59 protein-coding genes (2 of these 59 cut by a window edge) are annotated in these 55304 nt (G+C 67.3%); 12 read left to right on the top strand and 47 right to left on the bottom strand.

The window, feature by feature from the left end:
* From guaA to guaB, 5 genes are all read right to left on the bottom strand, one after another.
* On the bottom strand, positions 1–1090 hold the 5' portion of the coding sequence (gene guaA, locus EAW56_RS01120; protein ID WP_122084711.1) for a glutamine-hydrolyzing GMP synthase. The gene continues 464 nt to the left of window position 1, outside the view; the window shows 1090 of its 1554 coding nt (coding positions 1–1090); it begins with the start codon at positions 1088–1090; its stop codon lies beyond the left edge, outside the window.
* Positions 1091–1158: 68 nt separating this feature from the next.
* The gene (locus EAW56_RS01115) at positions 1159–4818 is read right to left on the bottom strand and encodes a Rib/alpha-like domain-containing protein (protein WP_147453235.1); all 3660 of its coding nucleotides are present in this window, start codon (positions 4816–4818) and stop codon (positions 1159–1161) included.
* Between the two features lie 135 nt (positions 4819–4953).
* The gene (locus tag EAW56_RS01110) at positions 4954–6246 is read right to left on the bottom strand and encodes a PAS domain-containing protein (RefSeq protein WP_095546769.1); all 1293 of its coding nucleotides are present in this window, start codon (positions 6244–6246) and stop codon (positions 4954–4956) included.
* Between the two features lie 41 nt (positions 6247–6287).
* Positions 6288–7433 carry a GuaB3 family IMP dehydrogenase-related protein gene (locus EAW56_RS01105; protein ID WP_095277787.1) on the bottom strand — a complete coding sequence of 382 codons (1146 nt, stop codon included), beginning with the start codon at positions 7431–7433 and terminating at the stop codon, positions 6288–6290.
* Between the two features lie 20 nt (positions 7434–7453).
* Positions 7454–8977: an IMP dehydrogenase gene (gene guaB / locus EAW56_RS01100; protein WP_095546770.1), complete on the bottom strand. Its 1524-nt coding sequence runs from the start codon at positions 8975–8977 to the stop codon at positions 7454–7456.
* Positions 8978–9101: 124 nt separating this feature from the next.
* On the opposite strand from guaB, the gene EAW56_RS01095 reads away from it, so the two are divergent.
* Entirely contained in the window at positions 9102–9473 is a 372-nt protein-coding gene (locus EAW56_RS01095) for a DUF5319 domain-containing protein (RefSeq protein WP_186439349.1), read from the top strand.
* 18 nt (positions 9474–9491) lie between these two features.
* On the opposite strand, the gene EAW56_RS01090 is transcribed toward EAW56_RS01095, so the two are convergent.
* Together EAW56_RS01090 and EAW56_RS01085 are read right to left on the bottom strand one after the other, a co-directional pair.
* A complete protein-coding gene (locus EAW56_RS01090; RefSeq protein ID WP_095546771.1) occupies positions 9492–10487 on the bottom strand; it encodes a hypothetical protein in 996 nt (331 codons plus the stop codon).
* On the bottom strand, positions 10471–11058 hold the full coding sequence (locus EAW56_RS01085; RefSeq protein WP_095546772.1) for a sigma-70 family RNA polymerase sigma factor: 588 nt from the start codon (positions 11056–11058) through the stop codon (positions 10471–10473). The genes EAW56_RS01090 and EAW56_RS01085 overlap by 17 nt, the downstream gene beginning before the upstream one ends.
* 386 nt (positions 11059–11444) lie before the next feature.
* Between EAW56_RS01085 and EAW56_RS01080 the strand changes: the two genes are divergently transcribed.
* Positions 11445–11762 carry a WhiB family transcriptional regulator gene (locus EAW56_RS01080; RefSeq protein WP_095546773.1) on the top strand — a complete coding sequence of 106 codons (318 nt, stop codon included), beginning with the start codon at positions 11445–11447 and terminating at the stop codon, positions 11760–11762.
* A 76-nt stretch (positions 11763–11838) separates the two neighbouring features.
* On the opposite strand, the gene groL is transcribed toward EAW56_RS01080, so the two are convergent.
* From groL to EAW56_RS01030, 10 genes are all read right to left on the bottom strand, one after another.
* Positions 11839–13464 (bottom strand): chaperonin GroEL, encoded by a 1626-nt coding sequence (gene groL, locus EAW56_RS01075; protein ID WP_095546774.1) that lies wholly within the window; start codon positions 13462–13464, stop codon positions 11839–11841.
* Between the two features lie 21 nt (positions 13465–13485).
* Entirely contained in the window at positions 13486–13785 is a 300-nt protein-coding gene (groES, locus tag EAW56_RS01070) for a co-chaperone GroES (RefSeq protein WP_038588532.1), read from the bottom strand.
* Between the two features lie 177 nt (positions 13786–13962).
* Positions 13963–14457, bottom strand: coding sequence for a hypothetical protein (locus EAW56_RS01065; RefSeq protein WP_233125644.1), 495 nt, complete (start codon positions 14455–14457; stop codon positions 13963–13965).
* Between the two features lie 126 nt (positions 14458–14583).
* Positions 14584–15636, bottom strand: coding sequence for a tRNA (adenosine(37)-N6)-threonylcarbamoyltransferase complex transferase subunit TsaD (gene tsaD, locus EAW56_RS01060; RefSeq protein ID WP_095546775.1), 1053 nt, complete (start codon positions 15634–15636; stop codon positions 14584–14586).
* A complete protein-coding gene (rimI, locus tag EAW56_RS01055; protein WP_095546776.1) occupies positions 15633–16145 on the bottom strand; it encodes a ribosomal protein S18-alanine N-acetyltransferase in 513 nt (170 codons plus the stop codon). The genes tsaD and rimI overlap by 4 nt, the downstream gene beginning before the upstream one ends.
* A gap of 9 nt (positions 16146–16154) precedes the next feature.
* Complete coding sequence (tsaB, locus tag EAW56_RS01050) at positions 16155–16871, bottom strand: tRNA (adenosine(37)-N6)-threonylcarbamoyltransferase complex dimerization subunit type 1 TsaB (protein ID WP_122084708.1); 717 nt, start codon at positions 16869–16871, stop codon at positions 16155–16157.
* The gene (locus tag EAW56_RS01045; protein WP_095546778.1) at positions 16871–17404 is read right to left on the bottom strand and encodes a hypothetical protein; all 534 of its coding nucleotides are present in this window, start codon (positions 17402–17404) and stop codon (positions 16871–16873) included. Before EAW56_RS01045 ends, tsaB begins: the two co-directional genes overlap by 1 nt.
* 10 nt (positions 17405–17414) lie before the next feature.
* Complete coding sequence (tsaE, locus tag EAW56_RS01040; RefSeq protein ID WP_233125645.1) at positions 17415–17924, bottom strand: tRNA (adenosine(37)-N6)-threonylcarbamoyltransferase complex ATPase subunit type 1 TsaE; 510 nt, start codon at positions 17922–17924, stop codon at positions 17415–17417.
* 20 nt (positions 17925–17944) lie between these two features.
* Entirely contained in the window at positions 17945–19081 is a 1137-nt protein-coding gene (gene alr, locus EAW56_RS01035; RefSeq protein WP_095553387.1) for an alanine racemase, read from the bottom strand.
* A gap of 30 nt (positions 19082–19111) precedes the next feature.
* Entirely contained in the window at positions 19112–19771 is a 660-nt protein-coding gene (locus EAW56_RS01030; RefSeq protein WP_095553386.1) for a hypothetical protein, read from the bottom strand.
* Positions 19772–19876: 105 nt separating this feature from the next.
* Between EAW56_RS01030 and EAW56_RS01025 the strand changes: the two genes are divergently transcribed.
* Entirely contained in the window at positions 19877–20731 is an 855-nt protein-coding gene (locus EAW56_RS01025; RefSeq protein WP_095537263.1) for a poly(ethylene terephthalate) hydrolase family protein, read from the top strand.
* 53 nt (positions 20732–20784) lie between these two features.
* Here EAW56_RS01025 and EAW56_RS01020 read toward each other — a convergent pair whose 3' ends face one another.
* From EAW56_RS01020 to eccCa, 10 genes are all read right to left on the bottom strand, one after another.
* Entirely contained in the window at positions 20785–21066 is a 282-nt protein-coding gene (locus EAW56_RS01020; protein WP_133064017.1) for a hypothetical protein, read from the bottom strand.
* Positions 21066–22685 carry a hypothetical protein gene (locus EAW56_RS12835; protein ID WP_208636472.1) on the bottom strand — a complete coding sequence of 540 codons (1620 nt, stop codon included), beginning with the start codon at positions 22683–22685 and terminating at the stop codon, positions 21066–21068. The genes EAW56_RS01020 and EAW56_RS12835 overlap by 1 nt, the downstream gene beginning before the upstream one ends.
* Positions 22682–23014 (bottom strand): hypothetical protein, encoded by a 333-nt coding sequence (locus tag EAW56_RS01010; RefSeq protein WP_122084706.1) that lies wholly within the window; start codon positions 23012–23014, stop codon positions 22682–22684. Before EAW56_RS01010 ends, EAW56_RS12835 begins: the two co-directional genes overlap by 4 nt.
* A gap of 166 nt (positions 23015–23180) precedes the next feature.
* Positions 23181–24524 carry a phosphoglucosamine mutase gene (glmM, locus tag EAW56_RS01005; protein ID WP_095535312.1) on the bottom strand — a complete coding sequence of 448 codons (1344 nt, stop codon included), beginning with the start codon at positions 24522–24524 and terminating at the stop codon, positions 23181–23183.
* Between the two features lie 117 nt (positions 24525–24641).
* Entirely contained in the window at positions 24642–25190 is a 549-nt protein-coding gene (gene rpsI, locus EAW56_RS01000; protein WP_095277824.1) for a 30S ribosomal protein S9, read from the bottom strand.
* Positions 25190–25633, bottom strand: coding sequence for a 50S ribosomal protein L13 (rplM, locus tag EAW56_RS00995; protein WP_038588493.1), 444 nt, complete (start codon positions 25631–25633; stop codon positions 25190–25192). The genes rpsI and rplM overlap by 1 nt, the downstream gene beginning before the upstream one ends.
* Positions 25634–25885: 252 nt before the next feature.
* Complete coding sequence (locus EAW56_RS00990; protein ID WP_095277827.1) at positions 25886–26170, bottom strand: WXG100 family type VII secretion target; 285 nt, start codon at positions 26168–26170, stop codon at positions 25886–25888.
* A 36-nt stretch (positions 26171–26206) separates the two neighbouring features.
* Complete coding sequence (locus tag EAW56_RS00985; RefSeq protein WP_095546782.1) at positions 26207–26524, bottom strand: WXG100 family type VII secretion target; 318 nt, start codon at positions 26522–26524, stop codon at positions 26207–26209.
* Positions 26525–26637: 113 nt separating this feature from the next.
* The gene (locus tag EAW56_RS00980) at positions 26638–27672 is read right to left on the bottom strand and encodes a type VII secretion-associated protein (RefSeq protein ID WP_095546783.1); all 1035 of its coding nucleotides are present in this window, start codon (positions 27670–27672) and stop codon (positions 26638–26640) included.
* Positions 27669–31328 carry a type VII secretion protein EccCa gene (eccCa, locus tag EAW56_RS00975; RefSeq protein ID WP_122084705.1) on the bottom strand — a complete coding sequence of 1220 codons (3660 nt, stop codon included), beginning with the start codon at positions 31326–31328 and terminating at the stop codon, positions 27669–27671. Before eccCa ends, EAW56_RS00980 begins: the two co-directional genes overlap by 4 nt.
* Positions 31329–31477: 149 nt before the next feature.
* On the opposite strand from eccCa, the gene eccD reads away from it, so the two are divergent.
* Positions 31478–32797, top strand: coding sequence for a type VII secretion integral membrane protein EccD (eccD, locus tag EAW56_RS00970; RefSeq protein ID WP_167457368.1), 1320 nt, complete (start codon positions 31478–31480; stop codon positions 32795–32797).
* A 3-nt stretch (positions 32798–32800) separates the two neighbouring features.
* The gene (locus EAW56_RS00965; protein ID WP_244213302.1) at positions 32801–33994 is read left to right on the top strand and encodes a S8 family serine peptidase; all 1194 of its coding nucleotides are present in this window, start codon (positions 32801–32803) and stop codon (positions 33992–33994) included.
* A 77-nt stretch (positions 33995–34071) separates the two neighbouring features.
* Here the strand turns inward: EAW56_RS00965 and eccB are convergent, their stop codons facing one another.
* The 13 genes from eccB to secY all read right to left on the bottom strand — a co-directional run bounded on the left by eccB (position 34072) and on the right by secY (position 46132).
* Positions 34072–35367 (bottom strand): type VII secretion protein EccB, encoded by a 1296-nt coding sequence (gene eccB / locus EAW56_RS00960; RefSeq protein WP_122084702.1) that lies wholly within the window; start codon positions 35365–35367, stop codon positions 34072–34074.
* Between the two features lie 57 nt (positions 35368–35424).
* Complete coding sequence (locus tag EAW56_RS00955; protein ID WP_122084700.1) at positions 35425–37596, bottom strand: DUF6541 family protein; 2172 nt, start codon at positions 37594–37596, stop codon at positions 35425–35427.
* A 50-nt stretch (positions 37597–37646) separates the two neighbouring features.
* Entirely contained in the window at positions 37647–38498 is an 852-nt protein-coding gene (gene truA, locus EAW56_RS00950; RefSeq protein ID WP_244213301.1) for a tRNA pseudouridine(38-40) synthase TruA, read from the bottom strand.
* Positions 38499–38779: 281 nt separating this feature from the next.
* Complete coding sequence (rplQ, locus tag EAW56_RS00945) at positions 38780–39256, bottom strand: 50S ribosomal protein L17 (RefSeq protein ID WP_095277866.1); 477 nt, start codon at positions 39254–39256, stop codon at positions 38780–38782.
* A 66-nt stretch (positions 39257–39322) separates the two neighbouring features.
* Complete coding sequence (locus EAW56_RS00940; RefSeq protein WP_095277869.1) at positions 39323–40336, bottom strand: DNA-directed RNA polymerase subunit alpha; 1014 nt, start codon at positions 40334–40336, stop codon at positions 39323–39325.
* 114 nt (positions 40337–40450) lie between these two features.
* On the bottom strand, positions 40451–41056 hold the full coding sequence (gene rpsD / locus EAW56_RS00935) for a 30S ribosomal protein S4 (protein WP_095277872.1): 606 nt from the start codon (positions 41054–41056) through the stop codon (positions 40451–40453).
* Between the two features lie 27 nt (positions 41057–41083).
* Complete coding sequence (gene rpsK / locus EAW56_RS00930) at positions 41084–41485, bottom strand: 30S ribosomal protein S11 (RefSeq protein WP_095277876.1); 402 nt, start codon at positions 41483–41485, stop codon at positions 41084–41086.
* Between the two features lie 3 nt (positions 41486–41488).
* The gene (rpsM, locus tag EAW56_RS00925) at positions 41489–41857 is read right to left on the bottom strand and encodes a 30S ribosomal protein S13 (RefSeq protein ID WP_038588440.1); all 369 of its coding nucleotides are present in this window, start codon (positions 41855–41857) and stop codon (positions 41489–41491) included.
* A gap of 179 nt (positions 41858–42036) precedes the next feature.
* Positions 42037–42255: a translation initiation factor IF-1 gene (infA, locus tag EAW56_RS00920; protein ID WP_095277878.1), complete on the bottom strand. Its 219-nt coding sequence runs from the start codon at positions 42253–42255 to the stop codon at positions 42037–42039.
* 183 nt (positions 42256–42438) lie between these two features.
* Positions 42439–43305, bottom strand: coding sequence for a L,D-transpeptidase (locus EAW56_RS00915; RefSeq protein WP_208636471.1), 867 nt, complete (start codon positions 43303–43305; stop codon positions 42439–42441).
* A gap of 59 nt (positions 43306–43364) precedes the next feature.
* The gene (gene map / locus EAW56_RS00910; RefSeq protein ID WP_122084698.1) at positions 43365–44156 is read right to left on the bottom strand and encodes a type I methionyl aminopeptidase; all 792 of its coding nucleotides are present in this window, start codon (positions 44154–44156) and stop codon (positions 43365–43367) included.
* Between the two features lie 96 nt (positions 44157–44252).
* The gene (locus EAW56_RS00905; protein ID WP_095277884.1) at positions 44253–44804 is read right to left on the bottom strand and encodes an adenylate kinase; all 552 of its coding nucleotides are present in this window, start codon (positions 44802–44804) and stop codon (positions 44253–44255) included.
* Complete coding sequence (secY, locus tag EAW56_RS00900; RefSeq protein ID WP_095277887.1) at positions 44804–46132, bottom strand: preprotein translocase subunit SecY; 1329 nt, start codon at positions 46130–46132, stop codon at positions 44804–44806. Before secY ends, EAW56_RS00905 begins: the two co-directional genes overlap by 1 nt.
* A 370-nt stretch (positions 46133–46502) precedes the next feature.
* Here secY and EAW56_RS00895 point away from each other — a divergent pair, with 370 nt between their 5' ends.
* Genes EAW56_RS00895 through EAW56_RS00885 form a run of 3 tightly spaced genes read left to right on the top strand, consistent with a single transcriptional unit; the run spans position 46503 to position 49071 of the window.
* Positions 46503–47339 carry a MetQ/NlpA family ABC transporter substrate-binding protein gene (locus EAW56_RS00895; protein ID WP_122084697.1) on the top strand — a complete coding sequence of 279 codons (837 nt, stop codon included), beginning with the start codon at positions 46503–46505 and terminating at the stop codon, positions 47337–47339.
* On the top strand, positions 47336–48382 hold the full coding sequence (locus EAW56_RS00890) for a methionine ABC transporter ATP-binding protein (RefSeq protein WP_122084695.1): 1047 nt from the start codon (positions 47336–47338) through the stop codon (positions 48380–48382). Before EAW56_RS00895 ends, EAW56_RS00890 begins: the two co-directional genes overlap by 4 nt.
* 2 nt (positions 48383–48384) lie before the next feature.
* Complete coding sequence (locus EAW56_RS00885; protein WP_095547633.1) at positions 48385–49071, top strand: methionine ABC transporter permease; 687 nt, start codon at positions 48385–48387, stop codon at positions 49069–49071.
* Positions 49072–49392: 321 nt separating this feature from the next.
* On the opposite strand, the gene rplO is transcribed toward EAW56_RS00885, so the two are convergent.
* The 7 genes from rplO to EAW56_RS00850 form a co-directional block, all read right to left on the bottom strand.
* Positions 49393–49842: a 50S ribosomal protein L15 gene (gene rplO, locus EAW56_RS00880; RefSeq protein ID WP_122084693.1), complete on the bottom strand. Its 450-nt coding sequence runs from the start codon at positions 49840–49842 to the stop codon at positions 49393–49395.
* Between the two features lie 7 nt (positions 49843–49849).
* On the bottom strand, positions 49850–50035 hold the full coding sequence (gene rpmD, locus EAW56_RS00875) for a 50S ribosomal protein L30 (protein WP_095277900.1): 186 nt from the start codon (positions 50033–50035) through the stop codon (positions 49850–49852).
* Positions 50036–50040: 5 nt separating this feature from the next.
* Positions 50041–50676, bottom strand: a complete 636-nt coding sequence (gene rpsE / locus EAW56_RS00870; RefSeq protein ID WP_095547634.1) for a 30S ribosomal protein S5 — start codon at positions 50674–50676, stop codon at positions 50041–50043.
* 40 nt (positions 50677–50716) lie between these two features.
* Positions 50717–51121, bottom strand: a complete 405-nt coding sequence (gene rplR, locus EAW56_RS00865; protein WP_095277905.1) for a 50S ribosomal protein L18 — start codon at positions 51119–51121, stop codon at positions 50717–50719.
* Positions 51122–51123: 2 nt separating this feature from the next.
* Entirely contained in the window at positions 51124–51660 is a 537-nt protein-coding gene (gene rplF / locus EAW56_RS00860) for a 50S ribosomal protein L6 (protein WP_095535298.1), read from the bottom strand.
* 18 nt (positions 51661–51678) lie between these two features.
* The gene (gene rpsH, locus EAW56_RS00855; RefSeq protein ID WP_095277910.1) at positions 51679–52077 is read right to left on the bottom strand and encodes a 30S ribosomal protein S8; all 399 of its coding nucleotides are present in this window, start codon (positions 52075–52077) and stop codon (positions 51679–51681) included.
* A 302-nt stretch (positions 52078–52379) separates the two neighbouring features.
* Complete coding sequence (locus tag EAW56_RS00850; protein WP_244213300.1) at positions 52380–53102, bottom strand: DUF2786 domain-containing protein; 723 nt, start codon at positions 53100–53102, stop codon at positions 52380–52382.
* 145 nt (positions 53103–53247) lie between these two features.
* Here EAW56_RS00850 and EAW56_RS00845 point away from each other — a divergent pair, with 145 nt between their 5' ends.
* The 4 genes in view from EAW56_RS00845 to EAW56_RS00830 are tightly spaced (at most 58 nt apart) and all read left to right on the top strand, a layout consistent with a single transcriptional unit that may run on beyond the window.
* Positions 53248–53589: a DUF6457 domain-containing protein gene (locus EAW56_RS00845; RefSeq protein WP_122084691.1), complete on the top strand. Its 342-nt coding sequence runs from the start codon at positions 53248–53250 to the stop codon at positions 53587–53589.
* The gene (fdhD, locus tag EAW56_RS00840; protein WP_122084690.1) at positions 53576–54418 is read left to right on the top strand and encodes a formate dehydrogenase accessory sulfurtransferase FdhD; all 843 of its coding nucleotides are present in this window, start codon (positions 53576–53578) and stop codon (positions 54416–54418) included. The genes EAW56_RS00845 and fdhD overlap by 14 nt, the downstream gene beginning before the upstream one ends.
* An 8-nt stretch (positions 54419–54426) precedes the next feature.
* Positions 54427–54891 carry a carboxymuconolactone decarboxylase family protein gene (locus EAW56_RS00835; protein WP_165765690.1) on the top strand — a complete coding sequence of 155 codons (465 nt, stop codon included), beginning with the start codon at positions 54427–54429 and terminating at the stop codon, positions 54889–54891.
* A 58-nt stretch (positions 54892–54949) separates the two neighbouring features.
* Positions 54950–55304 carry the start of a GTPase family protein gene (locus tag EAW56_RS00830; RefSeq protein ID WP_244213299.1) on the top strand. 1535 nt of this gene lie beyond the right edge of the window, so only the first 355 of its 1890 coding nucleotides appear in the window; its start codon is at positions 54950–54952; its stop codon lies beyond the right edge, outside the window.

The following is a 55304-nucleotide window of genomic DNA, read 5'->3' as shown; positions in this document are numbered from 1 at the left end:
CGAGCTCAAACTCCACGTCGTCCGGCAGGCCGCCGACGTTGTGGTGGCTCTTAATGTTTGCGGTGCCGGTGCCTCCGCCGGACTCCACCACGTCCGGGTACAGGGTGCCCTGGACGAGGTAGTCAACGTTTTGGCCTTCCAGCACACCGGCAACGGCGCGCTCGAAGGAACGGATGAACTCCGCACCGATCGCCTTGCGCTTGGCCTCCGGCTCGGTCACGCCGGCGAGCTTGCCCAGGAAGGCCTCGCGCTCGTCCACGGTGACCAGCTTCGCACCGGTCGCAGCCACGAAGTCGTTTTCCACCTGCTCGCGCTCGCCCTGGCGCAGCAGGCCGTGGTCCACGAACACGCACGTCAGGCGGTCGCCGATCGCGCGCTGCACCAGCGCCGCGGCGACGGCGGAGTCCACGCCACCGGACAGGCCGCAGATAGCGCGGCCGTCGCCGACCTGCTCGCGCACCTGCTCGATCAGCTGCTCCGCAATGTTGGAGGCAGTCCAGTTCTGCTCCAGGCCGGCGACCTCGGTGAGGAAGCGGGTGAGCACCTCCTGGCCGTGCGGGGAGTGCATGACCTCGGGGTGGTACTGCACGCCGGCGAGCTTCTTGTCCACGCACTCGAAGGCGGCCACCGGTGCGCCCGGGGTCGACGCGGTCACGGTAAAGCCCTCCGGCGCCTCGGTGACGGAGTCGCCGTGCGACATCCACACCGGGTGCTCGTTCGGGGTGTCGGCGTGGAGCACGCCGCCGTCGACAAGCATATTGGTGCGGCCGTACTCCCTGGCCCCGGTCTCGGCGACCTTGCCGCCGAGCGTCTGGGTCATGATCTGGAAGCCGTAGCAGATGCCAAAGATGGGCAGACCCAACTCGAAGATCTCTGGGTCCAGCTGCGGGGCACCCTCGGCGTACACCGACGACGGGCCGCCGGAGAGCACCAGCGCGGCCGGGTTTTTCTCGCGCACCTCAGCGGCGGAGATGGTGGACGGGACGACCTCGGAGTAAATGCGAGCCTCGCGCACGCGGCGGGCGATGAGCTGCGCGTACTGGGCGCCGAAGTCGACGACAAGGACGGGGCGATTTTGCGGAGTAGTCACGGCACAGAGTTTAGCCCACGGCCCCGACGCGGCACCACGCGCGCCCAATTGGCCCTGTCTACCGCGGCCTACTGCGGGGCCGACGATCCTCCCTGCCCCTGCGCCTGACCCGCCGCAACCGCAACGCCAAGCGCAACAATGCTGGCCAGCACCACCCCGCCAGCGGCAGCGGCTCCGCCGAGGTGGAAGCCTGACCCCTCCAGCGCAGCATCCAGCGCACCGGTGACCTCGGGCGGCAGCGCGCGCAGCTTGGCGTCGAGCTCGTCCAGCGCCGGAGTCAGCCCCGGCACCTGCACCTGCTGCGCCAGCGCAATCGGGACGAGCAACAGCAGCGGACTGGCCGCCAGCGCGAGGAGCATGCTTGTCGACGACCCGCCGACCCCACTCCCCGTAGACCCACTACTCGACGAGCCCGGCTTGCCCTGCACCCCGTCCCGCGGCGGGGTGGTGGTTGGCGCCGTGGTGGGCACAGAGGTTGTCGTGTGAGACGTGACAGTGGTCGTTGTCGTTGACGACGCCTCAGTTGTCGCGGTTGTCGGCGCAGCGGGCGTCGTGGCCGTCGACCGAACCGGCTTTGCAGTCTGCGCCGGCTCTGAAGGCTGCGCAGTCGCTGTTGGTTCTGCGGTCACGGTCGTCGCGCTCGCCTGCGTCGTCGCGCTCGCCTGCGTTGTCGCAGTCGCCTGCGTCGTCTGAGGGGTCGCCGTAGTCGACTGGCCGCCGCGCGCCACCTTCGCGGTAAACGCCGCGTCCTGCGTGCTGCCGTCCGGGTAGGTCAGCGTCAGGCGCACCGGGGTGGCGTCCCCGACCTTCGCACCGGCGGGCGGGCGCAGCGTCACGGTGCCCGCGCCGTCCGCGAGCGCGACGTCCCAGCCGCCGGGGCCGGTCGCGGCGACGACGGTGCCCTCCGGCAGCGCGTCGCCGACGTTCGCGGACGACAACTGCGCCCCGGCGGCGCCGGCGACGTCGCGCCACTTCGGGTGCAGGTTCGCGGCCAGCGAGGTCACCGCTACCGGCAGGGTCAGCTGGACGCGCTCGCCGCCGGGCAGCGTGGCCACCACCGGGATGTCGTAGGACCCGGCCACGACGAACTCGGCGTCGCGCTTCCGCGCGGCGGGCGTGAGCGTCGCGGCGCCGGTGGCGGGGTCGATCGCCACCCAGTTGCCGTGCGGCGAGCCCTCTGCCAGGGCGAACGTGGCCGAGTCGCCGAACCCGCCCGGGGCCTCAGACCGGGTTGTCTCCCCCGCGGGCGCCACGACCGTCCCCTCGGGGTAGGCGCGCGCGTCGGTCACCCGCACGGTCACGTCCTGCGTATCGCTGCTGCCGTCGCCGTAGGTGGCGGTGATGCGCAGCGTCGCGCGGTCCCCCGCCTTCGCGCCCGCGCCGGGGTGCACGGTGACGGAGTCGCCGTTGGCAGAGGCGGACCAGGATGTGGCGTCGATAAGCGATGCCTCGACCACCGCACCTTCCACCGAGTCGCCCGAATTGGCGACCTCGATCGGCTCGCCCTGCGGCGCGCTGGCATCGGCCCAGGTCGGCGCGGTGCGGTCGCTGACCGTGCGCACCGTCACCGGGACCTCGATGTCGCGAGTCGCGCCGCTGTGGTCGGTCACGCGCACGCGCAGCGTCCGCTCGCCGGCCTGCGAAAGCTTCGGGGTGTACGAAATGGTGCCTTGCTTATCGACGCTCCCCTCACCCCCAACAACCGCAAACTCCAACCCCTCGCGCACGCCCTCGAGCGGCGCGATGGTCACCGGCTCGCCCACCTGCGCCTCGGTCCGCGTGGGGTAGGCAACCTCGGAGCGGTTCGCGCCGACCGTGACGGGGACCTCGATGATGCGGACGTTGCCGCTGCCATCCTCCGCGCGCACCGGCACCCGCACCAGGCCCGACGGGACCTTCGCGTCCGGGCGCAGCGTGATCGTGCCGTCGGCGTCTACCTGCGCCCACGTCGGCGTCGGCCCGGTGTAGCCCGGCGCGCCCGAGTCAGCCTCCGTGACCGGCGCGAACGCGATGTTTTCGCCCGCGGGGGCGGCGACCTTACGCTCCTCGTCGCGGGCGATCCGCTGCGGCGGGTAAGGGGCATCGCCCAGGTCAGCGACGTTATCCCCCGGGGGTGCGACGACGGTGACGGTGAAGGTGTCGGTGTCAACCGTCTCGGGCTTGCCCTCCGTAGTGTCGGAGTACTTCGTTGTCGCCGTGAGCGTCGCGGTCGTGCCGACCTTGGCGTCGGCGGGCGCGGTGACGTCGATGGAGCCGTCCGCGTTGGCGGTGGCGGCGAACCCGTCGGTGTCGGCCGCGACCGAAGTCGTGGCGTCCTCGCCCGGCAGCGTGCCGGCGAGCGGGACGCGCACCGTGGTCGTTCCGCGCTCCAGCGTGGCGTCCTCCCAGCGCGGCTCGTACTGGGCGGCCAGCGGGGTCACGGTCACGTCGACACCGAAGCGGGAGTGCGACCCGTCCTGGAAGTCCACCCGCATCTGGACCTTGTGCTTACCCACATGCTCGGGCGCGGTCGGGCGCGCCACGATGCGGCCATCCTCCACGGATACCCACTCGGCGTCCTTGCCAACCACGGTGAACGTGGGGTTCACCGGCTGCTCCGGGTCGCCCGCGATGCCGGCGGAATCAAACTCCGGGAGCGCGGCGCTTCCCTCCTGCCCCGTCACGGTGGTGATCGGTGCGACCGCCCGGGGGACGTAGTTGTCCTTGTCGGACAGGTTGCCAAAGAAGACGTAGAGCGGGACGGTGTCCCACGCCTCTTCCATCGTGCTGTCGTTGAACGTGGTGAAGGACTCGCCGTCGCGGGCCTTCCAGCGGAAGCGGACCGGCAATGCCCCACCCGCGTAGCCCTGGTTGGTCAGCTCCTCCAGCTTCTTCTCCGCGTGGATGCGCAGCTCCTGGAACTGGCCGTTCGCGTCGTTGACCACCTCGACGTTGACGTACTGGGGATCAAGGAGCGGATTGCCAGGGTTTTCTTCCTGCGGCTGCGGCTCCACCACCAGGTCGGCGTCCCAGATCCCGTCCGGCCAGAACCCCGGCGTCTCGCGCTCCTTGCACCGCACCAGCTCCTCGCCCGGCTTCTCCCCGCACTGTACTTGCGGGTCCTTCCACGAAATGTCCTTCCGGGTCAGCGTGAGCGTCTCTCCCGGGGTCAGCGGGATCGGGCGGCGCGCAAACCGCGGCTCCTCCACCGTGGCCGGGTTGTTGTACGCCTCGTAGCTCTCCTCGTTGTTAAACAACACCACGGTCAGGTGCTGCGTCCAGTCGTGACCGTCCGGGTAGGTCACCTTCACGCTCAGCGACGCCACCTGCTCCGGCGTGGTCAGCTTGTTGGTCATGCGGAGGTACGCGGAGATGTCGTTGGTGATGCGGATTTGCCCGGTGTTGGAGTCCACCTCCAGCCACTCCGGGCCGTCCACCTTGGTGTAGGTCAGCGGCTGCGGTGGCGTCACCTGCTCGTATTCGGGGATGAAGTGCGCGTACACCGGCGGGTTGAACGCGTCGCCGCGCTCGACCTGGTCGCGCAGGACGTACAGCCAGTTGCCAAACTCGGGCCGGTAGAAGGTGAACAGGGGGTAATCGCTCGCGCCGGCGTCGCCAAGCGGTGCCTCAGCCGAGTTGGACACGTCGGAGGCCGCAGGGGCTGATGACGCTGGCGGCGCGCACAACGCGACGGCAGTCACGGTGGTGGTGACAAGTGCTACTGCAGAACGAACAATCCGTCCACGCATTTCAGTTCTCCCAAACTTTCCGCCGGACTAGAGCACGACACGCGCCAGAGAAGGGGGCGCATGAGCCTTCCATAAAAACTAGTAGGCGTTGGCGCAAAATTCCATAGGAAGCGGCGCGCCCGTGCGTGCGCACGCCTAGTAGACGGCCCGGCGAAGGCGCTCAAGCGCGTCGTGCACCCCGTCGACCGAGGGGTCCTCGCCGAGGTCCTTGGAGGAGAGCTGCAGCTGGGCGATGGAGGCGTCGGCAGCCTGAATGGCCTGCTCCACCTGCGCGACCAGCGGGTCGATGTTCTGGCCCACCGGCTGCTGCGCGGTGGACTGGGACCAGCGGCGGATCATCTCCAGCGGCATCTTGGTCAGCTCGGAGATGGAGTTCACCTTCAGCTCTACGCGGTTGGCCAGCGAGGAGTGCAGGAACACCGCGTTGTCCATGTCGCGGAGGGCGACCTCCATGGCGTCATAGAGCATCTGCATCGACTCAATCCGGTCCTCCTCCGCGGAGAACGTCGCCGTCTGCGCGGCGTGCAGGCGGGCCAGGGCGATCGCAGTGCGGGCCTTCGCCGCGCGGTCCTGGAGTTCCTCGGCGACCTCGGCGAGCGATTGCGCGTTTTCATCAATAATCCCGCGCATGGTGGCCCACACCTGCAGCGGTGCGAGCAACAGCGTGCGGGTGGCGCCCTCCGCCACCACGTTTTCCATCTCGCCTTTGACCCGGTTGGTCACGGCGTTTTCCTCCAACAGGGTCTGGCAGGCGCGCGAGAGCTCCTCGGCCGACTGCTTGATGGAGGTCTGGATGCCCATGAAACTCTCCAGCTCCGCGTACAGCGCCGCGGTGGCCTCGTACACCTCACCTTCGCCCTCGGGGAGGACAAAGCCGGCCTCCTCGCGCGCGGCGACCTCGGCGGGCAGGATCTCCGCCATGAACGCGTCGTAGTCCGGGATGAGCTCGCAGATCCGCTCCCACCCGAGCTCGGCCCGCTTCCGTCGTCCGACCCCCTCGGCCTTCGCCTTGTGCTCAACGGCGTTCGCCTCCTGGTACACCTTCGCGGCGTCCTGGAAGTAGTGCGTCATCGGCCGGGTGCGCACCGACAGATAGCGGTCCCCCGGCAGCGGGGTGACCGTGGCCAAGACGTCGTACGCCGAACCGCTCTTGGCCAAGTTTCGCACGTAGGCGGCGAACGGCTTGCCGGCCTGGATCCAGTCCCACATGGCCTTGAACGCGCCGCCCGGCATCTCGTCCTGGCGGATGAGGTTGTGCGGCTTGCCGATCATCTCTTCCAGCGGGTACTGGGCGTAGTAGATGAACACCTCGTTCACGTCGGTCATGATGCCCTTGGCATCCGTGACCGAGAAGAAGATGTCATCCACCTCGACCAGGTGCTGCGGGCCGTCCGTCACATCCCGGTCCAGAATCACGTCGTAGGCCATAGTGGGTCTCAATCTATCAGGTATTTCTGCGCAATATCCGATTAATTTCGGACGGTCAGATTCACCTTCTGGAACGACTTGGTGTCCGTGTAACCGCACTTCGCCATGATCCTGCGCAGGCCACCCACCAGGTTCATGGTGCCGTACGGGTCGTGCGACGGTCCGTGCAGCACAATCTCCAGCGGCTGGCGCTCCTCGGCAGCAACCACCCGACGCATCTCACCACGCGGGAAGCGCGGGTGCCCCAGCACCGACTCCCAGTACATGCCCTCGCCGGAGGCCTCCGCGGCGCGAGCGAGCGGCTCGCCCACCATGACCGCGTCCGCGCCCAGCGCGAGCGCAACGGCAATCTGGCCAGAAGTGCGCACGTCCGCGTCAGCGAGGACGTGGACGTAGCGGCCACCAGTCTCATCCAGGTAGTCGCGGCGCGCCGCGGCCACGTCGGCGATCGCGGTGGCCAGCGGGACGTCCAGCGCCATGTTCTGGTTCGACTGGCCGGAGCCGACGATCACGCCGGCCGCGCCCGAGCGCATGAGGTGCATCGCGGTGCTGTAATCAAAGACGCCGCCGGCGATCACCGGGACGTCGAGGGAGCCGATGAACTCCTTCAGGTTGAGCGGCTCGCCGCCCTGCTGCACGTGCTCGGCGGAGATGATGGTGCCCTGGATAAACAGGATCTCTGCGCCCGCCTTGATCAGGTGCGGCGCCAGCTCGCGCGCGTTCTGCGGGCTCACGCGCACCGCGACGGTCGCGCCCGAGTCGCGCACGCGCGCCATGTGCTCCGCAAACAGGTCCATGTCCAACTTCGCCTGGTGCAGCTCCTGCAGCACGGCGGTGCCGCGCGACTGGGACTGCAGCATGGTCTCCATCTCGTGCCAGTCGGTGCTCGCCGCGCCGACGACCTTGGCCACGGAGTCCGCAAACGACGCGTGACGGCCCAGCAGGCCCTCCGCGTTGAGGATGCCCAGGCCGCCCTGCTTGCCCATCTCAATGACAAACTCGGGGCTGGCCAGCGCGTCCGTCGGGTGCGAGCACAGTGGCAGGTCGAACGTGTAAGCGTCGATATGCCAGGTGGTGTCGACGTCCTTGGACGAGCGCGTGCGGCGCGCCGGGACCAGGGACAGATCGCGGAGGTCGTAGGCCTTGCGCGCCTCGCGGCCGCTGCCAATTTCCACGTATTCGTGCATGGTGTTGTTACAACTCGATCCTAGTGGCGGTAGTTCGGTGCCTCGACGGTCTGGGTGATGTCGTGCGGGTGGGATTCGCGCAGGCCAGCCGTGGTGATCTGGACAAACTGCTTGGTCTGCAGCTCCTCGATCGATGCGGAGCCGGTGTAGCCCATCGCTGCGCGCAGGCCGCCGACGATCTGGTGGGTGATGGAGTCGAGCTCGCCGCGGAACGGCACGCGCCCCTCAACGCCCTCCGGCACCAGCTTGTCCTCGCTGGTCACATCGGCCTGGAAGTAGCGGTCCTTGGAGAAGGAGCGCTTCTCCCCCGTCAGGCCGCGGCCCTGCATGGCGCCCATGGAGCCCATGCCGCGGTAGCGCTTGTACTGCTTGCCGCCCACCACGACGATCTCGCCCGGGGCCTCGGCGGTACCGGCGAGCATGGAGCCGAGCATGACGGTCGATGCGCCGGCGGCCAGGGCCTTGGCCACATCGCCGGAGAACTGCATGCCGCCGTCTGCAATGATCGGCACGCCCGCCTTGTGCGCCGGCACGGAGGCCTCCATAATCGCGGTGATCTGCGGCGCGCCGACGCCGGCGACAACGCGGGTGGTGCAGATCGAGCCCGGGCCGATGCCCACCTTGATGGCGTCCGCGCCGGCGTCAATCATCGCCTGCGCCGCGGAGCGGGTGGCCAGGTTGCCACCGATGACGTCGAGGCGGTCGCCGAAGTCCTTCTGCACGCGCGCCACCATTTCCAGCACGCGGTTGTTGTGCGCGTGGGCGGAGTCGACCACGAGGGCGTCGACGCCGGCCTCTGCCAGCAGACCGGCGCGGTCGTAGGAGTCCTCACCGGTGCCGATACCGGCGGCGACGAGCAGGCGGCCGTTCGCGTCCTTGGACGCGTTCGGGTACTGCTCCGTCTTCACAAAGTCCTTCACGGTGATCAGGCCGACCAGCTTGCCGTCCTTGGACACGATCGGCAGCTTCTCCACCTTGTTTGCGGAAAGCAGCTCGAGCGCCTTCTCCTTGGTCACGCCCTCTTCTGCCACGACCAACGGCATCGGCGTCATAATTTCGGCGACCTTGCGCTGGAAGTCGCGCTCGAAGCGCATGTCACGGTTGGTAACGATGCCCACGAGGCGCTCGTCCTCGTCCACGACCGGCAGCCCGGAGATCCGGAACCGGGCGCACAGCGCGTCCACGTCGTTCACGGTCATGTCCGGGCGCGCGGTGACCGGGTTGGTCACCATGCCAGACTCAGAGCGCTTGACCACGTCGACGTTTTCCGCCTGGTCCTGCGCGCTCAAGTTGCGGTGCAGCACGCCAATGCCACCCTGGCGGGCCATGGCGATGGCCATGCGCGACTCGGTGACGGTGTCCATCGCCGCCGACGCAATCGGCATGCCGAGGGTAATGTTGCGGCTGAACTTGGACGTCGTGGACACCTCGGCGGGCACGATGTGGGACTCGGCCGGCAGGAGCAGTACATCGTCAAAAGTCAGGCCCCGCAGCGCCACCTTGTTCGGGTCGTCGCCACCTGTGAGAACTCGTTCATTTGCCATATTGCTGCGTCTCCTCTCCCGCGCGGGTCACACCGTTTACTTTCCGTCATGATATATCGTCAGCGCCGTTTCACGTAAGGCGGGGGAATTGGCACGGGCCCGCAAAGCACATAGGGTTGGTGGTGTGAACTTTGATGACATGATGCCCAAGGACCCGTTCGCGGATGACCCGAACGATCCGGCGTCGTTTATTGAGGATGACGCGCTCCCGGAACCCCTCTCCCCGCAGGAGCGTGCCGACGTGCTGCGCGACCTGCAGTGCGTTCGCGACTGCATCCGCCGCCTGCAGCCCCGCGGCATCCGCGGCATCTACTTCATGTGCGACGACTGCGAGCAATGGCACTACTACGACTGGGCCATCATGGAACACAACATGCTGGCCACCCTGCGCAACCAGCTCCCGCCGGTGCACGAGCCGAGCGCGGAAATTGATTACGACGCCTACGTCACCTGGGACTACGCCATGGGGTTCCTCGACGGCCTGGAGGCCCGCTAACTTCGGGCCCGGCGCTTCCTAGTAGTTCTGCGCCTGACCAAGCGCGTCGCTGTGGTCCGCCACCGACCCGGCGCCCTCGCTTTCCCCGGCTGCACTCTGATCCACCTGGGACGGGGCAGCCGCCCCGTCCGTAGCGTTTTCCTCGTTGCCGGACTCTGTGCCCTGGCTTGGCGCAGCCGCGCTCGGTTGAGGTAGAGGGTTCGGGCGAACGGCACTGGACTGGCTTGACGGCTGAGCGCTCGGTCGGGCGGCAGCGCTGGACGACGGCTGCTCCAGGGTCGGCTGCGGGTTGGCTGAGGGCACCACCGTTTCCGTCACGGTCTGCGGCTCCGGAGCGGGAGCCGGCGACTCAGCAGGCGGCGGGGTGACCGTCACCGTGGAGACCTTGGTGCGCATCGTGGTGATCGGGGCCTGGCTCTTTTCGCCGTCCCGGTCCTGGTTTGCCCGCGGCTCCATGGATGCAAGCAGCGCCCTGGCCTGCTCGAACAGCGCGGACGCCGCGTCCTTGTCGCCGGAGTCGTTGGCCGCCTCGAGCTCGTCGAGCGTGGCGGCCAGCTCGACGGCCGCAGTGCGGTCTCCAAAGACTGCGGTCGCCGGGCCCCAGAGGGGCGAACCAGGGGTTGCGTTGTAGAGCGCCGCCCCGCTGCCAGTGACAACGGCGGTCGCCGCGGCAGCGCCGACCAGGCCGGAGACCCACGGGCTCACACCACGGCGCGACCGGCGCGGCTTCCGGGACGCGCTGCGGAACGGGATGACGGAACCTGCTGTACCGGTCTCGTCGGAGGCGTCGGAGGCGTCGGAGGCGTCGGGGGCATCGGAGGGGGTCGACGTGGCGTCGATAAGCAGCGGCTCCGACGCGGGACGATCCACCTCGCCCTTCAAGTCCAGGAAGAGTGCCGCGAGCTCATCCTCGCCGCCGGAGGGGTCCTCGCCTGCGGCGATCGCATCAAGCCAAGCGTCTACGTCGGCTACCGCGGCGAACTCCTCGGTGGCCTCATCATCGCGCCGAGTCATTGTGCAACTCCCCTTCCTCCAGTTTTTTACGCAGCGTCGCCAGCGCACGGTACTGGGCAACTCGCACCGCACCCGCGGTCGAGCCCACAGCCTGCGCCGTCTCCTCTGCGGAAAGGCCGACGAACACCCTCAGGATGACGATGTCGCGCGCCTTGTCATTGAGTACATCGAGCAACGCGCGCGCTCTGTTACTCCCGTCCCCCACCAGCGCAAACTCCTCCGGAGTCAGGCCGTGAAACTCCTCATCCGGCACCTCTTCGGTGGGGGTGAGCTTGTCGCGCGAGAGCGCGCGGTGCGCGTCAGCGACCTTGTTAAACGCGATGCCGTACACGAACGCCATAAACGGCTTGCCCTGGTCCACGTAGCGGTGGATCGAGGTGGCCACCGCGAGGCAGATCTCCTGCGCGACGTCCTCCGCCGTGGGCATGCGGTGCCCGCCAATCCGTGCGCGGGTGTAGCGCAGCACCATCGGGTGCACGATGGCCAGCACCCGCTGCAGTGCCCGCTTGTCCCCGTTTGCGGCGAGGGGGACGAGCCGCTGCAGCTCGTCCTCATCGTGGGGAGTCGTCATCTCGCTCCTTGCTCGCTCGCCGGCTTAAGGTCCACCGTTTTAAGTAACCGTAGGAAGTGTAATAGGTAGCAGACCATAGTGTTGCACTGCGGTCCAAGAGGCACACAAGCACGCAGAGCGCTTATCGACGCCACCTCCCCGGCATTTTCCGCACCTCTTCCAAGGTTCCCTTAAAGTTCACCAGCGCTTTACCTTTATCATCCACCCAGCTCACAGTGCATTTTTTCGGCGTTGCTTGCGCGAATACAGCTGTGGGACACCCATGGGAAACCTATCGTTTACCAAGGCGGTGGACACTTCGAAATCGGTGACGCCCCGCGCGGCCCGCCTGCACAACTTCACACGCTTTCCCTTCAGCACATTCTCTACAAGGAGCCTCTACGATAATGTCCCTGCCGCATCAGCTTCCCGGACCGAACGCAGACTTCTGGGATTGGCAGCTCCACAGCGCATGCCGTGGCGAAGCTTCCGAGGTGTTCTACCACCCGGATGGAGAGCGCGGACGCGCCCGCGCACAGCGCGAGAACCGCGCGAAGGCGATCTGCTACACCTGCCCCGTCCTCGAGCAGTGCCGCGAGCACGCGCTCCGCGTCGCTGAGCCGTACGGCATCTGGGGCGGCATGAGCGAGTCCGAGCGCCAGGTGATCCTGCGCGGCGGGCACGGCAGCAGCGTGAAGGTGCCAGCTGCGGCCTCCGCAAAGTAGCGCCCACACAAAATGCCCCGGGACTTTAAGTCCCGGGGCATTTTGCCGGTCCAACCGGCGCGCGGTGAGTCTACCGCTAGTGCGCGTGGCCTGCGTGGCCAGCGGCACCTGCGGCCTCGTCCTCCTCGGCCGGCTTGGTCACCACGGACGCCTCCGTGGTGAGCACCATACGGGCGATGGAGGTGGCGTTGACCACTGCAGAGTGGGTCACCTTCACCGGGTCGATGATGCCCTGCTCGACGAGGTTGCCGTACTCGAGCGTGGCGGCGTTGAAGCCCTCGTCGTTGTTCATCTCGGCGATCTTGGAGACAACGACGGAGCCGTCCAGGCCCGCGTTGTCAGCGATCCAGTACGCCGGCTTGCGCAGCGCGCGGGCGACGGCCAGCACGCCGACCTTCTGCTCGCCCGCGAACTGCTCGGCGTAGGACTCGAGCTCCTTTGCAATCTGCACGAGCGCGGAACCGCCGCCGGCGATCACGCCCTCCTGCACCGCGGCGCGCGCGGCGTTGATGGCGTCCTCGACGCGCAGCTTGCGCTCGTTGACCTCGGTCTCGGTGGCGGCGCCGACGCGGATGACAGCGACGCCGCCGGACAGCTTGGCCAGGCGCTCCTCTGCCTTCTCCCGATCCCAGGTGGAATCGGTGGACTCGATCTCGCGACGGATCTGGTTGCGACGCTCCTCGATGGCCTCGGCCGTCCCCGCGCCGTCGACAAGCACTGTGTCGTCTTTGGTCACGGTGACGCGGCGTGCGCGGCCGAGCTGGTCGAGGGTGGCGTCCTTGAGGTTGACGCCGACCTCCGGATCAATGACGGTGGCCTGGGTGACCACGGCCAGGTCGTCCATGAACGCCTTGCGGCGCTCGCCGAAGTACGGCGCCTTGACGGCGGCGACCTTCAGGGTCTTGCGCATCGTGTTGACCACGAGGGCCTGCAGCGGCTCGCCCTCGACGTCCTCCGCGATAATCAGCAGCGGCACGGAAGACTCTGCGATCTGCTCCAGCAGCGGCAGGAAGTCCGGCAGCGACGAGATCTTGTTGCGGACCAGCAGGACGCGCGCGTCCTCGAGCACGGCCTGGCCGGCGTCCGGATCCGTCATGAAGTACGGCGACAGGAAGCCCTTGTCAAAGGAGATGCCCTCGGTGAGGTCCACGTAAGAGTCGATGGACTGGGACTCCTCGACGGTGAGCACACCGTCCTTGCCCACCTTGTCCATCGCGCCGGCGACCATCTCGCCGACCTCCGGGTCGCGGGAGGAGACCGTGGCCACGTTCGCGATTTCCGACGATGCCGAGACCGGCGTCGCACGCTCGCGCAGCTCCTCCACGGTCTTCTCCGCCGCGGCGGCGATGCCCTTGTTCAGCTCGATCGGGTTCGCACCGGCGGCGACGTTGCGCAGCCCCTCGGACACGAGCGCCTGCGCGAGCAGGGTCGCGGTGGTGGTGCCGTCACCAGCGATGTCGTTGGTCTTGACGGCGACGGACTTGACCAGCTGCGCGCCGAGGTTCTCAAACGGATCCTCGAGGTCGATGTCGCGCGCGATGGTCACGCCGTCATTGGTCACGGTCGGGCCGCCCCAGGACTTGGAGAGGACCACGTTGCGGCCGCGCGGGCCGAGGGTGACCTTGACTGCGTCGGCGAGGATGTCCACGCCGCGCTGGATGCCCTCGCGGGCCTCCTGTTCAAAAGCGATAAGTTTTGCCATTGGTGGCTAAGCCCCCTTCGCTTACTTTTCGACGACAGCGAGCAGGTCGCGAGCAGACAGCAGCAGGTACTCCTCGCCGTTGTACTTCAGCTCGGTGCCGCCGTACTTGGAGAACACGACGGTGTCGCCCTCCTTGACGTCCGGGGCGACGCGGTTGCCGTTGTCGTCCAGACGACCCGGACCAACAGCGATGACGACGGCTTCCTGCGGCTTCTCAGCGGCAGAGTCCGGGATAACCAGGCCGGAGGCGGTGGTGGTTTCAGCCTCTGCGATCTGGACGAGAACCTTGTCTTCCAGCGGCTTGATATTGACGTTTGCCATAATCGGTACCTTGGTGACCTTTCGTGATGTTGCGTTGCAATCTTGCAGGTTTTGCAGTTGTCTCGATTGTCTCGATGCGCAGCCGTCGTCGCGGGTAAACAACTGTGCTCTACACAACCTGGTTAGCACTCTACCCACACGAGTGCTAAGTCACAACAACACGGCCCCCCGAAATCGCTACTGCGCGTGATCCGCGTTCAGTACCGCGTTGCGCCAGAGCTCGTATTCCTCCGGATTGTCCTCACGGTAATTCTGCACCGCGCGGATCGCCTGATCCACAGACTCGATGGTGCGCTCCTCCACACTCTTGCCCTCGCGGTTGGTAAAGATGACCGGCCCGCAGATCGCGCGGGTCGGGTCCGTGAGAAACGCCGGGTTGTTCGTCGCCGCGGTGTTGCGCGCCAAAGAGGCCACCGGGTTCGGCTCCGCGCCCTGAGCGCGAGCCTCCGGGTTGAACAGCGCGTGGAAGCGGTTGCCTTCCTGCTCAAATGCGACGTCAACAAAGTCGTCGTGCATCCCGCCAAGGAAGTCACGCGCCGTGTCCTCATCAAACACGATGCGGCGGTAGCTCAGGTCCGGCGACACCAGGAAGCCGAACCGCTCCCGGTCCGCCTGCTCCGGATTCGTCGTGGTCTCCGGCGTGTGGCCCGTGGCGTGTGATGCATCAGTCATGGTCAGCAATCCTCCCTGGCGCAGTGCTGCTCTGGTGCAGTGATCTGCTCTTGGCTCTGCTCTCGCCCACCAACATAGTCACTCCCCAGCGTTTGTGCAGGAGCGAAAGCTCCTCCGGGCCAGGGGTCACGCGCCGACGAGCGGCGTTTCCACCTCGAGCGACGTGTCGGTGGCAGTGGACAGCGGGGACGGCCGCGCGCCCTCGTGGATGAGCTGGCCGGCCAGCGCAGCGATCATCACGCCGTTGTCCGTGCACAGCTTGAAGCGCGGAACCCGTAGCTCGATGCCGTGGGCCTCGCAGCGCTCGCGCGCGAGCCCGCGCAGCCGCGAGTTGGCCGCCACGCCGCCGCCGAGCAGCAGCGTCCGCGCACCGGTGTCCTCGCAGGCCATGACGGCCTTGGCGGTGAGCACGTCACACACCGCCTCCTGGAAGGAGGCACACACGTCTTCCATGCTGATGACGTGCCCCTCTCGCTCAGCGGCCTCCACGTAGCGGGCGACCGCGGTCTTCAGCCCGGAGAAGGAAAAGTCGAAGCGGTGCTCCCCACGCAGGTCCTGCGCTTTGAACAGGCCGCGCGGGAACGCGATGGCGTTCGGGTCACCCTGCGCCGCCAGCTTGTCCACCACGGGTCCGCCCGGGTACCCGAGGCCGAGGAGGCGGGCGACTTTGTCGTAGGCCTCGCCGGCGGCGTCGTCAAGCGTCGAGCCCATCTCCCGCATCGGGCGGCCCACGGCCTGGACCTCGAGCAGCTGGGTGTGGCCGCCGGAAACCAGCAGGGCGATGGAGTGCGGCAGCTCGGACTCGCCCTCCAGATTGGCCACCGCGACGTGGCCGCCGAGGTGGTTCACGCCGTAAAAGGGCACGCCCCAGGCGGCGGCGTACGCCTTCGCCGCGGACGCGCCGACCAGCAGCGCGCCGGCGAGGCCCGGGCCGACGGTCGCGGCGACGGCATCGGGCTTGGCAATGCCGGCCTCGCGCAGCGCGGCCTCCATGACCTGCGGCATGGCCTCGAGGTGGGCGCGCGAGGCGATCTCCGGCACCACGCCGCCGAAGCGCGAGTGCTGCTCCATCGAGGACGCGACGGCGTCCGCGAGGACCTCCATCGTCCCGTCCGGGTGCAGGTCCACGATGCCCACGCCGGTCTCATCGCACGACGATTCAATCCCCAGCACGATCATGCTTCCTGCTCCCCTTCTGGTGATGTATGACTTCCCCGCGCGGTCCTGCGGGAGCGCATCATAGCGTACGCGTCCGCGCCCGACGCCTGGTAATAGTTCTTGCGCACGCCGGTGGTGGCAAAGCCGTAGCGCTCGTACATGGCAATCGCGGGGGCGTTGTCTGTGCGCACCTCGAGGAACACGGGCCCGTCGAGTAGGTCGGCGGTGTGCAGGAGCTGGTCCATCAGTGCTCGGCCGACGCCGCGGCGCTGGTGCGCCGGGTCGACGCCGATGGTGTGGATCTCAAACTCGGGGTCCTCGCGCGGGCCCAGCATGGCCAGGCCGGCGTAGCCGATGAGCACTCCACCGTCAGTGTCGCCGTCATCGAAGGCGCCGACGTAGAAGGTGTGGCGCTGGGCAAACTCCGCCAGCAGCATCTTCTCGGTCCACGGCTGATCGCCCGCAAACAGGGCCTGCTCTAGCTCGGCCACGCGGGTGGCGTCCGCCGGGACCAGTTCCCGAAACTGCACGTGCTCCCCTTACTTCCCCGGCGCGCGGAACTGGGAGAGGTCTACCTCCGGCAGGGCGGGTGACCTCGGGGTCGCCTTCGGCGGGACGGCGTCCGGGCGGCGCAGGTAGTGCGGCACCAGCGGGCCGGGTGTCGCGGTGAGGTCGGCCGCGGCAAGAAGACCGGCGGTGGTGGGCGCCTGGTAGGTCACCCGCTCCGCCTGCGCCGTGAGTTGTTCGGGGAGCTGCTCGGAGAGCTGCTCGGGGACCGAGCAGACCGCCACCGGCGGGCACTCCAGCGCCGCCGGGGCCACCACGTCGGGGCCGTCCGCGCGCGCGCCGGCGTCGTAACGCGCCCAGTACACCTCGCGCCTACGGGCGTCGGTGACTACGAGGGCCGAGGGGGCGTCCAGCACAGCGGCGACCGCGTCGTGCGTGACCACGCCGTGGACGGGCACGCCCAGGGCCTGGCCGAACGCGGACGCCGTTGCCATGCCTACGCGCAGGCCGGTGAACGGGCCGGGGCCGCAGCCCACCACGATGGCGTCGAGATCCGCAAACGCGCGACCCGCGCCCTGAAGGAGCTGCGTCACCGTGGGGACGAGCAACTCGTTGTGGGCGCGGGTGGCGGTCACGGATTCCGCGATGACCTCGCAGGAAGTAGCGCTGGCGGGGTCAGCGGGGTCGGGGACCTCCGCCAGGCCCGCGACCAGGTCTGTCGTTGCCGTGTCGAGTGCGAGTACAAGCATTACTGAGCCGGCATCATGAACCACTTGCCGCCCTGCTTGCCCACGATGATCGGGGTCTGCAGCGGGTAAGCAGTGGTGGCCGGGGCCTGGCAGATGTCCACGTAGCGCAGATCCACCTTGTCCAGACCCGGCTCGGCGTTTTCATCCTGCTTCAGCAGCGCGACGTACGCGGTGTTCTTCTCGTCATCGCTGGCGTTCTCGTCGGCGCTCATCTCCAGGTCGTCCTGGGAGAGGTGCAGTGCCTCCAGCTTGCTGTTCAGCAGCTCCGGCGGCTCGGTCGGGCACAGGGTGGTAAAGCCCATGTACTGCTCTGCGTCGTAAATCTGGCTCGGGTCCAGCATCTGCCCCATGAGCGCGTCGCCGCTCGGGTTGAGCTCCTCGATGGAGTCCTGCAGCGAGTTCGTCGGCGTTGCGGAGGCTGCCTGCGCATTCGGGCGGGACATGGGGATGAAAATCATCGCGACGAGCAGCACGACCCACAAAGCGCAGGCCAGCGCAACCCATCCGCGGTTGGTGTTGGAGAGCTTCAGCATGGGCTAAAGCCTACATTGACTGACCAAGATCGCCAGTTTGCCCCTCACCCGGCTCGCCGCCGCGCCACTCCCAGCCAATAATGCGCCCCTCCGAGTCGGGGTCCTCGCGCACCATCGTCTCGCGGTCCAGCGTGACCAGCAGGTAGCGCGACCCGAGCTGCTCGATCAGTCCGCCGCCCCACTCCGCGACCACCACGGCCCGGTCCAGCTCCGTATCCAGGTCCAGCGCGTCAAGCTCGCCGAGCGGGTCGCCGCTCGAGCCCTCACCGAGCAGCCGGTACGCGTCGACGTGAATCAGCGAGGGGCCGCCGGACAGCGACCGATGCTCCCGCGCAATCACAAACGTCGGGCTGGTCACCCGCCCCTTCACGCCGAGCCCGTCCGCAATGCCCTGCGTCAGCGTCGTCTTCCCGGCGCCGAGCGGCCCGTCCAGAATCACCACATCGCCCGCGCGCAGGGTCGCGCCGAGCTCGCGGCCGAGCGCCTTCGTCTCAGCCGCAGTTTCGCACACTCGTTGCACGTGTCTCCCTCGCCTTTCGCTTATCGACGCCCCTCTCTTCCCTCCCCAACATACTCCCGCACCGTCCTGCCCTTGGGCGCGCACAGCACCTCGTAATTGATCGTGCCCACCGCGCCCGCCAGCTCGTCCGCGCTCACGCCGCCGTCGCCGAAGAGCACCGCCTCGTCCCCCGGGCGCACGGGGCTAGCGCCGGTGGCACCATCCGCGCCAAGCCACAGCACAATCTGGTCCATGCACACCCTGCCCACCTGCGGGTACCACTGCCCGCCGATGGTGGCTCCGAAGTGGTCCTGCCACGAGCGGCCCACCCCGTCGGCGTAGCCCACCGGGACGAGCGCCGTGTACCCGTCCTCCGGCGCCTGCCAGGTCAGGCCGTAGCTCACGGACTCGCCGCGCGCGATCTGCTTGACCGCCACCACGCGGGCCGCCCACGTCATCGCGGTCCGCAGCCCGTGGGTCTGGCCCGGCACCGGTTCATCGCCGTACAAGCTCAGTCCCGGTCGTACTTGCTCGCAGTGCGCCTCCGGGCAGGTCCACAGGGCCGGCGAGTTTGCGATGTGGTTGACCCGCGGGGCCAGGCCCGCCGCCCGCGCCTGCGCCTGGGCGCGGGCAAACGCGGCGAGCTGCTCCGCGGTAAACGGGTTGCCCGGGTCGTCCGCGCAGGCCAGGTGACTCATCAGGCCGACGACGCGGATCGCCCCTTCCGCCTCGGCGCGCGCCGCCCGTGCGAAGGCCTCGGGCCACGCGTCCTCGTCCAGCCCGGAACGGTTCATGCCGGTGTCCACGATGAGGTGGACGCGGGTGGGGGTGGGGGTCGCGGTGGCGTCGAGAAGCATGCCCAGGTGCGCAAGCGAGGGGACGCCGACCTCGATGCCGGCGGGGATCTCCTCGCCCGGGGTCCACAGCCAGGCCAGGACCGGCTTGTCGGTGAGCTGGGCGACCTGGCGGGCCTCCGCGAAGGTGGCGACACCGAACGCCTCCGCGCCGTTGCGGTCCATCACCGGCACGCAGCGCTGCACGCCGTGGTTGTAGGCGTCCGCCTTCACCACACACATCAGGCGCGCGGGCCCCGCCTGTGCTGCGAGGACGCGAGTGTTGTGCGCGATGGCATCAAGATCGATGCGGGTGACCAGCGGTTGCGGACGTGTTGGGTTCATGCACGCTATTGTGCACCACTCGCGACCGGTTTAAAGCAAGTGCAGGACGCCGAGCAGGATGAGCAAGGCGGACACCGCCCACGTCGCGGCCAGGGTCACCGTGTGGGGGTTCGAGCGCGCCCACGCAAACCCGCGGCCCGCCAGGCTCTCCGGGCGCGCGCGGACCCAGCCGACCAGCAGCGCGGACAAGGTTGGCAGCGACAGGGCCACGGTGGCGTAGAGGACCAGCGAGGTGTAGCGGATCTCCGGCGGAATACCCGCAGTGGAGAGCAGGGCCAGCCCGCCATAAAATGGCATCGAGGTGGCTGATTGCACCACACCGAGGATGAAGCCGGTGACCACCGTCAGGGCGTTTGGTTTGCGGAGCGTTTTCAAGATGGCGTCGATAAGCTTGCTGTTGTCCCCGCCCTTCAGCGCGAGCACCGCGGTGGCCAAGCCTGTGACCAGGAGGAGCACGCCGAAGATGGGGCCGTCGACGAAGTCGTGAACGAGGGGCCCGAGGCCGTCGAAAATAGCGAGCATGAGCAGGGCGAGGCTGGCCACGCCCAGCCAATCGCCCGCGATGAGCAGCGCCGTGATGGCTGCGTAGGTGCGGCTGTGGCGGGGCACCATGATGCCTACCGTCACGATGACGCCGATAAGCAGTAGGTTCACCGAATCGACGAATGCGAGCGAGAGTGCGCCGAGCATCCTGCCACCTCCTATCGTTCCCGGCTCACCCTAGCCGAAACGACGCGCGGGGCCGAAGCCGTGGACTGCGCACGTGCGACGCACTGCTCGAGTACCATTGTCGGCGTGTCTGCGAAGTTGAAGAATCTTTCCGAACTGTCCAAGCGCGGCCCGCACCGCGTCCTCGAGGGCGACCTGGGCTACACCGGCCTGCCCGGCAAGGTGTACGCGCCGGTGGAAGGCAAGGACCTGCCCGCCGTCGCCTTCGGGCACGACTGGACCAAGAAGGTCGGCGACTACCACCGCTTCCTGCGCCACCTGGCCAGCTGGGGCATCGTCGTCGCCGCGCCGAACACGGAAACGGGGCTGGCGCCCGACCACCGCGGCTTCGCCGCCGACCTCGAAACGGCGCTGCAGATCTGCGCGGGCGTGCGCCTGGGCAACGGCAACATTACGGTCTCCTCCGGCAAGCTCGGCATGGTCGGCCACGGCATGGGCGGCGGCGCCGCGGTGCTCGCCTCCGTGGACAACCCGCAGGTCCGCGCCGTTGCGTCGATCTACCCCGCAAACGTGGCTCCCTCCTCCACGGAGGCGGCGCGCTCCACGTTCGTGCCCGCGATGATCATCGGCCCAGGCCCCGAGGGCGACGCACTGTTTGATCCGGGCAACCCCGCGAAGCTGGCCTACAACTGGGCCGGTGACGCGTGCTACCGCACCATCAAGAAGGGCGACCAGCAGGAGTTTTCCGAGGACGGCCTGCTCAAGCGCGTCCTCGGGCTGGGCAAGTCCAACCGCAGCATCCAGGAGACCGCGCGCGGCCTGGTCACCGGGTTCCTCCTGCACCAGCTCGGCGGGGAGAACAAGTACTCCGCCTACTCCGACCCGGAGGCCGCGGGCGGCAGCGTGAAGTCGCTGGTGGGCGACGACCTGGCAGAGGCCGCCGGGCTGAGCCGCGACGACAGCGGGTTCTCGCTGTTCTAGGCACGTTTGAGGCACGTTTTAGGCACGTTTTAGGCGCAGCCTCGCGATCATCCCTACCGTGGGCGCCTCCCGTTCGGTGGCTCGCGGCGCAGCACCGCCCGGATCGGCTTCTGCCCGTCCTCCGGCGGTTGTAGCAGCTTGGATGTCTTGAGCGGGTAGCTGTACTCTCCGCGCGGCACGACCAGCGGTGGCTTGTTCGGGTTCGCCTGCGCCATCGCGTGGTACTTCGCGGTCTGCGCCATTTTGCGCTGGTTGTCTCTGAGCATGGCCTCGAAATCCAGCATGCGCTTCTGGGTACGTCGCCGGTACTGCTCGGCAAACTCTGCGAAATCCATCACCATTCCCCTGTCTTCTTGATTGCCCACGGTTCATGCGCGTCCTGCGCTGGTTGCTCGGTGTGTTCAGGCTCTGCTGTGTGTTCGGTTTGTCCTTCGTGCTGCTCCGGTTGCGGTTCGACGACCGGGTCAGCGGCAGCCGGTGGCTCGGGAGCCTGGGCCGCTTCGGTCGGCGCGCCCTCCAGGTGCGCGACCTTCTCCGGCGGCGGGGCCGGCTCCTCCACCTGCGCAAGCTCAGGTGGCGGCGGGATCACGCCGTCCTCGGGCACAGGTTCGGGCTCGGGCACCGGTTCGGGCTCGGGCTCCGGCGTCGGTTCAGGCTCTGGCTCGGGCACCGGCTCTGGCTCTGGCTCCGTGACTTCGTGCGTACAGCACTCCGCCCCGGGGCACTCCGCCACCGCGTCGAGCGAGGCCGCAAAACAGTCGAGCCCCTCGAGCACCGCCGCGGCGCCGACCTGCACCAACGTGCCGACCCACGCAGAGGAATCCGAGGAAACCTGCTGCACAGGGGGCTGGAACTGCGACACCGTCTCGCAGTCCACTGCCTCAAGCCCCGCGTTGACGGCGCCGTCGAGCGCGTAGTTGAAGTTCACCTCAATGTTCATCGGCGGCATCTGCGGCGCTGGCGGCTGGACCACCTGCGGGAACACCCCGGCGCCAGCGCCCAACGCGGCGGACGCCGCCGACGTCGCGGCCTGTGACGCGGAGAGGCTCGCTACGCCCACGCCCACCGGAGCGGGACGCTCAACGCACCGCGACTCGAAGCGGGGGCACTCGCGCTGGGCCGGGGGCTCCGGTACCGGTGCCGGCGCTGGCTCCGGTGCGACAGCCGGCGGCGCCACAGGCTGCGGCGCCGGCTTCGGGGAGGGAGCCTGAACCGGTTCCGCGCACTGCGCAGCAACCGTCCCGGCCGCGCCCGCGCTCACGCCTCCCGCCGCGCCCGCGCCACAGGCACCGCCGCCGTACTCCACCGCGGGTGCCGGCTGCCGCTCAGCGACCTGCTCCACGCACTTCGCGATCGTGTCCAGGCAGTCCTCGATCACGCAATTGCGGTCCGACGCGGTCGCATTCGCCTGCGTGAGCGCACCGATCGCCACGTCGATGACCTGGTCGGTGAGCTGCGGGAACCCGAACTTCACAATCATCTCCAGCATGGTGCACACCGGGGAGAGCATCTCCTGCATCGCAATGTCGCCCGTCGCGCACACGTCCTCGATGGCCTTGCAGCACTCCTCGATCTGCCCGCCGACCTCATCGACCTGCGTGAAGTGCTCGGCTTCCCGCTCGGCGTCCGAGGACTCGCGCGCGGTAATGCCCACCTCGTCGAACCAGGGCCCGCAGATCGGCTCGCCTGTGGGACCGCGGCCGCCGCCGGGAGGCCCGAAGATGTCAGCCCCCAGGCTCCCGCCCGCGCTCACACTGCCCGTGCCACCGCACCGGCTGCGCAGCTGCGCGCCCGTCTGCGCGAACTGGCTAAGGTTCTGGCCCCGCAGCCTGTCGATGCTGCAGAGGAGCTCGTTCGCCATCCCCTGCGCGGTCGCACGTTTGCTTGACGACGCCACCGGCGCCGCCGAAATCAGCGACATCATCCGCTGCACTTCTGCCTCCACCGCCGTCACGAGAGCACCTCCCCGGCGCCAATCCCCGGCCCGAAGCCGGACGCGTTGCCCTCGTCCGTGCTCGCCACGTCGGAGGCGAGCTGCATGATGCGTTCCCAGTTGTGTGTACGGGTGCGCAAGTAGGCGGACGTGGTGGCGTCGATAAGCTCGAGCGCCGCCGCTATTCGCACCCCCTGACTCGCAAACCCCTGGCCAAAGCTCGCGGGCTCAACCCGCGCGGGATGCGCCGCGATGGCCTCCCCCGCCGCCTGGTACGCGCCGATGGCTTGCGTGTAATGCTCGCGAACCGCCTGAACATCGACGTCGACGCCGTGCTGCGATGCGCTCATTGTTCCACCCCCGTGTTGTCCCCCGACCCGCGTGCGCGGGCCGCTGTTTTTGTTGTCCCCTTATTAGACGCAGCTACACCCCCTCCGGTTCCCTCTCCCCGGAAACTTTTTCAAACCCCTTGTTTTCGAGGGCGGGAACCGACTGCGCGGGACGCCTGATCGCAGACTACACGGCCGCGACCACGGCGGCGAGGCGACCGGCCACCTCGCGTGCGTGCTTCTCGTCCGAAGCCTCCACCATCACGCGGAAGATCTCCTCGGTGCCGGAGGCGCGCAGCAGGACGCGGCCCTGGTCTCCCAGCTCCGCCTCCGCGGCTTCCTTCGCGGCGATGACCTCCGGGTCCTTGAGAATGGCGGACTTATCCGACACCGGCACGTTGATCAGCTGCTGCGGCAGCACCTGCATCACCTGCGCCAGCTCGGCGAGCGTCTTGCCGGTCTCCGCCATGCGCGCCATGAGCAGCAGGCCGGAGAGGGTGCCGTCGCCGGTGGTGGCGTGGGCCGGGACCACGATGTGGCCCGATTGCTCGCCGCCGAGCGAGAAGCCGCTGCGGTTGAGCGCCTCGAGCACGTAGCGGTCGCCCACCGCGGTCTCCTCGACGGCGATGCCCTCGCGCTGCATCGCAAGCTTCAGGCCCAGGTTGCTCATCACGGTGGCAACGAGGGTGTTGTCCGCCAGGGAGCTGCGCTCCTTCATGCCGGTGGCCAGGATGGCCATGATCTGGTCGCCGTCGACAATGTTGCCCTCCGCATCCACGGCCAGGCAGCGGTCCGCGTCGCCGTCGTGCGCCAGCCCGATGTCTGCGCCGTGCTCAACCACGGCCTTCTGGATCTGGTCCATGTGGGTCGAGCCGGAGCCGTCATTAATGTTGAAGGCGTTCGGAGCGTTGTGGATCGCCGTCACCTCAGCGCCCGCGGCCTCGTACGCCTTCGGGGCGACTTCCGACGCCGCGCCATTGGCACAGTCCACCACGACCTTAATACCGCTGAGGTCGGTGGTCATCGCCTCGGCGAGGTGCGCGAGGTAGCGCTCCTGCGCGTCCGGCGCCTCCTCGATCACGCGGCCGATGCCGGTGCCGGTGGGGCCGGTCTCCTCCAGCGTGGCCATGGTCCGCTCGATCTCGTCCTCAACGTCGTCCGGCAGCTTCTTGCCTCCCGCGGAGAAGAACTTGATGCCGTTATCCGGCATCGGGTTGTGGGAGGCGGAAATCATCACGCCGATGTCCGCGCCGTAATCATCAGTCAGGAACGCCAGGCCCGGCGTAGGAATCACGCCGACGCGGAGCACGTCCACGCCTTTCGACGCCATCCCCGCCGCCATGGCCGCCGCCAGCATTTCGCCGGAGACGCGCGGGTCACGCCCAATCAAGGCGGTCGGGCGGCGCTTAGTGGAGCGCCGGTCGCGCGTCAGCACGGTCGCGGCCGCCGCGCCAAGTTTCATTGCCAGGGATGCCGTGAGCTTCTCGTTTGCAAGTCCACGGACGCCGTCAGTTCCAAACATTCGAGTCATACCGACAATTATGCAGCACACCCCGGCGGCGTACAGGTCCCACCCCCACCAACGACAAAACGCCGCCACCCCAGTTGAACGGGGCGACGGCGTAAAGCCTTGCAGTAAGGGAAGCGATTAACGCTTGGAGTACTGCGGTGCGCGACGGGCCTTGTGCAGACCTGCCTTCTTGCGCTCGACGGCACGTGCGTCACGGGTGAGCAGGCCGGCCTTCTTCAGGGTCGGGCGCTCAGCCGGGTTGTACACGTTGAGTGCGCGGGCGATGGCCAGACGCAGTGCGCCTGCCTGGCCGGTCGGGCCGCCACCGTTGAGGTTGGCCTTGATGTTGAACTGGCCTTCGCGCTCGAGCAGCGTCAGCGGCAGGAGGATGTCCTGCTGGTGCAGCTTGTTCGGGAAGTACTCCTCGAACTCGCGGCCGTTGACGGTGATCTTGCCCTCGCCCTCGGTCACGGTGATGCGAGCGATTGCGCGCTTACGGCGACCAACGGTCTGGATCGGGCCCTCGTGCAGGTTCACCGGCTCGGCGACGGTCTCCTCGGACTCGTCAACCTCAGGCGCAACTGCGTCGCCGATGGTGTAGTTGAATTCCTCGGTTGCGGCGGTGGCGGCGTCGATGTCGCCAGCGTCTGCAACGTTGTTCTCTGCGTTGGTGTTCGGCTCGGTCATTACTGTGCCACCTGCTTAAACTCGTAGGTTTCCGGCTTCTGCGCAGCGTACGGGTGCTCGTCGCCGACGAAGACGTGAAGCTTCTTGATGGACTGACGGGAAAGCTTGTTGTGCGGCATCATGCCCTTCACAGCTTCCTCGATCACGCGGTCCGGACGCTCGTCCAGGGCGCGGCCCAGGGTCATGGACTTCAGACCACCCGGGTAACCGGAGTGGCGGTAGCGCATCTCACGATCGCGCTTGTTCGAGGAGATGTGGATCTTGTCGGCGTTGATCACGATGACGTGATCGCCGGTGTCAACGTTCGGTGCGAACTGCGGCTTGTGCTTGCCACGCAGGATGTCCGCTGCGGTGGAAGCGAGCTTGCCCAGCACCACGTCGGTTGCGTCGATGACGTACCACTTACGGGTAATGTCACCGCTCTTCGGGTGGTAAGTAGACATGCATGACTCCTTAAAGTCTGTCTAGATGGCTGCCGGCCATACTTCGGTGCCCGCACCCCCAACGGCGGCCGGTGGAGACCCGATGGGCGCGTCGCCGGTTCAAACCGGCAGGACACACAGGGGTATAACCATACGCGATGCCCACCTCAGCTCCAAAACAGCGAAGCGCCGCCGCAGGATCCCCCAATCCCGCAGCGGCGCTCACGTTTCCCCCTGTATCGATTCCCCCGAATCTCCCCCCGAGGCTCCCCGTTAGCCCCAGCTGTTTGCTGCGGCGTTGTTAACGGCGCTCATGGTGTTGTTGCCGTCCTCGACGGTGTTGGCGATCTGGTTGAGGATCTCGTTGAGATCCGCCGCCGCCTGATCCCACTTGGCCTGGTGCGCCATGTAGCTGGTCGCGGCCTCGCCTTCCCAGGTCGCCGTCATCGGACGGATGACCTCCTTGAGCTCGTTGAGCTGGCCGTTGATGGTGGCGGCGGAGGTGCGGATGTCCTGGGCGGTGCTGCCGATCTGGCCAAAGTCGTACTTGATGTGCATGTCAGTGGTGTCCTTTCGGTGGTGTGTGAGTTGTGGTTACAGCGCCAGTCCCGCGGAGCCGGACAGCTGGTCCAGGCTCTCGGTGGTGGCCACGTCGGTGTTCTCGTAGTGCTTGGCGTTGTCGCGGATGTTGTGCGAGATGTCCGTCAGCGCCTCGGTGAGTCGACGCTGTGCGTCGTCGTAACGCATCATCAAGCCGTCGAAGCTGCGCTGCGCGCTGCCCTGCCAGAACGTGCGGACGGACTCGGCGACCCCCTGGATCCGGTCGATCTCGCGGTTGACGTCCGCGTTGACGGAGTCAGCGTGGTCTGCCGTGGAGCGCATCACATCGGCTTCAGTCTGAAAGTTGCTCATGGTTCCCCCTCGTATCAAGAGTGTCTGGTTGGCAAACAGTCACTGTGTTGTGCTGTTCATATATTGGACGTAAAAACATGCCCGTCGGTTCCCTCGGTTGAGAAAAAAGTTTTCTACCCTTCCAAGGCAACCACCCCTTTATCCGCCTCTACCTGCACGTTTCCCTCATCAAAGCGCGCAGAATTCATTGCCATCGCGCACGTCGCTTCCTGGATCTGCGTCGGTGCTTCGCGTGTGTGGCACCCCACCGAGAGCTGCACGTTGCCCTCGGGCCAGGTCTTCCACAGCGCCTGCGAGCCGTCCGCCGCCCGCTCCAGGTAAGTCACTGCGTGCCCGTCGGTGGTGACCAGCTCGACGTCGTCGTCAAGCGCAATATCTTTGCGCAGCTGCTCCGCAAGCGTCTCCGGGGGCAGGTTGAACCGATCGTCCACGCTCAGCTGCAATCGGAAGTTCGGGTCGGGCCCGACCGCGCGCCACATGTCGCCGTCCTGCTCCAACGTAAACCCGGCGGGCAGCTCGACGCTCAGACCCTCCTGCTCAATCACTTCGGGCGCAGGGGCTTCATGCTTATCGACGCCCCCTCCCCCGGCTCCATCCACCCCGGTCTCCCCAAACAAGCCCCGGACGGTGAGCCATACCGCCACGGCGCACGCGAGCACAACCACCCCGACGACGCCGGCGAGGACCCACGTGCCGCGGCGGTCCGTGTCCGGCGCCAGCTCGCCCGCAAGCCCCTGCTCCGGCTGTGGTCGCCGCACCGGCGAAGGCCGAGCCGGGTACGCCTCGGCGGGCCCGATGCCGTCGGGCTCCTCCCGGAGCCGGTGCCGCGGCTCTGGCGCTGCGCTAGCCTGCTCAGGCTCGTGAGCGTCGCTGCGCTCCCATTCGTCCGTGGCGAGTTCGCCGGTGAGGTGGACGTCATAATCTGCGAGCGCTTGGTCCACCGCGTGGATCACAGACTCCTGGGCCACGAGGTGCACGTGCGCCCCGCCCGGGTCGGGCCCGAAGATGCTGCGCACGTTGCGCGCCACCTCAGCCGGTGTCGGCGCGTCCAGGCGGTGCAGGTTTGCCGCGCCGGAAAAGGTGGTGGCCTGTTTCGTGATGACCACGCGCAGCGTCGGCGTGTCTTGAGAAGTAAAGGTACTGGTCATAGGTGTTCTCCTTCCTCATACGGGGCACACAGCTGCACCGTGCCCACCGTGGTCCCGGCCTGCACCAGCGTCGCCCGCCCCGGGGCCTGCGGCGTCGGCTTCACGCCGAACAAGGCGCCCTCGTCGCGGGTGCCGTCCATCACCAGCACATCCGGGTGCACGTCCTTCATCGCGCCGAGGAAGCCGCCGAACAGGGCTCGCGAGACGCCGCCGAACTTGCGGGCGGCCACCACGTGCAGGCCGATGTCCCGGGCGTGCGGAAGCAGCGCCACGACGTCGCGCAAGTGCTCGTCGCCGACGAGCTCCAGGTCGTCGATGACCAGGTAGATGTCCGGCCCGGACCACCAGGAGCGCTGCGCCAGCTGCGCCGGGGTGACGTCCGCGCCGGGCAAGCGGGACCGCATCGTGGTCACCAGCGCCTTGGTCGCGTCCGCGATCGCCGTCGACGAAGCCGCGTACGCCGCAGTCATCTCGTCCGACGCGCGGCCCAGGTGGGCCCGGCGCGGGTCGCAGATGACCATGCGCGCCTGCTCGCGGTCCATCGCCTCGATCGCGGTGATCGCGCTGGCAATCACGGTGGACTTGCCCGACCCGCCCGCGCCGATGGCCAGGACGTGGCCCGACTCGCAGCGCACCGGTGCCAGGTGCGGTCCGCCGATGCCGAGGGGGATTGTGGGTGGGGTGGGCGTGGCGTCGGTAAGCAATGCGCCTGTGGTGACGTGGGCGGGCAGGACCTTGAGTTTGGGGACCGGCGTTTGGTCAGCGGCCTGGGCGGCGATGTGCGCGAGGTCCTGCGTGTTCGCGCGGGCGAGCAGCATGTGCTTGCCGCCGGGCGTGAGTCCGTGTCCGGGCTTGGCGGGCAGTTTTTGTTGGAGTTTGCGGTCAATGAGTGAGTCCATCGGCTCGGTCAAGTGCAGCTCGTAACGGGTGCCAATGAGGTCGCGCACGTTTGGGCGGATCGCGTTCCAGCGCTGCGTCGTGACCATAAGGTGCACGCCCGCGGCCGGCCCCTCCGAGGCGATGCGCGCGAGCGGCTCCTTGAGGTCCTCGAACTTGGAGTCCGGCGCGGTGAGCGTGTGCCAGCCGTCGATGAGCAGGATCGTCTCGCGCGCGGGGCGCATGCTTGCCGACACCACCTCGATCACCCCCGTCACCTCATCCACCACGCGGCGCACGCGCTCCTCGTCGCTGCGCAGCGCCACCCCCGCGACGTGCGGCAGGCGCTCCAGGTCGTCGAGGCCGCCGCTGCCCGCGTCAATGCCGTAGACCGCCAGCTCCTCGGTGGTGTGGTGCAGGCAGAGGGCGGCCACGATGGTGCGCAGCGCCGACGACTTCCCGGTCTGCGGCCCGCCGGCGATCGCGATGTGCCCGCCGGAGACGGAGAGGTCCACCATGAGCGGGTCTTGGCGTTGGCGGTAGGGGTCGTCGATAAGCCCGGCGGGTGCCCGGAGCCGTTCCGCGCCGGTCCCGCTGACGGTGTGGAGCTCCAGCGCGTCCGGCAGCGGCGGCAGCCACACCTGGTGCGCGCGCATCCCCGCCGCATCCGCGAGTTCGCGGGCCCGCTGCACCACCGCGTCCAGCGTGGTCGTCGAGGCGTCCGTGTCCACCTTCGTCTGCGCCTCCAGCGCGGGAGGCTCCCAGCCCTCGAACAGGCGCACCGCCGGCGCCTCCGCCGACGTCCCCTCCACGACTCGCCTGGTCAGCGGGCCAGACACGTAGGAGGCGCGGAACCGGACCAGATCGGGCGAGCCCGCCTTGAGGAATCCGGACCCGGGCTCGCCCGGCAGCTCGTAGGCATCCGGCACGCCCAGGACCTGGCGGGACTCGCCCGCGCTAAACGTCTTCAGGCCAATGCGGTACGACAGGTGCGAATCCAACCCGCGCAGCTTGCCCTCGTCCAGCCGCTGGGAGGCCAGCAGCAGGTGCACGCCGAGCGAGCGGCCCAGCCTGCCCACCGCCACGAACAGGTCAGCAAAGTGGGGGTGCTGCGTGAGCAGCTCGGAGAACTCGTCCACGATGATCACCAGCGCCGGCAGCGGGTCCAGCGCCTCTCCGCGCAGGCGGGCCGCAGTGTAGTCGGTGATGTTGGCAAAGTTCCCGGCGGTACGCAGCAGCTCCTGGCGTCGATTCATCTCCCCTGAGATGGCGTCGTACATGCGCTCCACCAGCACGGCTTCATCTTCCAGGTTGGTAATCACCGCGGACGTGTGCGGCAAGGCGTCACAGCCCAGGAAGGTCGCGCCACCCTTGAAGTCCACGAGCACCAGGTTCAGCTCATCAGGCGAATGGGTGGCGGCGAGGGCGGCGACCAAGCTCCGCAGCATCTCCGACTTACCGCTGCCCGTCGCACCGATGCACAGTCCGTGCGGGCCCATGCCGCCGTGCGCCGCCTCCTTGAGGTCCAGGTACACCGCCTGCCCGTCCGGCGTGGCCCCAATCGGCACCGTCAGCCGCTGCCGGGTCCCCTCCCGGCCCGGCCACATGGTGTGCATATCCAGCGTCTGCACGTCGTCATAGCCCAGCATGGCCAGCAGGTCCCCGCCCGTCTTGCGCGCCCCGGTGCCGTCGTCGGGCCGGCGGTAAAACGCCAGGTGGCGGGCGATGATCTGCGCCTCCTCGTCCGCGAACCGGTCGGGCGTGCCGAGATGCTCGGAGCCAGATTCCGTCATCGCCGTCAGCGTGTCCTCGCACACAACGTAAAAGGCGTGCTCGTCCACAAACGCGTCCGCGTCTGGGTGCACCGTGATCACGCAGTCCGCGGCCTGGGCAGTCTGGGCTATCGACGCCGCATGCCCCCGCTGCCCCGCCCCCTCCGGCTCCGCCTGCGCATCGAGAACCGCGACGCGAAACTCCGCCTGCTCCGGCTCCCTGGTGTGCGGCAACCACTTCGCCCACCGCATCCCGGAATGTTCCAGGTCCAGCCCTACCAGCTCCGGGCCGTGGAAGAACGCCAGCTGGGACACGATCGCGCGAGACACCTCGCGGGCGCGCGGTCCCGCCAGCGTCACCGCAGGAAACGCGGCGAGCTGCACCACGATCGGCATGCCCGCCACAGTGTTCACCGCCGCGACGGCACGTCGCAGGCTCACCGCGCACACCGGATCCAAGTCTTCGGGCGAGCCCGGGTCCTCCACCTCAACCGGCGTGCACAGCGCCATGTTGCCGGTGCCCAGCCGCACCTGCAGCGCCTCCGGGCTCGCGGCGGTGCGCTCCCACACCCGGTAGGTGGGCACGCCCGTGAGCAGCAGCGCGGGCTCAGGGTGCACGTAGGTGAAGTGCTCGCGCTGCTGGACCGCATTGGTGCGCGCCCGACGCGTCAGCGCGTCAAGGTGGCGCAGATAAACGCGCCGCGTTTCGTCCATATCGCCCTGCTGCTCCTGCGGTTGGAACATGGCGAGCAACCCGAACGCCATCATGAGCGGGAAGATGAGCATCATCGGCCCCACGGCGCGCCCCGAAAGCATCATCAGCGTCATCACCGCGCCGACCGCCACCATCATGATCACGGGCATAAGAATGCGCAGCATGGGCATCGGCTGCTGCTTCTGCGCCTGCGGCACGGCCTCGGCGTGCAGCGCGCCAGCCGGCAGCGCAGGCGCCTCCCCCAGCTGCGTCGGCGCTGGCGCGAGCACCGGGTTCTGGTCGACTCCGAGCACGGGACGAATCCCCCCTATCGTTGCTGGCCACAGCCGCTGGTTCCCCCGAACCAGCCCCCGAGCTGTGGACGTGCCCGGCAGTTTACGCCATACTTGGCACCACCGCGCGGCAAATGGGGGTCCGCGCCAGATTCACGGGGGTTTATACCTTGGTAGCCACGTCCGCGCACCACATCGTGCGCATGACCGTCCGCGTCAGCGCCGTCTCGTTCCACCGCGACATCGACCTGACGCTTCCCACCTCGTCCACCTTCGCGGAGATCCTCCCGGAACTCGCCACGTATGTGGAGCTGCCGCGCATCCATCGCCCGTGGGAGGCCACCACCGTCGGCGGCGAGCCCCTGGACATGGTGACGCCGCTGCACAAGCTGAAGCTTCGCGACGGCAGCGTCGCCGTCCTCCGACCCCAAGAGGTCACCGAACCGCCCATGGTGCGCGACGCCGCGGAGTCCCTCGACGTGGCCGCCGCCGGTGCCCGGGATACGCGCGGGCTGAGCGTGTTCGCCTCCTTCGCCGGCTGCGCCGGACTCGCCGTGGTGGCCGGCATGTTCGTGTCCACCCCAGTCGCGCTCGGACTGGGCGTGCTCGCCCTGTTCGCTCTCGCCATGGGCACCGGTTCGCAGTCTCTGTTCGCACCGCTACCCGCGCTGGCCGGAACCGCCGTCGCCCTCTGGGTGGCGGGCGAGCCCGCGCAGTGGGGCGGTGGTGCCGACCCGGCGCTGGGGGTGCTTGCCGGTGCCGCCACCGCGTGCGTGCTGCTCATCGGCGGCGCCGTCACCGGGCTGGCCGCCACCTTCCCGGCGACGCTCACCGCCGCGCTGGCCGTGCTGCTCAGCGCGGGGGCGTGCGGCGCGTGGTTGCCCGCGCGCCACGCGCCCGCGGCGCTCGCCGTCCTCGCCTGCCTCATCGCAGTGCTTTCCACGCCCGCCATCGCCACCCGCGCCGCCGGGCTGAAGGTGCCGCGCGTGCCCACCGCCGGCGAAGCGTTTACCACCGCGGACGGGTACCAGGTGGACGTCGATAAGCGAAGTGCCCGTGCTGTGACCATCGTTGCCGCGATCTCCTGCGCGGTGGCGGCCTGCCTGGTGCCGTCGATACTCGCGACCGTGTGGGACGGCGGGGCCTGGCCGTTCGCCTTCGCGGTGTGCACCGCGGGCGCGCTGGCCATCTACGCGGGGCGCAATCACTACCCGGTGCCGCGGACCGCGCTCACCGCCGCGGCGCTCGGGGCGGTGTTGGCCTGCGCCGTCGCCGTCGCACGCAGTGCCCACCCGCACCCGGTGTGCATCGCGCTCGCCGTGTTGTTGGCACTGGTGGCAGCGACGGCGAGCCTGTGGATCCCGCGCGTGCCCGAGCTCGAGCCGACCACCGTCGTGTGGTTCGAGCGTGCCGAAACCGCGGCCATCATCGCGGCGATCCCGCTGGCCGTGCACCTGACCGGCGCGTTTTCCATGATTCGGGGGCTGTGACCGATGCGCCGCATCAGTTGGGCCGCGGGGGTCGCGCTCTGTGTCGCCACCCCGGTGACGTTTGTCCCGCCTGCACACGCCCAGGACTATGACTGCACGGTTCCCGTCCACGCACCCCCGCCTCCCGCGCGCACCGCGGACGAACGCGCGCGGCTCGATGCGACCGATCCGCTGGCCAAAGCACACGCATTTGCCACCGGGCGCGGGGTGCGCGTAGCCGTCATCGACACCGGCGTGCACCCACACCCGCAGCTGGACCAGCTGCGGCCGGGCCGCGACTTTGTGGACCAAGACGACCCCGACCCGCTTCGCGACTGCGACTCGCACGGCACCGTCGTCGCCGGCATCATCGCCGGAACGGAGCTGGGTGTGGCGCCCGACGCCGAGCTCATCTCCATCCGGCAGACCTCCGCGCACTACCGCGACCACGCGCAGGAGGGCGAGGACCCCACCGCGGGATCGCTCGCTACGCTAGCCAGCGCCATCCACAACGCCATCGACGAAGGCGCCCACATCATCAACGCCTCTGTCGTATCTTGCCAACCGCCGGAGCTCGCGGCGCGCATCGACACCGGCCCGCTCGACGCCGCACTCGCCCGCGCCGAAGCCGAAGGTGTGCTCGTTGTCGCCGCCGCCGGCAACGAATCCGGCGAGTGCAAGCAGGGCTTCGCCGTCTACCCCGCGCACTCGCCCACCGTGCTCGCCGTCAGCGCGCGCGACACCGCCCACGACCTGGCGGGATACTCCATCCGCATCCCGGGCCCCGCGCTCTCCGCGGCGGGCACGGTCCCGCTGGCGCTGTCCTCCGATGGCACCGGCTTTGCCACCGGCACCGTGGGCAGCAACGGCCCCGCCCCCTACGCGGGCACCAGCTTCGCCGCTCCCGCCGTCACCGGTGCCGCGGCCCTGCTCAAGCAGCGCCACCCGCACCTGGGCCCCGCCGAGCTGCGCGCACACCTCTACGCCGCATCCCAGCCCAGTGGCGGCGCACTCGACCCATACGCCGCCGTGACCCAGCTCGAGACTCAATCGCTTCTCGACGCCCCACCACTCACCCTCACCCCCGCCACCGAACACACCTCACCGTCCGTCGGCCGGCTGGGCCAAGTCCTCCTCGCCGCTTCCCTACTGCTCATCGCGCTGGTTGGGGTGGCGCGGCTGCGTGGGCTTCGTGGGATGCGGCGGCAGCGTAACTAGCTGGTCGGGCTGAGGCGGGCCGGGGTGCTGGTTTTAGGCCGAATCCACTCTGCCACCGCAGAGTAAGAAGCTGCTTGCTAGTAGGTCGCTGTCAGCGCGGCCTCGCGAGTAAGCCGCTCGCCCGCCGGCAGCAGCTGCACGATCGACCACGGCACCTGCTCGGTCCGCGCAGCGCCCACGGTCTCCAGCGTGCCCGCGTCGGGCGCCTCGTAGCGCAGCCCGGTTTGGTCCACGACGTGGTAGCCGTGCCCAGTGTCCACGGCCACCGCACCACTCGGGAGGCCCGCGAAGCGGGTGGCGGGGCCCTCACCGGACAGCAACACACTCCCCTCGAGTGCTTCGCTCGCAGGCAGGTGAGCGGCCCCGCCACCTTCGGTGGCGCAGGTCGCAAGCGCTCCATCAGCGGCATCAGAGCCATCAGCCGCATCTGCTCCGGCAACCGCGCCCGCCGGGTCGAGGAAGCGGACGAGTCTGGCTGGCAGGCGGATGTCCACCGGGGGCTCGGCGTCGGGCCGGTCGGCGACTGCTTGGGGTGTGAGTTCGGAGGGGATGGCGCCGGCGTCGATAAGCATTTGCGCCTGGGCGCTGGTGATTTCCTGCACGCCCCGGGAGGTTTCCGCCCAGTCGCTAGTGCCGGTGCGGATCACGCGCGGCAGTGGGTTGGGTAGGGCGAACGGCGGGTGCTCGCGGAGCGCGCCGAGGACCGGGGCGGGCGGGCGCCAGCGCGGGGTGGTGGCGTCGATGCCGAGCCCGCGGCGAATCACGCGGCCTTCCGGCGTGGCCGGCGGCGGCAACTGCGTGCGGCCGTCGCGGGTGACCAGCCATTCGCGGCCGTCGACTTCGGCGAGGAGCGCGGTGTCCTCGGCAAGCAGGGGCGCCTGCGCGGGCACGGCGCGCACCACGACGGCGTCGCCGGGCGCGGTGCACGCCGACCAGTGCGTGTCCTCGGCGTCCTCTGGGGCGAACACGGACGGCGCGACCCCGATCCCCACCGGCACGCCCCGGGCAAGCGCAGCCAGGTGCTCGTCGCCCGCGCGCACCGGTTCCTCGGGCCCGCCCACGATCAGGCGGGCAGAGGTCAGGTTGGTCACTGGGTGCACGGTGTCGTCCACGCGCGCAAACAGGCTGCCGTCCGCAGCGCGGATCACCGCCGCCTCGCCCGGGTCCGGGTTCGGACGCATCCACGCAAACAGCCCCATCACGCCCGAGATCATCAGCACCGCCACCAGGCCGAAGATCATCGCGCGGCGGCGCGAGGACAGCGGGTCGTGGATCATGCGGATGTCGCCGAGAATCAGGCCGTGTTCTACTCTGCGCCGCAGGAACCGGTGCCCGGACACCTGCGTCTTTGTCGTTGGCAGCAAGCGCGCCATGTGTGCATCCCCCTCAAGCGGTCTGAACCCGGCTCCCCCGAACCGGACCGCTTCAGGCTACTGCAAAGGCGCTGCCCCCGCAGCGTAACCCGCCCCGCCGTTCGCGGGCTCGAGCTGGTAGAGCGTGTCGGAGCCGTGCTCGTGGGCGTCGTTAATCATGCCCTCGAGCTCAGCGCGGGAGAACTGCTCGTTGACGGCAAAGATCACCACATCGCCCTTGCGATAGACGGGCGTGAGGCCACGCGAGGTCCAGAAGCCGCGCTGCATCTGCAGGCGCTCCAGCTGGATCGGCCAGAACGCGCCCGGGCTGAGCATGTAGAACTTGATGTTCAGCGCCTCCGCGCCCTCGTCCACGATGTTCTTCGCGGTCGGGTCGCCGCGCAGGCCCTCGCCGATCTCGCGGGCGGCCCAGTAGGTGATGTCCATGTTGGAGCCCAGCCCGCCGGTCGGCCACAGGTAGTGGCGCGACAGCGTGGGCAGCCCGTTGTACGCGTAGGCCCACGAGTGGCCGTCGGCCGGATCGCCCATGATCGTGCCGTTCCACGCCGCGGGCTGGGTGGCCAGCCAATCCCAGGCGGCGAGGTCATCATCATCAACCATGCGGTCATCATTGCGCCCGCCGTCAAACGCGCGCCGCTCGCCGTCCACAGCGCCGGCCTGCACCATCGGCGTGCCAATCAGGGCAAGCACCAGGGCAATGCCTATCGACGCCACCCCGCTCCCCTTCTCCCACCCCCGGGAGCCCAGCCGCGCGGCCACCGGCGCGAGCGTGAACAGGCGGATCATCACCGCGACCCCGATCGCCGCGCCGACCGCCACCGACAGCGCCACCGGGAAGATCAAGCGGTGCGCCGTGTTGTAGTGCAGGTTGCCCACCAGCGTGAGCAGCCCGGAAAGCGGGCCGCCCACCGGTGCGAGCGCGTTCGCCGCGATGGCAAGCCAGATGGCGTAGAACAGCGGGGCCCACACTTGGCGGCGCCACACCACCAGCGCCACCGCGCCCAGCCCCGCCAGCCACAGCAGCACGGTCGGGTCGAAGCCCGGGAACAGCTGGTGCACGTGGCGGGTGCCCATCGTGAACGCGGCCGCCCACCCGCTGTCCAGGTCCTCGCTCTCCACGGGCTTCCAGCCCGACACCTCCTCGGCCTGTGCCGAGCCGGCGAACACCTGCGGCAGGTACAGCACCGCGCCGATGATGCCCGGGGCCGCCAGCCACAACGTATCGCTGATTCGGCCGCGCTCGGGCGCGACCAGCGTGGAGGTCAGCCAGTACAGGCCCACGCCGATGACCACCACGGTCACCGCCGCCGGGTGGGCGGTGAGCACGCCAAGCAGCCCCACCAGCGCGGGCAGCGCCGTGATGCGCTCGGCGGGGACCCGCACGAACTGCCAGATGACCATGCCGGTCAGCGACATGGCGAACAGGTACGGCCACATGCCCACGTAGTCGCCGACCCAGATGAGCTGCGGGGCGACGGTCACAAGGATCGCCGCGAGCCCGCCCGCAATCTGCGCGGTCAGCCCGCGCGAACGCAGGAACGCAAAGGCCATGCACGCCGCCGTCGCCGGTAGCGCCAGCCCCGTCAGCACAATCATGCCGATGTTCAGCGTAGGGATCGGGTCCAGCCCGGCCACCTTGCCAAACATCGCGATGCCGGTGTGGAACGCCGACGGGTAGAGCAGCTGCGCGTGCGTCTCCACGTTCTGCAGCTCGCCCAGCCTGGTTGGCGAGGCAATCCCCTCATCCATGATGAAGCGCACGAGGTTGGCGTGCCACTGCACGTCCCACCCCTGGACGATGTTGTACACGCCGTGCGGCGAGCGCACGAGCCAGCCGAGGCGCTCGCTGATGAGCAGCCACGCGCCAACCACCACGCCCGCGGTGGGCAGCAGCCAGTACAGGTCCAGCAAGGTGCCCTTGCGCCAGTCCCCCGGGAAAAGCGCGCGCCGCCACGTCACGGCACCGCCGCGCCGCGCCTTGCGAGCAAACGCGTACCGCCACACCGCCGCCGTCGCGAACGCGACAACCAGGCTCACGCCGAGCGTCCACAGGTCCAGCGGCGCCGAGGTCAGCCCCCACACCCAGGCGCTCATGCCGAAGATGCCAAAACTCACCGGCAGCGCCGCAGCCAGCGCGCGCGGCCCCTTCGCGCCCGCGATGAGGTTGAACAGGAACCCGGGCAGCAGGAAGAACGGGACGGCAAACCACGCGGCCGCAACTGGTGTCATCGTTCCTCCTCGCTCTGATACTTCGCTAGCATTCTAGGCCTTTGGGTTCGCTACAGTGTGCGCCGGTCGCGCGTCGTCGCGATTCTTTCCGCAAACGCGCTCTCGTGCGGATAGTCCACCCGCGTCAGCGTCAGCCCGCGCGCCGGCGCCAGCGGAACCTCCGGGTTCCGCGCGCGCTCCCCGAGCAGCCCCGTGACCCACTCCGCTTCACGACGCCCCTCCCCCACCGTCAGGCACGCTGCCACCAGCGCGCGCACCATGTTCCAGCAAAAGGCGTCCGCGGTGATGCGCGCCTCGAGCACGCTTGCCGACGTCTCCGCCCACCCAAACTCCTGCACCTGCCGAATCGTCGTCGCGTGCTCCTTCGGCTTGCAAAATGCCGCGTAGTCGTGCAGCCCCACCAGCTGCGACGCCGCCTCCTGCACGCGCGCGAGGTCCACTGGCTTCGGCCACACGGCGATGTCGGTGCGCCGGGTCGGCACCGCACCCGCCGGGTTGGTGGTCACCTTGTAGGTGTAGGAGCGAGAAAGGGCGGCGAAGCGGGCGTCGAAAAGCGAGTTGACCTCGCGGACCCCGAAGACGCGCACGTCCTCCGGAAGGAGCTTGGCCAGGCGGCGCACCAGGCGCGTCGGGTCGCCGCCGAGCGAGCGCTGCTCGAGCGAGGCACGCGGGATGTCGGCGTGCGCGACCTGGCCGGTGGCGTGGACGCCGGCGTCGGTGCGGCCAGCGACGGTGAGCGTGATCGGCGTGCGCAGAACCAGCGACAACGCGTCCTCAATGGTGGCCTGCACGGTGCGCACGCCCGACGTTTGCCGAGCCCAACCGTGAAACTGTGTGCCGTCGTACGCGATGTCCAGCCGCACCCGCATCAGGTCCGGGTCGTGCTGCGCTGCGTCGTTCATTCGCATAAGGCTAGCAAACAGCGCGGGCGCGGCCGCGCGGCGTGCCCGCCGCCGGCCCCGCCGCCGGCCCATCACCAGCCCCGCCACCGCAGATACCGATACTAAGACCCCGAAGAGACGCCCCAAAACGGCCTTATCGGGTTCTTACTATCGGTATCTACCGAAACACACCGCGAACACACCGCGCGAAACGGGCCCGGAACGCGCAAAACGGCCCCTCCCGAACGAATCGGGAGGGGCCGCCGCGGGCCCGGAGGCGCGGGAGCTAGCCGTGGCTAGTCCTACTTCTCCTCGGACTCAGCCTCTTCGGCTGCCGGAGCCTCAGCGGACTCGGCTGCCTCGGCGTCTGCCTGCTTGGAAGCGGCAGCGCGTGCGGTGCGCTCAGCCTCCGTGGACGCGGTCTGCTCGAGGACGAGCGAGATCTGTGTCATCGGGGCGTTGTCGCCCGCGCGGTTCTCCAGCTTGATGGAGCGGGTGTAGCCGCCCTCGCGGCCCTCAAACAGGGGCGCGAGCTGGTTGAACAGGTAAGCAACGATCTCCTTGTTCGGCAGTTCAGCGGCGACTGCGCGGCGGTCTGCCACGGTGCCCTTCTTTGCCTTGGTGATCAGCTTCTCGGCGTAGGGACGCAGCATGCGTGCCTTCGCGTCGGTGGTCTTGATTGCGCCGTGCTGGAAGAGGGAGATAGCCAGGTTGGACAGAATGTGCTTCTGGTGGCTGGCGGACCCTCCGAGACGGGCACCCTTCTTAGGGGTAGGCATTTTCGTACTCCTCGTGTGCGTTAGTTGAGCGCGTGCTCTTACGTGTTACTCGGCTTTACGCGAGTGTTACTCGGTCTCATCCCCGCTGGGATCGACGAAGTCGCCGGTCTCGGCATCGTAGCCCTCGATCTGCGTCGGGTCGAAATCTTCCGGAGCATCCTTCAAGGTCAGGCCCTGCGAAGCGAGCTTGATCTTGACCTCGTTGATGGACTTCTGGCCGAAGTTCCGGATGTCCAGCAGCTCGGACTCGGTGCACTCTGCGAGCTGACCGACGGTGTGGATCTCCTGGCGCTTCAGGCAGTTGTAGGAACGCACGGTGAAGTTCAGGTCCTCGATCGGCGTGTTGTACGCGGCAATGAACTCGGTCTCCTGCGGGGAGGGGCCGATCTCAATGCCCTCGGACGCCGTGTTCAGCTCGCGGGCCAGGCCGAACAGTTCCACCAGGGTGGAGCCTGCGGAAGCCAGGGCGTCGCGCGCTGCCATGGAGTTCTTGGTCTCCACGTCGATGATCAGCTTGTCAAAGTCGGTGCGCTGCTCAACACGGGTCGCCTCAACCTTGTAGGCGACGCGGGTGACCGGGGAGTAGATCTGGTCGACCGGGATACGGCCGGGCTCCCCGCCCGCGTTGGGCATGGCCGGGACGTAGCCGCGGCCGCGCTCGACAACAAGCTCCATCTCCAGACGAGCCTGCTCGCTCAGCGATGCGATGTGCAGATCCGGGTTGTGGATCTCCACGCCAGCCGGCGGCTCGATGTCGCCCGCGGTGACGTTGCCCGGGCCCTCGACGGACAGGTACATAACAACCGGCTCGTCGGAGTCGGAGGACAGCACCAGGTCCTTGATGTTGAGGATGATCTCGGAAACGTTCTCCTTCACACCAGCGATGGTGGTGAACTCGTGGAGCACACCATCGATCTTGATGGAGGTCACGGCCGCGCCCGGAATGGACGACAGCAGCGTGCGGCGCAGGGAGTTACCGAGGGTGTAGCCGAAACCAGGCTCGAGCGGCTCGATGACGAACTTCGAGCGGTTGGTGTCGATGTACTCCTCGGTCAACTGCGGACGGTGAGAGATGAGCATGAACTTCTCCTTTATCGGCTCCCGCTATTTGAAGCCGGTAGGAACGGATGTGTTTGGAAGATTCCGCGCACGGAAGCGTCGATAAGCAATGAGCGCGGGGCGAAGCAACCTGGGTTACTTCGAGTAAAGCTCGACGATGAGCTGCTCCTGCAGGGGCACCTCAATCTGAGCGCGCTCGGGCAGCTGGTGCACGAGGATGCGCAGGGTGTCCGGAACGACCTGCAGCCAAGCCGGAACGACGGAGTCGAGCAGGTTATCCTGCGCGTCCTCGAACCAGAGCATGTTGCGGGACTTGTCGCGGACATCGATGATGTCGTACTGGGTGACCTTGTAGGACGGGACGTCGACGCGCTTGCCGTTCACGGTGAAGTGACCGTGGGAAACCAGCTGACGGGCCTGGCGGCGGGTGCGAGCCAGACCTGCGCGGTAGACGACGTTGTCCAGACGGGACTCCAGGAGGATCAGCAGGTTATCGCCGGTCTTACCCGGGAGGCGGTTGGCCTCCTCGTAGTAGCGACGGAACTGCTTCTCCATCACGCCGTAGGTGAAGCGAGCCTTCTGCTTCTCCTGCAGCTGGAGCAGGTACTCAGATTCCTTGATGCGAGCGCGGCCAGCCTGCCCCGGGGGGTACGGGCGACGCTCGAAGGACATGTCACCGCCGACGAGGTCGACGCGGAGGCGACGGGACTTACGGGTAGCAGGGCCGGTATAACGAGCCATGGTGTTTTACCTCTTTTCCTTTCTGCCTTAAACGCGACGACGCTTCGGCGGACGGCAGCCGTTGAACGGCTGCGGCGTCACGTCCGAGATCGAGGACACCTCCAGGCCGGCGGCCTGGAGCGAACGGATAGCGGTCTCGCGGCCGGAGCCGGGACCCTTGACAAAGACGTCAACCTTCTTCATGCCGTGATCCATCGCCTTGCGGGCGGCGTTCTCAGCAGCCATCTGCGCGGCGAACGGGGTGGACTTACGGGAGCCCTTGAACCCGACGTGGCCGGAGGAGGCCCAGGAGATGACAGCACCGTTCGGGTCCGTGATGGACACGATGGTGTTGTTGAAGGTGGACTTGATGTACGCGTGGCCAGCGGCCACATTCTTCTTTACGACGCGACGACCGCGGCGCGCGCCGGAACGAGTCTTCGGAGGCATATGTTACTTCTTCTTTCCTGCGATAGTCTTCTTCGGGCCCTTGCGGGTACGCGCGTTGGTCTTGGTGCGCTGGCCGCGGACGGGCAGGCCACGACGGTGGCGCAGACCCTGGTAGGAGCCGATTTCAATCTTGCGGCGGATGTCAGCCTGCACCTCACGACGCAGGTCGCCCTCGACGGTGTAGGAGGACTCGATTGCGTCGCGCAGGGCTGCGAGCTGATCGTCGCTCAGGTTGTCCGTGCGCAGGTCAGGAGAAATGCCGGTCTTCTCGAGCAGTTCCTTGGCACGGGTAGCCCCGATGCCGTAAATGTAGGTGAGCGCGATCTCCATGCGCTTGTTGCGCGGGAGATCAACACCAGCGAGACGTGCCATGTGGCTACGTTCCTTTCGGGTTGTTACGGTGGTTTTCTCCCTACCCGCCCACGCCAAACAACGCTTTGTCCGGACCGAGCCGGAGGATGGGTTGAGACTCGCGCGGCTCCAGCCACCGTGGCCGGAGGTAGTCGACGCCGCGGGCAAACCCGCGCGTCTGGGCAAGGAGGCTTACGTAGTTACTTGTAGCGGTAGGTGATACGACCCTTGTCCAGGTCGTACGGGGAAAGCTCCACGACGACGCGGTCCTCAGGAAGGATGCGGATGTAGTGCTGGCGCATCTTGCCACTGATGTGGGCAAGGACTTGGTGCCCGTTGTCGAGCTCGACACGGAACGTTGCGTTCTTCAAGGGCTCGATTACGCGGCCCTCAACCTCAATTGCGCCTTCTTTTGCCATTCAATCCACTTCCTACAGCCCCGCGTTTCCGCAGGTACTAGTCGTATGTCACGTGTGCTACAGGGCGCGCAGACGGAATGCCTGCACACCAAACGACTATGTTAGCCAACTACCTGCACAAACACAAACCCCGCCTCCATCAAGTGGAGAGCGGGGTGCAGCGCTTATCGACGCTACGTTGTCCTAGTAGACGTAAACCTTGTCGCCGATCTGCAGATCGTTGAAGTATCGCTGCGCGTCAGCGCGGTACATGCGGACGCAGCCAGCGGACAGGATCGACGGATCGCCCTGATGGAAGGCGATGCCGTTGTTGGTGAAGTAGGTGGCGTACGGCATCGGCGCGTTGTTGAACTCGTACGAGATCTCGTCCTTCACCTTGCGGTTGACGTAGAAGGTACCGCGCGGGGTCTCCTGACCCGGGCGGCCGGGTCCGACCAGGTCGGCCGTGTAGTACATCTCGCCGTTGTTCTGCAGCCAGGAGCGGCGGCCGTCAACGTCCACGCACGCCTTCGCGTCCTTCGGGCAGGAGCCGTAGTCAAAGGCCGGGGCCGGTGCCGGTGCGGGCTGCTCAGCCGGGGCGGGTGCCGGAGCCGGGGCCGGGGCAGGAGCGGGGGCAGGTGCCGGAGCCGGCTTCGGCTTCGGGGTGCGCTCCTCGATCAGGCCCGGGAACAGCGCCTCAACCATCTGGTCGATGGACTCCTTTGCCTGCGCGGGCAGGTCCGGGTTCAGCGCGGCCAGGCTGTCTGCCTGGGTGCGCAGGGTGGTGCGCAGGTTCCAAGCTGCGTCCCGCACTGCCTGGTCGGTGCTGGAGCCCAGGTTCTGCAGCTGGATGTTCGCGCTCTTCAGGAAGCCGTCCAGGCCGGCTTCGGAAGACAGCGAGGCGAAGGAAGAACCCGCATTCGGCGCGGGCTGCGGAGCCGGTGCGGCCGGGGCCGCGTTGGCTGCGATCGGGTTGGCGGCCAGGGAAGCAATGACGCCTGCAGCGGCGGCAACGGCAGCCGCACGGCGCTTGGTTGCCGACGGCTTTGCGTGGCGGGGTTGGTAAGACATAGACAGCAGTTTAACTACTTCCGCCAAGTTTTGATAGTCAGGCACGCATAAGCGGTGTGTTATTTGCGCGGGGTAAGCACCCGCGGCCCGTTGGAGGTCGCGGCGACGGTGTGCTCCCAGTGCGCCGCAGGTGACCCGTCGGCGCTGACGACCGTCCAGCCATCGCCAAGCACATAGGAGTCATATTCACCGCCGAGAATGAGCATCGGCTCGATTGCCAGGACGGATCCCTCCTGGATGACCGGCCCGTGGTGGGGGCGCCCCTCATTGGCCAGGAAAGGTTCCTCGTGCATGGTGCGGCCGATGCCGTGACCTCCGTATCCGTCGAGGATGCCCACCACCACTCCGAAGCGATCCTCGGCCGTGCAGGTCGCCTGCTCGAGCGCGGACGATACGTCGGTGAGGCGATTGCCCGGACGCATCGCCTTCATGCCCTGCTCCAGGACCCACTCGGTGGCCTTGTTTAGCGCGTCCACCTCTGGCGCCAGCTCACCGATGCCAAAGCTCAGCGCGGAGTCCCCTACCCACCCGTTGAGCGTCGCGCCGCAGTCGATGGATACCAGGTCGCCCTCTGCAAGCACGACGTTCTCGCTCGGGATGCCGTGCACCACCACGGCGTTCACCGAGGCGCAGATGGAGCCCGGGAAACCCTGGTAGCCCAGGAACGTGGGTGTCGCGCCGTGGTCGCGGATCACGGACTCCGCGATCCGGTCCAGGTCGAGGGTGCTCATTCCTGGCCGGGCGGCGGCGCGGACCTCCGTCAGCGCTTCGCCGACGATCCGGCCGGCGGCCTCCATGGCGTCGAGTTCCGCTGGTGTCTTGGCGGGAATCTTGCGTCTTCTGAAACCCATCGGTCGGGCCTTTCTTCGAGTTCTTGGGGCAGTAGGTGCTGTGCACAGAAAGAGGGCCGGTGCGCCACGCACACCGGCCCTCTTCGTTGTCCCCCCCTACTTCAGGTTTTGCAGCTGCTCCATCGCGCGGGCGTTGATCTCATCAACGTCGCCGACGGCGTCGATAGAAATAATCTGGTCGCCGTAGTGGTCGATCAGCGGCGCAGTCTCGTCACGGTAGACGGAGAGACGGGTGCGGATCGTCTCCTCGTTATCGTCGGCGCGGCCGCGGGCGAGCATGCGCTCGACGACAACATCCTCGTCGACGACGAAGTTGAGCACGCCGTCCAGCTTCGTGTCGGCCTTCTCCAGCAGCTCGGTGAGGATCTCCGCCTGCTCGACGGTGCGCGGGAAGCCGTCCAAGAGGAAGCCATTCTTGGCGTCGTCCTCCTGGAGGCGGGACTCGACCATGCGCGCGGTGACGTCGGTAGGCACGAGCTTGCCGGCGTCGATGTAGCTCTTCGCCTCAACGCCGAGCGGGGTACCCTCGCCGATGTTGGCGCGGAACAGGTCACCGGTGGAAATGTGCGGGATCCCCAGCTTTTCGGAGAGGATCGCCGCCTGGGTGCCCTTGCCGGCACCGGGAGGGCCAAGAAGTACGAGACGCATTATCGCAGAAGTCCTTCGTAGTTGGATTGCAGGAGTTGGGATTCAATTTGCTTGACCGTGGTCAGGGCCACGGACACCATAATCAGGATAGCCGTGCCGCCGAACGCGCTCATACCCATGCGGCCGGAGCCAGCCAGGCCGGCGTCGAGCGCCAGGTTCGGCAGGATCGCAATCACAGCGAGGTACAGCGAGCCGACCACCAGCAGACGGTTCATCACATAACCGAGGTACTCCGCGGTCGGGCGGCCCGGACGAATATCCGGAATGAATCCACCGTACTTCTTCATGTTCTCAGCCTGGTCGACCGGGTCGTACTGCACCGAGACGTAGAAGTACGCGAAGAAGATGATCATGATGAAGTAAGCCACGATGTACTGCCAGGAGCCCGGGTTCTGCAGCCACGCCATGACGTGGTTCATCCACCAGTTGTCCGGCGGGGTCGGCTTGTTCATGTTCACGATCTGGGTAATCAGCACCGGCACGTACATCAGCGAGGAGGCGAAGATGACCGGGATCACGCCGGCCTGGTTTACCTTCAGCGGCAGGTAGGTCGCGGTGCGGCCGTACTGACGGCGGCCAACGACGCGCTTGGCGTACTGCACCGGGATGCGGCGCTGGCCCTGCTCGATGAAGATGATGCCCACGACGAGCACGATGATGGCCGCGATAACCACCGCGAGCGCAACTCCGCCGGAGTTCTGGAAGATGATCGCACCCTCGGACGGGAGCTTGGTGGCAATGCCGGCGAAGATGAGCAGGGACATACCGTTGCCCACACCCTTCTCCGTGATGATCTCGCCGAGCCACATGATGATGATGGCGCCCGACGTCATGACAATGATCATCATGATGAGGGTCCACACGTTGCGGTCCTCAACCAGCACGGGCATACCCTGGCCAAGCAGCTGCTCGCGGTCAGCCAGCGCGACGATGCCGGCGGACTGGAGGAGCGCCAACGCCACGGTGAGGTAGCGCGTGTACTGCGTCATCTTTGCCTGACCGGACTGCCCCTCCTTCTTCAGCTCCTCAAACTTCGGGATCACCACGGTGAGCAGCTGCACGATGATGGACGCCGTAATGTACGGCATGATGCCGATGGCAAAAATGGACAGCTGCAGGAGCGCGCCGCCGGAGAAGAGACCGATGATGGAGAACATCGTCGCCTGGTCGCCCTGGGAGATCTCCTCCAGGCGAGAGTGGATCAGGCCGTAATCCACGCCTGGCGTGGGGATCTGGGCACCGACGCGGTACAGGATCATAAGGGCGAGCGTGATCAGGATCTTGCGGCGTAGATCCTGATCTTTAAACGCCTGAAGAATAGCGGACACAAAGCCTCCTGGCTCCCACTGCAAAAATAAGCAGGAGATTGCGAACAGTATGAACTACGAGCCGCCCTACCTGCCAAAAGGCATACTAAAGCTCACCCGTACATATTTGACCCCACTACCCTAGCAGCCCATCTTGCGAACACTCGACTCGCATGAGGCTTAGCGGGTTGCTCCAATGTCACCACAAGGAGATTCGCACCTTTCTGGCACCTTTCCAGCCCAGGCACAGCTCGCCCCATTCGGCTGCGGGGCCGAGGCGTGGCGTCGATAGGCATCGAGCCCCGCCGATAGACAACTCTGTCTTGAATTTCTGGACCGATAGGTTTAAGGTACTGATTTGTCGAGATTAATCCTGATCGAAAGGACTGTCATGCTGAAGAAATTCGCAGCACTGACCACAGCCGCCGCACTCACGCTGGGGCTGACCGCTTGCTCGGGCGAGTCGAGCGACAACACCACCGCCGACGGTGACCTGGAGACCATCCGCGTGGCCACCTCGCCCGGCCCGTACTCGGAGCTGTTCGAGGACGCCGTTGGCCCGATCCTGGAGAAGGAGGGCTACAACGTCGACTACCAGTCGTTCACCGACCTCACCCAGGCCGACACGGCGCTGGCCGAGGGCTCCGCGGATCTCAACGTGGACCAGCACACCGGCTGGATGAACGTGTTTAACAACGAGAAGGGCGCGGATCTCACCTCCATCACCGAGGTCCCGACCGTGCCCGCTGGCGTGTACTCGGAGCAGCACCAGAGCATCGACGAGGTCGCCGATGGCCAGTCCGTGGGCGTCCCGATGGACGGCTCGAACAAGTCGCGCGCCCTGCACGTGCTTGTCGACGACGGCTGGATCACCCTCCGCGACGACGCCGACGAGACGCTCGTCTCCGAGGCCGACATCGCTGAGAACCCGCACAACCTGGACATCCAGCCGATGGACTCGGCAAACCTGTCGCGCTCCCTGCCCGACCTGGACTGGGCCGTGATCCCGGGCTCCATGTCCTACTCCGCGGGCCTGGACCCGAACCTGCAGCTCTTCCAGGAGAACCTGCGTCCGGAGCTGATCCTCGTGGCCGTGACCACCGAGGACAAGGCCGACAAGCCGTGGGCGAAGGCCGTGGCTGACGCCTACCGTTCCGACGAGTTCAAGGACTACTTGAACGAGCACAACGAGAACAACTACTGGTTCCTCCCGGAGTCGCTGCAGTGACCGGCCCCGCCGTCGCCTTCGACCACGTCTCCAAGGTCTTTGATACCTCCGGAGGCGCGTTCGCCGCGCTCGACGACATCACGTTCGCCGTCCCCACGGGCGGGATCTTCGGTGTCGTCGGCACGTCTGGTGCGGGCAAATCCACGCTGATCCGCACGGTCAACGGCCTTGAGTCGCCCACCTCCGGCACCGTCACGGTGCTCGGCCGCCAGCCGTCCGAGCTGAGCCCGAAGGAGCTGCGCGAGCTGCGCCGCGAGGTCTCGATGGTCTTCCAGAACTACAACCTGCTGGAAACCAAGACCGTCGCGCAAAACGTCGCCACTCCCCTGCTGCTGTCCAAGACGCCGAAGGCGGAGATCACTCGCCGCGTCAACGAGGTCCTCGAGCTCGTCGGCCTGACCGACCGCGCCGACCACAAGCCGCGCCAGCTTTCGGGCGGGCAGCGCCAGCGCGTCGGCATCGCCCGTGCGCTGGTGACCAATCCGAGCATTTTGCTTTGCGACGAACCCACGTCCGCCCTCGACCCGCTGACCACCACCCAGATCCTCGACCTCCTGCGCGCCATCAACGCCGAACTCGGCGTGACCATCCTGCTCATCACGCACCAAATGGATGTCGTCGCCCGGCTTGCGGACTCCGTTGCGGTCTTGGATTCCGGCAAGCTGGTCGAGTCCGGCCCCGTCGCGGAGGTCTTCGCCGACCCGCAGGCGGCATTGACGCAGCGCTTCGTCGAGACCGTGATCCCCCGGGAAATCCCCGAGAGCGTTCGGGCCACTATCGACGCCAGCGCCTTCGACCAAGTGGTCCAGCTCATTCACTCCGGGCGCGCCGCCTCCGGCGTGTTCACCGAGCTGATCAACCGCTTCGGCCTGGACGCGCAGCTGCTGTCCTCCTCGGACGCCGACCTCGCCGGCACGACCGTCGGCGCGACCGTGCTCGGCCTTCGCGGCGGTGCCACGCAGGACGTAGCCGACGCCGTGGCGTGGCTGGAAGGGCTCGAGGGAGTTTCCGTCAATCGCATTCGTAGCGGAAAGGACGCATAACCATGGATCAGCTGAACTCCTGGTGGCGCGACACGACAGGGTCGCGCGTGACCCCATCCATGTACATCGACTCGTTTGGCGAGACCGTCTACATGGTCGGCATCTCGCTCTTCGTCGGCGCCCTCATCGGCATCCCACTGGCGCTCGCCCTGGTGATCACGCGCCCGGGCGGGCTGAAGCCGAACCCGATTGCCTACGGCGTCCTCAACGTCCTGGTCAACGTGGTTCGCTCGCTGCCGTTCATCATCCTGCTGGTGGCGATCTCGCCCTTCACCCGCGTGATTGCCGGCACCGCGATCGGCACCACGGCGGCGCTCGTGCCGTTGACCCTGTACATCGCGCCATTCATCGCGCGACTCATCGAGCAGTCGCTCCTGGAGGTCAACCCCGGCATCACCGAGGCGGCCGACTCCATGGGCGCCACGATGGGCCAAACCATCCGGCACTTCCTGCTGCCGGAGGCAAAGTCCTCGATCATCCTCGCGGTAACGACGGCGACCGTCGGTCTCATCTCCGCGACCGCCATGGCCGGCACCATCGGCGGCGGTGGCGTTGGCGACCTCGCCATCTCGTACGGCTACCAGCAGTTCGACTCCGTCGCCATGCTCACCACCGTGATCATCCTGATCGTCGTGGTCCAGGCGATCCAGTCCATTGGTAACCGTCTCGCGCACCGCGCGAGGGCGTAACTTCCAAAACAACAGCCGCCGAGCCTTCACTCTGGTTCGGTGGCTTTTGCATGCGCGGACGGCAAAGTGCGAATGCACGGCGAGGTGCGAGTGACAGATTTCCCGCTCGCGTCCGCGGTGGCTTCAAGCGACCTGGGGATATGCTAGCGACGCCGGGAAATTTTACTCATTCTCGTCATCTGCGGGCCTGCCCCGCCACCCCGAACCCCGCCCAGCCCCCACTCCCAGCCACAACGGCACGCAAAAAGCGGCCCGCCACCCCTGCAGTGAGGGGTGGCGGGCCGCTTGCAAGCAGTCCTCCGGACTACCGCCGCAAAGGCTTTACGCCTCGGTGGTGGTGCCGCCTGCAGCCTGGATCTTCTCCGCTGCGGACTTGGAGAACTTGTTGGCGGTGACGTCGAGCTTGACGTCGATGTCACCGTTGCCCAGAACCTTCACGGGCTGGTTCTTGCGAACCAGGCCGGCTGCGACGATGTCCTCGATGGACACGGCGCCGCCGTTCGGGAAGGCCTTGGCCAGATCGTTGACGTTCACTACCTGGAACTCAACGCGGTTCGGGTTCTTGAAGCCCTTCAGCTTCGGCAGACGCATGTGCAGCGGCATCTGGCCACCCTCAAACGCTGCGGAAACCTGGTAGCGAGCCTTGGTGCCCTTGGTACCGCGGCCGGCGGTCTTGCCGCCCTTGCCAGCTTCACCGCGGCCAACGCGGCGCTTCGCCTTGTTTGCACCCTTTGCCGGGCGCAGATCATGAAGCTTGATGATGTCAGCCATGTTCTCTCTACTCCCCTGCAACTTCTTCAACGGTGACAAGGTGACGGACCTTGAGCACCTGGCCGCGGGTAGCGGCGTTGTCCTTCTTGATCACGGACTGGCCGATCTTGCGCAGGCCCAGAGCCTCGAGGTTCTGGATGGTCTGCGGCTTCTCGCCGACCTTACCGTGGTGCAGTGTGATCTTCAGTGCCATTGTGCTTACGCCTCCTGTCCTGCGCGTGCGCGCAGCATACGGGCCGGGGCAACGTCCTCGACGTCCTTGCCACGCTTCGCGGCGACCTCTTCGGGGCGCACCAGTTCCTTCAGGCCGGCAACGGTTGCCTGAACGACGTTCAGGGCGTTGTCGGAACCGAGGGACTTGGCCAGGATGTCCTGGACGCCTGCGCACTCGAGCACCGGGCGGACAGCGCCGCCGGCGATGACACCGGTACCGGGAGCAGCCGGGCGAAGCATAACGACGCCCGCAGCTTCCTCACCCTGGACCGGGTGCGGGATGGTGCCGCCGATCATCGGGACGCGGAAGAAGTTCTTGCGAGCTTCCTCGGCACCCTTCTGGATTGCGGCGGGAACTTCCTTCGCCTTGCCGTAGCCGACGCCGACCATGCCCTGGCCGTCGCCGACCACAACGAGTGCGGTGAAGGACATGTTGCGGCCACCCTTAACGGTCTTTGCGACGCGGTTAATGGTGATGACGCGCTCGATGTACTTGTCGCGCTCGTCGTTCTGGTTGCGGCGGTCGTCGCGGCGGCCGCGGCCACCGCGCTCGTTCTTGTTGCCTTTGTTGTTCTGGTTGTCGGCGGAGCGTCCGCCGTCACGCCGTTCACGTTCGGCCATTACGCGATCCTTCCGTTGATGGTGATGGTTGCGGTGATCATTAGAACTTCAGACCACCTTCACGAGCTGCTTCAGCAAGAGCCGCAACGCGGCCGTGGTACTTGTAGCCGCCGCGGTCGAAGACGATCTCTTCGATGCCAGCTGCCTTGGCGCGCTCTGCGACGAGTGCGCCGACCTTGGCTGCCTTGTCCTTCTTGTCCCCGTCCAGGTTGCGGACGTCCGGCTCCATGGAGGAAGCGGCCACGAGAGTGTGGCCAGCCAGATCGTCGATGACCTGCACGTGGATGTGGCGGGACGAGCGGTGCACGACGAGACGCGGGGTCTCCGGGGTGCCACGCAGGGTCTTGCGGATGCGGTTGTGGCGACGTGCGCGAGCCTCGCGACGGCGGGACGAGATGTCCTTGCCAATCGGGGTGCGCTTGGTGTTCTCTGCAGTATTGCTCATGATTACTTACCCGTCTTTCCGACCTTGCGACGTACCTGCTCGCCCGCGTAGCGGATGCCCTTACCCTTGTACGGGTCATCCTTACGCAGACGGCGGATGTTCGCCGCAATCTGGCCAACCTGCTGCTTGTCGGTACCTTCGATCGAGAGCTTGGTGTTGCCGTCGACAGCAAAGGTGATGCCTTCGGGCGCCTCAATCAGGATCGGGTGCGAGTAGCCGAGGGAGAACTCGAGGTCCTTGCCCTTCTGCTGCACGCGGTAGCCGACGCCGAAGATCTCCATGTTGATCTTGTAGCCCTCGGTCACGCCGATCACAAGGTTGTTGATCAGCGAACGCGACAGGCCGTGCAGCGAGCGGTTCTTGCGGTGGTCGTCCGGGCGGGACACCACAATCTGGTTCTCCTCAACCGCAACGGTGATCGGGGCCGGAACCTCGACGGTCATGGTGCCCTTCGGGCCCTTGACCTCGACGGTCTGGCCGTCGATCTTGGTTTCAACGTTGTTCGGGATTGCGATGGGTGCGTTACCTACACGCGACATAGTCTTTTCAACCTCCCTTTACCAGACGTAAGCGAGGACTTCCCCGCCTACACCCTTCTCTTGGGCCTGACGGTCGGTCAGGAGACCGTGGGACGTGGAGATGATGGCCACGCCCAGGCCTCCGAGGACCTGCGGCAGGTCGGTGGACTTTGCGTACACGCGCAGACCCGGCTTGGAAACGCGGCGCAGACCAGCGATGGAAGCCTCGCGGGTCGGGCCGTACTTGAGGTCCAGGGTGAGTTCCTTGCCCACCTTGGTGTCCTCAACCTTGTAGTCAGCGATGTAGCCTTCCTGCTTCAGAATCTCGGCGATGTTCGCCTTGAGCTTCGAGGACGGCATGGACACGCTGTCGTGCTGCGCATTGTTTGCGTTGCGCACGCGGGACAGCATGTCCGCAATCGGATCAGTCATGGTCATAGTGAGTGACCGGTTCCTTTCTCGTTGCGGTTCCCTAAGCCCACCTGACCCTGAAAGGTCGCGTTTGCCGTGTGGTCTGTCGGGGGCTACTTCACGCTCCCCACGCTCAGTAACGTGGGGCGCTCGCCGCCTCCCTTGCACGCGGTCCGCATTCTGGCGGGGGGCCTGCAACAAAGTTGGATGTACAGTTGGTCTTTCGGCTTGTGCTCGTCACACAAGTCCGACCGATAACCCTATACCTTGCGCTCCTTCCAGGGCAAATCGCTTTTCGACGCCCACTCGCCCGCCACCCAACCTTCTCTTCAGAACGGCAACGCGGGCCGCGGAGCGACGCGCGTCTGCCCAATGTCGGAGGCATCGCCCGCTTGCTGCCCCTGGACGTACGCAGCGGGGTCGAAGGAACGGTTCGATGAGTCGGCGTGGATGTACAGGCCGTGTGCGGCCGCGAATTCCGCCTGGGCGTTGCGGGCCTGCTCGGCATCGTCGATAAGCACCAGTGCATACTCGCTCGATGACTCGGTGACGCGATGCTCTGCCTCGGCGAGGCGTTGGCCGATACGGATGGCGTAGCCCGTCATGTACGAGCGACGGGTGACCACGATGGATTCCGCAAGACTCGTGGCCCTGAGCTGGCCGGCGCCGTCCAGCATGACCACGCGGAGCATGGAGTACAGCAGACTCACGCGCTCGAGATGACTCTCCAGCCCAAACACCGTGACCTGGTTGACGCGCGTGGAATTGTACACGCGCTGGTAAAAGCCGGCGCAGTGCAGCGCCTGCGCGATACAGAGCAGGAGTTTTGCCTGCATATCGGTGTATGTTCCGGCGATCTTAAAGATTCGGTAAGTCGCGGCCTTTTCCGCTTCCGGCTGCGACAGGTCGCGCTCGGAGAAACCGTACGCAGCCATCAGGTCAAAGGCCTTCGCGTAAAACGAGTCCCCTTCGGGTGTCCCCTCGCGATCTTTAGCCTGGTTGAGCAGCTTTTGCACACGCTCTTTTACCTTGGTGTTATCTTGCATTGCCATTGCCTTTCGTGTATTTTGTTCAGTACGGTTATTTTTACTACACTTCGTTTGATTCCGCTACCCGATTGGGGATCCGCGAATGGCCAGACCGCGCTCCGCATTTGACGCAACGCGCTATCCTGGCCCAACACCGAAAGGAGAACTCATGGCGAAGGACGATGCACTGCACACCACCCACGAATGGCTCGCCGCCGTGGCGAAAGAACTCGGCGTCGCGCCCGAGGCGGTGCGCTCACTAGTGGGCGACGTGCTGGACCTCACCGCCGCTGTGGCCCACAACGGGCCGTCGCGCCCGGCGGCGCCCACCACGGCGTTTCTTGTCGGGCTCGCGGCGGGGCGACAGCTGGGCCCGGACGCCACGCCGGACGCGACGGAGTCGGCGACCCGCAAACTCATTGAGGCGACCACGCAGCTGCTCGAGCGCTACGGCACCAACGACAACAGCGACAACAACGACGGGAGCCACGCGGGCGATGAGCAGGATTAACCAGCGCTTCGCCGTCACCAAGGTCACCCTCGGCGACGGCGAGCAGGCGGGGCGGGTGTCGGTGAACACCCGCGCGGATACCGTCACCACCGAGGAGCCGTTGGAGATCCGCGCCGGCGGGGAGACGCTCACCACCACGATGCGCACCCCGGGCCACGACGTGGAGCTCGCGCACGGATGGTGCTACGCGGAAGGCCTGATTACCGCGCCGCAGGATGTGCGCACGGCCCGCTACTGTGCAGGCGCCGTCGGATCTGGCGGCGAGAACACCTATAACCTGCTTGACTTGGAGCTCGCCGAGACGGCAAAGCCGGTCACGCCGGAGTTCATCCGTCTCACCCCAACTACCAGCGCGTGCGGTGTCTGCGGCACGCAGTCTATTAGCGAGCTGCTGCACAAAGTCCACATGCCCATCACCCCGATCGAGCTAGACCCAGAGCTCGTGGTGACGCTGCCCGACGCGCTGCGCGCGGAGCAGAAGCAGTTCAGAAAGACAGGCGGGATCCACGCCGCGGGCGCGTTCGACCTTGCGGGCAACCCGATCGTCGTGCGCGAGGACATCGGCCGCCACAACGCAGCGGACAAGGTCATCGGCCACCTGCTGTTGGAGGGCCGCCTCCCGGCGGACGACATGGTGCTGGCGATGAGCTCGCGCGCCTCGTTCGAGCTCGTCCAAAAGGCGGCCATGGCGGGATTCCCCGCGCTGGTGGCGGTTTCCGCCGCGTCGTCGCTGGCAGTGGAGCTGGCGCGCGAGACCAACATGGCGCTCGCAGGCTTTGTCAGGGACCGTCACTTTAACCTGTACGCCGGCACCCTCGCATCGGTATGATCCCCAGCATGACCGCGCGCGAAGTCCCCCAAGAGATCATTGACATGTTCTACCCGCCCATGCAGTACATGCGGGAGAAACTCGACCCCGATTTCGGGCACCTCGCCGCCGTCCGCGCCACCGCCATCAACGGCTGCACGGTCTGCACGGCCATCCACCGTCGCAATGCCCGCGAGCACGGTTGGAGCGAGGACTACATCCTCAAGGTCGAGCAGTGGACCCGCCACGCCAGCGAGTTCAGCGAGACCGAGGCGCTCATCCTCGAGCTCGCCGATACGATCACCGAGCTCGATGACGCCCCCGATTCCCTCCCGGACGACCTGTGGAACCGCGCGCTGGACGCCCTCGGAGAGGAAGTCACCCGCGCGCTCATCGTGGGAATTGTGGGCGTGAACAGCTACAACCGTCTCGGCATCGCCTTCAAGCAGGACCCCCGCGACGTCGCGCGCGTCACCGACTTCGACCTGCAGTAGCCCAAAAGCACCGGCAGCGCACCCGGCGTCACGCCAAGGTTGTGCCAAGATGGTGGGCGTGAATACACCCCACTCCCCCGCTCCCGCCGACGGGACGGATGCCGCCGCTCTGCTCGGCGCCGTCCGTGACCTCCGCGATGCGGTCGCCGACACCGACGTCCCCACCGACAGCGCCGCAGCCGCCGACGCCCGCGCCGTGGTCAACCAGTTCGACGATTACATCCTGCCCCGCCTGAGCAACCTCGACGCGCCGCTGCTGGCCGTCATCGGCGGCTCTACCGGATCCGGCAAGTCCACGCTGGTCAACGGGATCCTGCAGGAGCACGTATCCAACCCGGGCGTGATCCGCCCGACCACACGCCAGCCGATCCTGGTGGCCAACCCCGCCAACGCGGACTGGTTCAACTCCCCGG

Origin of the sequence: Corynebacterium gottingense (assembly GCF_003693265.1) — a bacterium.
In the GTDB taxonomy this organism is placed as follows: domain Bacteria; phylum Actinomycetota; class Actinomycetes; order Mycobacteriales; family Mycobacteriaceae; genus Corynebacterium; species Corynebacterium gottingense.
The sequence above is the reverse complement of the archived record's forward strand: the minus strand, read 5'-3'. Positions and strand labels throughout refer to the sequence as shown.

Excerpts from the sequence above, each read along its gene's own strand:
- EAW56_RS00885 (WP_095547633.1), top strand. The coding sequence starts at position 48,385 with ATGGATCAGCTGAACTCCTGGTGGCGCGACACGACAGGGTCGCGCGTG.
- groES (WP_038588532.1), bottom strand. The coding sequence starts at position 13,785 with ATGGCAAACGTCAATATCAAGCCGCTGGAAGACAAGGTTCTCGTCCAG.
- rpsK (WP_095277876.1), bottom strand. The coding sequence starts at position 41,485 with ATGCCTCCGAAGACTCGTTCCGGCGCGCGCCGCGGTCGTCGCGTCGTA.
- rpmD (WP_095277900.1), bottom strand. The coding sequence starts at position 50,035 with ATGGCACTGAAGATCACACTGCACCACGGTAAGGTCGGCGAGAAGCCG.
- EAW56_RS01045 (WP_095546778.1), bottom strand. The coding sequence starts at position 17,404 with ATGCTGAAGCTCTCCAACACCAACCGCGGATGGGTTGCGCTGGCCTGC.
- rpsI (WP_095277824.1), bottom strand. The coding sequence starts at position 25,190 with ATGACCGAGCCGAACACCAACGCAGAGAACAACGTTGCAGACGCTGGC.
- EAW56_RS01030 (WP_095553386.1), bottom strand. The coding sequence starts at position 19,771 with ATGCTCGGCGCACTCTCGCTCGCATTCGTCGATTCGGTGAACCTACTG.
- rpsM (WP_038588440.1), bottom strand. The coding sequence starts at position 41,857 with ATGGCACGTCTCGCTGGTGTTGATCTCCCGCGCAACAAGCGCATGGAG.
- rplO (WP_122084693.1), bottom strand. The coding sequence starts at position 49,842 with ATGGCTGACATCATCAAGCTTCATGATCTGCGCCCGGCAAAGGGTGCA.
- groL (WP_095546774.1), bottom strand. The coding sequence starts at position 13,464 with ATGGCAAAACTTATCGCTTTTGAACAGGAGGCCCGCGAGGGCATCCAG.
- rplR (WP_095277905.1), bottom strand. The coding sequence starts at position 51,121 with ATGAGCAATACTGCAGAGAACACCAAGCGCACCCCGATTGGCAAGGAC.
- EAW56_RS01105 (WP_095277787.1), bottom strand. The coding sequence starts at position 7,433 with ATGCACGAATACGTGGAAATTGGCAGCGGCCGCGAGGCGCGCAAGGCC.
- EAW56_RS01115 (WP_147453235.1), bottom strand. The coding sequence starts at position 4,818 with ATGCGTGGACGGATTGTTCGTTCTGCAGTAGCACTTGTCACCACCACC.
- guaB (WP_095546770.1), bottom strand. The coding sequence starts at position 8,977 with ATGGCAAATGAACGAGTTCTCACAGGTGGCGACGACCCGAACAAGGTG.
- EAW56_RS00990 (WP_095277827.1), bottom strand. The coding sequence starts at position 26,170 with ATGCACATCAAGTACGACTTTGGCCAGATCGGCAGCACCGCCCAGGAC.
- EAW56_RS00905 (WP_095277884.1), bottom strand. The coding sequence starts at position 44,804 with ATGCGTCTCGTACTTCTTGGCCCTCCCGGTGCCGGCAAGGGCACCCAG.
- rpsD (WP_095277872.1), bottom strand. The coding sequence starts at position 41,056 with ATGGCTCGTTATACCGGCCCTGCTACCCGTAAGTCCCGTCGCCTCCGC.
- glmM (WP_095535312.1), bottom strand. The coding sequence starts at position 24,524 with ATGACTCGAATGTTTGGAACTGACGGCGTCCGTGGACTTGCAAACGAG.
- EAW56_RS01010 (WP_122084706.1), bottom strand. The coding sequence starts at position 23,014 with ATGAGCGCATCGCAGCACGGCGTCGACGTCGATGTTCAGGCGGTTCGC.
- rpsH (WP_095277910.1), bottom strand. The coding sequence starts at position 52,077 with ATGACCATGACTGATCCGATTGCGGACATGCTGTCCCGCGTGCGCAAC.
- EAW56_RS00940 (WP_095277869.1), bottom strand. The coding sequence starts at position 40,336 with ATGCTCATCTCTCACCGTCCGCAGTTGACCGAGGAGTACATCGACACC.
- EAW56_RS01085 (WP_095546772.1), bottom strand. The coding sequence starts at position 11,058 with ATGACGACTCCCCACGATGAGGACGAGCTGCAGCGGCTCGTCCCCCTC.
- EAW56_RS01080 (WP_095546773.1), top strand. The coding sequence starts at position 11,445 with ATGTCCCTGCCGCATCAGCTTCCCGGACCGAACGCAGACTTCTGGGAT.
- EAW56_RS01020 (WP_133064017.1), bottom strand. The coding sequence starts at position 21,066 with ATGGATTTCGCAGAGTTTGCCGAGCAGTACCGGCGACGTACCCAGAAG.
- EAW56_RS01065 (WP_233125644.1), bottom strand. The coding sequence starts at position 14,457 with ATGACTGATGCATCACACGCCACGGGCCACACGCCGGAGACCACGACG.
- EAW56_RS00845 (WP_122084691.1), top strand. The coding sequence starts at position 53,248 with ATGGCGAAGGACGATGCACTGCACACCACCCACGAATGGCTCGCCGCC.
- rplF (WP_095535298.1), bottom strand. The coding sequence starts at position 51,660 with ATGTCGCGTGTAGGTAACGCACCCATCGCAATCCCGAACAACGTTGAA.
- EAW56_RS01110 (WP_095546769.1), bottom strand. The coding sequence starts at position 6,246 with ATGGCCTACGACGTGATTCTGGACCGGGATGTGACGGACGGCCCGCAG.
- tsaB (WP_122084708.1), bottom strand. The coding sequence starts at position 16,871 with ATGCTTGTACTCGCACTCGACACGGCAACGACAGACCTGGTCGCGGGC.
- EAW56_RS00835 (WP_165765690.1), top strand. The coding sequence starts at position 54,427 with ATGACCGCGCGCGAAGTCCCCCAAGAGATCATTGACATGTTCTACCCG.
- map (WP_122084698.1), bottom strand. The coding sequence starts at position 44,156 with ATGGGTTTCAGAAGACGCAAGATTCCCGCCAAGACACCAGCGGAACTC.
- rpsE (WP_095547634.1), bottom strand. The coding sequence starts at position 50,676 with ATGGCCGAACGTGAACGGCGTGACGGCGGACGCTCCGCCGACAACCAG.
- EAW56_RS00915 (WP_208636471.1), bottom strand. The coding sequence starts at position 43,305 with ATGTCTTACCAACCCCGCCACGCAAAGCCGTCGGCAACCAAGCGCCGT.
- truA (WP_244213301.1), bottom strand. The coding sequence starts at position 38,498 with ATGAACGACGCAGCGCAGCACGACCCGGACCTGATGCGGGTGCGGCTG.
- EAW56_RS00965 (WP_244213302.1), top strand. The coding sequence starts at position 32,801 with ATGCGCCGCATCAGTTGGGCCGCGGGGGTCGCGCTCTGTGTCGCCACC.
- EAW56_RS00850 (WP_244213300.1), bottom strand. The coding sequence starts at position 53,102 with ATGGCAATGCAAGATAACACCAAGGTAAAAGAGCGTGTGCAAAAGCTG.
- EAW56_RS00980 (WP_095546783.1), bottom strand. The coding sequence starts at position 27,672 with ATGACCAGTACCTTTACTTCTCAAGACACGCCGACGCTGCGCGTGGTC.
- EAW56_RS00985 (WP_095546782.1), bottom strand. The coding sequence starts at position 26,524 with ATGAGCAACTTTCAGACTGAAGCCGATGTGATGCGCTCCACGGCAGAC.
- tsaD (WP_095546775.1), bottom strand. The coding sequence starts at position 15,636 with ATGATCGTGCTGGGGATTGAATCGTCGTGCGATGAGACCGGCGTGGGC.
- infA (WP_095277878.1), bottom strand. The coding sequence starts at position 42,255 with ATGGCAAAAGAAGGCGCAATTGAGGTTGAGGGCCGCGTAATCGAGCCC.
- eccB (WP_122084702.1), bottom strand. The coding sequence starts at position 35,367 with ATGGCGCGCTTGCTGCCAACGACAAAGACGCAGGTGTCCGGGCACCGG.
- rplQ (WP_095277866.1), bottom strand. The coding sequence starts at position 39,256 with ATGCCTACCCCTAAGAAGGGTGCCCGTCTCGGAGGGTCCGCCAGCCAC.
- EAW56_RS00955 (WP_122084700.1), bottom strand. The coding sequence starts at position 37,596 with ATGACACCAGTTGCGGCCGCGTGGTTTGCCGTCCCGTTCTTCCTGCTG.
- EAW56_RS01090 (WP_095546771.1), bottom strand. The coding sequence starts at position 10,487 with ATGACTCGGCGCGATGATGAGGCCACCGAGGAGTTCGCCGCGGTAGCC.
- fdhD (WP_122084690.1), top strand. The coding sequence starts at position 53,576 with ATGAGCAGGATTAACCAGCGCTTCGCCGTCACCAAGGTCACCCTCGGC.
- EAW56_RS00895 (WP_122084697.1), top strand. The coding sequence starts at position 46,503 with ATGCTGAAGAAATTCGCAGCACTGACCACAGCCGCCGCACTCACGCTG.
- rplM (WP_038588493.1), bottom strand. The coding sequence starts at position 25,633 with ATGTCTACTTACCACCCGAAGAGCGGTGACATTACCCGTAAGTGGTAC.
- alr (WP_095553387.1), bottom strand. The coding sequence starts at position 19,081 with ATGAACCCAACACGTCCGCAACCGCTGGTCACCCGCATCGATCTTGAT.